Source organism: Mycobacterium sp. 1245111.1, assembly GCF_001673405.1.
In the GTDB taxonomy this organism is placed as follows: Bacteria; Actinomycetota; Actinomycetes; order Mycobacteriales; family Mycobacteriaceae; genus Mycobacterium.
Genome location: NZ_LZLV01000096.1, coordinates 1 through 57,201 on the forward strand (window position 1 = coordinate 1; position 57,201 = coordinate 57,201).

Sequence of the window (57,201 nt, forward strand, 5' to 3'; positions counted from 1 at the left end):
GCAGTCGGCGCACCTTGGTTTGCTCCGTCGGTAGGCAACGCGACACAGGTGATTTCCGTTGTCGGGACTGGCGGTTCGGGCGCGAAAATGGACATCTACCAACGAAGCCCCGCCGGCTGGCAACCGGTCGAGGCCGGCATCCCGACGCATATCGGATCGGCAGGCCTTGCGCCCCAAGCCAAGAGCGGTTACCCCGCAACGCCCATGGGAGTCTTCGCCCTGCCGTTCGCATTCGGGACGGCGCCCAATCCCGGTGGCGGTCTGAAATACGTTCAGGTGGGGTCGAATCACTGGTGGAACGGCGATGACGGCAGTCCCACATTCAACACCATGCAGGTCTGCAACAAGGCGCAGTGCCCGTTCGACACCAATGCCAGCGAGAATCTCCAGATCCCGCAGTACAAGCACGCGGTCGTGATGGGCGTCAACCCAAACCGGGAGCCCGGCAAGGGTGCGGCATTCTTCTTTCACACCACCGACGGCGGGGCGACCGAAGGCTGTGTCGCGATCGACGATGCCAAGCTGGTGCAGGTGATTCAGTGGCTGCGCCCCGGCGCGGTCATGGCGATCACGCAGTAAGCGGTTGCGCCCCAACGATTTTAGCTAGAGAGCCAGCGCACAGCCCGGCGTGATCTTGAAGTCCAGGTTCTTCAACGACAACGTGGCGTCGTAGGTCCGGTCATAGCCGACGGTGCTGAGCCGCCATCCGTCCGGAGTGCGGCGATACCGATCGTGATAAAAGCCCGCACCGATCAGCATGAAATCGAACTCGGCCACGATCACTTTGTCCTGCAGGTACCATATGCCGGTTGCCTCGTCGCCGTTCACCTCGATCTCCGGATGGGTGACGCGATGCTCGGTGATGACGTTGGCCGGCAGCGACGACCGCATGTACTCGACGAGATCGTCGCGGTTGGTGAAGTGGTGCTCTTCACCCATCGACGAGCCGTAGTCGCCGACGACATCTTCGGTGAGGGTGTCGGCGAAGTCGTCCCAGTGTTTGGTGTCCAATGCACGCAGATAGCGGTACTTGACCCGTTCTATCGCAGCGACGTCGGCCAGCCGGGCATCGTGTCCTTGGGAGCTCATCTCGTCATTCCAGCACATGCCGCCGGGTATCCTCCGGGCAACCGAGACGAAGGACACACGCCAGCATGTTGAGCCCCGGTTCGATCTTCGCCGGATACCAGATCGAGCGGGTGCTGGGCGGCGGCGGAATGGGCACCGTGTATCTCGCACGCAACCCCGACCTGCCGCGCAGCGAGGCGCTCAAGGTACTCAATCCCGAGCTGTCCAGCGACGAGGATTTCCGGGCTCGTTTCATCCGGGAGGCCGAAGTTGCCTCGGCGCTGGACCATCCCAACATCGTGTCGATCCACCGGCGCGGCGAGTTCGAAGGCCAGCTGTGGATCGCGATGCAGTTCGTGGACGGCACCGACGCGAATGCCGCGCTCAAAGCGGGGACGATGACGCCGGCGCGGGCCGTGCACATCCTCCGCGAAGTCGCCAAGGCGCTGGACTATGCGCATCAGCACGGCGTGGTACACCGCGACATCAAGCCGGCGAATTTTCTGCTGTCCGGGCCGATCGGACCCGACGAGCGGGTGTTGTTGGGGGACTTCGGGATTGCGCGTGCCTACGACGATCCGGCGTTGACGACCACCGGATCGGTGACGGCGACCGTGGCCTACGCGGCACCCGAGGTGCTGGCCGGCCAGCCGTTCGACGGCCGGGCTGATCTGTATTCGTTGGCGTGCAGCCTATTTCGGTTGTTGACCGGACGTCCGCCGTATCCGACCGCCAACGGATCGGCCGCGGTGATCGCCGCGCACCTGCACGCGCCGCCGCCGAAGGTCACAGACGTGGTGCCCGCCTTGTCCGCGGAGATGGACCAGGTGATCGCCACCGCGATGGCCAAGGACCCGTCTCGCCGGTTCGCTTCGGCGCGCGCTTTCGCCGACGCGGCCACCGAGGCCCTCAACGACCAACTGGGCTCGACCACGGCGCCCTGGCAGGTGACGACGCCGTTGACTCACGGTGCGCCGCAGTGGGGTCAGCACGGACCCGGGCCCTATCCGGCCTCGGCGGTCCGTCAAGGCCCGCGGCTGGGCGCGGTGGTCGGCGCCATCGTCATCGTGGTTGCCGCGCTGGTGGTCGTGGGGGTACTGGCCACCAAGTCACGTCCACCCGCTTCGCCGGCGTCCACCGGTGCATCAACGGCGACCGGCCCTAGCGGCCCGCTGAACAGCACGGCGTTGTCGGGTCTGCTACTACCGCCCGAACAGGTCGCCGGAATCATCGGAGCCGCCGAGCTGGTTCAGGAATCGTTCGCCGACTCGGTGATCGACGACTCACAGAAGTTGCTGCAGAAGGACTGCATCGGCGTGATGGCACCGGCGCAGCATCTGGTGTACGCCGACGCGGGGTGGACCGGCGTGCGATCGCAGGCGCTGCGCAACGCCGGCGAGGGCCCACGCATCTATGCGGTGATCCAGGCGGTGATCAGCTTTCCGACCACCGATGCCGCCAAAAAGCTTCTCGCCGACCAACAGTCGCAGTGGGCCAGCTGCTCGGGCCGCACGTTGTCGCTGGCGTTCCCCACGCCGCCGACCCCCCAGCTGTGGACCGCCGGCACACCGACCGACATGGACGGCACGATGACCATGACGCAGACCCTGAAGGACGGCGGCGGCATGCAATGCCAGCGCGCGCTGGGTGTGCGCAACAACGTCGCGATCGATGTCTCGGCCTGTCGCTACGACATCGCCGAGCAGGCACTCGACATCGTGCACGGGATCGCCGCGAAGATTCCCGGCTGACACTCAACCCAGGTAGTGGGTGACCATCTCGATGAGCGCGCGTCGCTCCCGCTGCCAGTCGATCGGGGTGCCGATGATCATTTGCGCCAGTACCACGCCGCGCAGCGTTGCCCAAATCACGTCGGCCACACCGTCATTGGCGGGGTCGTCGGTGATCAGCCGGCCGAGCTGGCCGATTGCGGTGTTCATTTCCATAAGGTGGTGCCGCGACGAGCCGCCCGGTCCGTCGCGGTTGGCGCGCAGGATCTCCAACGCCGCCATCGACGTCGGGCTGCTATAGCAACTCCAGGCGATGTCCACCACGACCTCGATGCGCTCCCGCATCGGCAGTTCGGCGACCTCGGCCGACGAGAGGCTCTCGAGCAGCCGGGCCACCCCGTCGTCGACGACGGCCATCAGCAGGCCGTTGCGGTCGCCGAAGTGGTACTGGATCACGCCCCACGTGACGCCTGCCCGTTCGGCGACATGCTTTGCCGTCGCGGCGCCGTAGCCCTCTTCGACGATGCAGCGGACGGTTTCGTCGATGATCTTCGCGCGGGTGTCATCGCCCCGTTTACGGGGCGCGCTGGTCCGTCGAGTGGGGCTGACGGGGGCCTTCTGGCCTGCGACGATAGACATTGTTGACTTTATAACATAGTCGGCTCTATTTTTGGGCGGTGAGCCCATCCCGCTATGCCCAGCTGTCCCGCGAGCAGCTCGCCGTTCTGCTTCCCGAGCTGCTGCTGATCGGTCAGATGATCGACCGCTCCGGCATGGCCTGGTGCATCCAGGAATTCGGGCGCGAGGAGATGGTGCAGATCGCGATCGAGGAGTGGGCCGGCGCCAGCCCGATCTACACCCGGCGTATGCAGCGCGCGCTGAACTACGAAGGTGTCGACGTACCAACGATTTTCAAGGGCCTACAGCTCGACATCGGCGCACCGCCCCAGTTCATGGACTTCCGTTACACCATTCACGACCGCTGGCACGGCGAGTTTCACCTCGATCATTGCGGCGCGCTGCTCGACGTCGAGCCGATGGGTCACGACTACGTGTTCGGAATGTGTCACACCATCGAGGATCCGACGTTCGACGCCACGGCCGTCGCGACCAATGCGCGCGCGCAGGTGCGTCCCATCCATCGCCCGCCCCGGGTGCCGTCGGACCGGCACCCGCACTGCGCGTGGACGGTCATCATCGACGAGTCCTATCCGCCGGTCGAAGGTATTCCGGCGCTGGACATCGTGGCCGAAACACGGGCTGCGAATTGGGAACTCGACGCGATCGACCGCTCCGACGAAGGGCTGGCCGACTACTCGGGTCCGGTGGTGTCGGACTTCGATTTCGCCGCCTACTCGCATTCGGCACTGGTGCGGATGGCCGACGAGGTGTGCCTGCAGATGCATCTGCTGTACCTGTCGTTCGCGATCGCGGTGCGAGCCCGCGCGGGATCGGACGTCAAGCTCGCCGACTCGATCTGCACTCGCCAGCTGATCGGCGTCGCCGGCCTCGGCGCCGAGCGCATTCACAAGGCGCTGGGTCTTGCCGACGGGATCGACGGCGTGAGAAAGGTTTTCGAGCTGCACCCGCTGTTCAACCCGCGGGGTTACGTCAACACCGAGGTGGGGGACCGGCTCACAGTCCACCGGTCTCCGGCGCACGACGACGCCGCTTGGATTTCGCTGTGCTCGCCGGAGTCGGTCCAGCCGCTCCAGGCGATCGCCACCGCGATCGACCCTCATGTCGAAGTCCGGATCACCGGCACCGGCACCGACTGGACCGCCGAGCTGTCCGAGACCGATTCTGCGGCACCAGAGCTGCCCGAAGTTTCGATCGCCAAGGTCAGCGGAGGCGCGACCTTCGAGTTTCGGCCGCGGCGTTCGCTGCCCCTGACCGTGGTCTGACCCGACTCGATCTGTCAAGCCGTCGGCTGTCTCACTTCGGTGACGCAACCGCATCGACCGGGTACCGATGATGTTGTGCCCGATGGGCGTAGCGCAGTCCGCCGTTATCGTTGACGCTGGCCAACGAACGCGCCCAACGAAAGTATTTGAGTTATGTATGACCCGCTGGGGTTATCGATCGGGACCACAAACTTAGTCGCGGTGCGCGGCGGCAATCCGCCCGTCTCGCGTCGCGCCGTGTTGACGCTGTTCCCGGACCGCGCGCCGGAACTCGGTGAGCCAGTTGATAACCCGGACGCCGATGACACCGGCACGCTGATGACCGGTTTTGTCGAGCGAGTCGGCGGGTCGAAGCCGCTGAGGTCTGCCGACGGTTCCACCCATGATCCGTCGCTGCTGCTGGTCGAGGCGCTGGACGCATTGATCAACGAGGCCGGTGGGGAAGCCGCGACCTCGAACATCACGATGGCCGTTCCGGCGCACTGGGGTTCGGATGCATTGCGGGGTATGCAAGGCGCGTTGAACACCCACGCGGACTTCGTCCACGGCGGTATCGCGCCCCGGTTGGTGCCGGACTCCGTCGCGGCGCTGACCGCGCTGAACTCCGATTCCCGCTTGCCCGACAAGGGCGTTGTCGCGCTGCTGGATTTCGGCGGAAGCGGGACCAGCATCACTCTGGCCGACGCCGCATCCGACTTCACTTCGATCGCCGACACGCTGCGCTACGAAGAGTTTTCCGGCGACCTGGTTGACCAGGCGTTGATGGTGCACGCCCTGGACAACGCCGGCCGCGGCGGCACCGTCGATCCGGCCAGCACCGGAGTTGTCGGGCGATTCGCGGGGCTGCGCCATGAATGCCAGCTGGCCAAGGAGCGGTTGTCGAGCGAAACGACGACCGAACTGGCGCTTGAGCTGCCCAGTCAGCACACCCGCCTGAAGATCAGTCGAAGCGAGCTCGAACGCCTGATCGACGAGCGGCTCGACGGCGTGCTCGCCGCATTCGACGACATGTTGCGCCGCAACAGGATTCGCAGCAAAGACATCGCTGCCGTTGCGATGGCCGGCGGTACAGCCAAGATTCCCCTTGTCGCCCAGCGTCTTTCGGCACACACCAAAGCCTCTGTGATCACCGCCGTGCAGCCCGCGCTCGCGACGGCGGTCGGCGCCGTGAAGCTCTCGGCGCGCCAACCGATCGCGCAGCGCGACGCGGACCGCGAAGAGGCGACTATCGCAACGCTGGTAGGCGCCGCCACCGGCAGTTTCGCGACCTCGACCACAGAGATGGCCGGCAGCGGGCGATTCGTCGCGCCCACCGACGTGATCGGCACCTCCACTGGCGCGTTCTCGGCGTCGACCGGCACATTCGACATCCCCACCGCCGGAGCACTTTTCGACGATCCGTCGGAACGGCTGACGGAGCTGGCGTGGTCGCAGGCCGACGATTCCGACGACGAGCCGGTCCTGTACACCGGCGAGCCGTACGACATCGACGACAACCGTGCGACGCCGTCGCAGCTGATGCAGCTGCCGAGGGTCGAGCCGGTCGAGCCGGTGCGGCTGCGCGGAACGCGGTTGCCCCAGCTGTTCCTGGGGCTCGCGGCGCTGGTGTCGATGGTTGCGATCGGCGGGGTGGCCTTCACGTTGACCAGCAGCAACCGGGCGCCGACGGTGCCGAGCAGCAGCACGACGGCGCCGCCGCCGCCGCTGAGCTCCCAGCTGCCGTCGTCGAGCGCGATTCCGCCTCCTCCGCCGCCCACCAGCGAGGTGCCGGCGCCGCCTCCCAGCACCGAAGCGCCGCCGCCGCCGCCCGCGCCCGCTTCGGCTCAGGCGCCGGTCGAGACGTACGTGCCGCCTCCTGCGCCGCGCACCACGGCGCAGGCCACCACGACGACCGTGCCCCAGCCGACGACCACGACGCCGCAGGCGACGAGCACCACCCCGACCACGACGCCGCCCGCGCCGCCACCCCCGTCGTCGAGCACCTCCACGGCGCCGGCGATGACGACGACCTACCTGAACCTGCCGTTCGTGCCGGTACCGATCCCGGTTCAGGTGCCCGAGGGCCAGGGCGGGGCCCAGCAGCAGCCGCAGCAGCAAAACCCGTACCAGCAGCAGAATCCGTACCAGCAAAGCCCCTACCAGCAGAATCCGTACCAACAGAGCCCGTACGGGCCGCAGTACCCCTACTCGGGCCCCGGGTACGGCTACTAGGGCGTGGCGTAAGCCGATCGAAATGCGCACACTGGGTGTATTCGGTGTGAGCAGCCAGGAGGCCGCAATGGACGACGACGGTCGGTTCGGATTCGAGCCGGAAGACTTCGAACACATACTTCGCGACGCGACCGAAGGTCTCCGGGAGGTCTTCGAGGGAGTCGGCCGGTTCCTCACCTTCCCCAGCGACCGGGCAGGGTGGTCATCGGTCTTCGAGGACCTCGCGCGACGCACCCGAACCAGGCCCGAGACCGCCGGTGAAGCCGGCGACGGGGTGTGGGCGATATACACCGTGAGCGCCGACGGCGGCGCCCGCGTCGAGGAGGTGTACGCCACCGAACTCGACGCCCTGCGGGCCAACCAGAACAACACCGACGCCACCCGCAAGGTGCGCTTCCTGCCCTACGGCATCGCGGTCAGCGTCCTCGACAACTCTGACGAGACGTCGTAGCGGCACGTGCGCGCTCTTTACGCCACAATGGGGACCATGTCCCCAAGCCTGATCGGCCGTTTTCTTTTCGCAGCACTGATTACCGTCGGCACACTGTTGAGTGCGCCCGTACCGATCGCCGCTGCGCAGCCATGTCCTGATGTCGAAGCGGTGTTTGCCCGCGGTACTGGCGAGCCGCCCGGCGTCGGCGGTATCGGTGAGCCGTTCGTCGATGCGTTGCGGACCGCGGTCGGGCCGAAGTCGCTGGATGTGTACCCGGTCAACTACGAAGCCAGCAGCGACTTCTCGGACAAGATTCAGTTCGCCCAGAGCGTCGTCGACGGCATCAGGGACGCCGGCAACCACATCGAGGCCACCGCGGCGAACTGTCCCAAGACCCGGATCGTGCTGGGGGGATACTCTCAGGGCGCGGCGGTGGCCGGCTTCGTCACGTCGGCAAAGATCCCCGATGGCGTTCCGGCGGAGTACGTTTCGTTCCTGCCCAAGCCGATGCCGGCGGAGATCGCCAACCATGTCGCCGCGGTCACGCTGTTCGGGGAGCCATCGCCGCAGTGGTTGCAGAACTACGGCGCGCCGGTCGTCACCATCGGTCCGCTGTATGCCCCCAAGACACTTGCCCTGTGCGCAGATGGCGACACCATTTGCAACGGCGATCCCGGCGGCCTGCCCAGCTTCGCCCACGCCTCATATCCGGTGAACGGAATGACCCAGCAGGCAGCGGATTTCGCCGCCAAGCATCTGTAGGAGTCAGTCGGGCCGGTTCGCCATGACCGTGATCACGGCGACCTGGTCGTCGAACCGCAGGTCGTCGCTCACCAGGTGACCGGTAGTTCTTTCATGCCATAGATATCGGCGTCCTTGAACTTCAGCTCGTCCACCGGTACCGCGAGCCGCAACCCGGGGAGCCGACGCGCCAACGTCGAGAATGCCACCTGCATTTCGACCCTCGCGAGGTTGGCGCCGATACACTGGTGGGCGCCGTAGCCGAATCCCAGATGCCCGCGGACATTTCGTTGGATGTCGAACTTTTCCGGGTGATCGGCGAACTGAGTGTCCCAGTTGCCGGCGGGCAAGTTCATCAACACCCGCTCCCCGGCGCGGATCAACTGTCCACCGATCGTCAGGTCTTCGAGAGCGATGCGGTCGACTTGCGCGTGCACGATGCTCAGATAACGCATCAGTTCTTCGACCGCGCGCGCGACGACGGCGGCGTCGTCGGTCTGGCCGAGTAGTTTGAAAACATCCGGATGTTCAAGCAGCGCAACGGTTCCCAATGAGATCATGTTGGCGGTGGTTTCGTGGCCCGCCTGCATCATGATCACGGCGTTGACGGCGACGGTGTCGCGAGTGAGTTGTCCACTCGCGACATAGTCGGTCAGGAGGCGGCTGATCAGGTCGTCGCCGGGTTCGCGCTCTTTACGTGCCACCAACTCCTGGATGTAGAGGTACATCTCGCCGAACCCCCGCACGCGGTCCTCCTCGGTGGAATTGACGTCCAACCCGGCGGCGGTGTTGTGCTGAAAAAGCTCGAGGTCTTCCGGTGGAACGCCGAGTAGCAACGCGATCGCCAGCGACGGCACCGGCAGGCCGAAGTCGCGCACGATGTCGGCGGGCGGTCCGGTGTCGATCATCTTGCCTAGGTAGTCGTCGACCAGTTCTTGAATCCGCGGCCGCATCGTTTCGCAGCGCCGAAAGGTGAATTGGTTGGTCATCATGCGTCGCAGTCGCTGATGCTCGGGATCGTCGATACGCGCGAAAACGGCTGGCTTACTTTCGTCTTCCGACGGCGTGGCTAGATCTGGCAAGGTCTCGGCGGACAACCGCGGATCGACCAACGCCGTGCGGATGTCCTGGTAGCGGCTGACGCTCCAGACGGGCCGGCCGTTCCACATGGCCCGCCGCAGACCCGGCTCTTCGCGCCAGCTCTCGAATTCGGCGGGCGGCGCGAGCGGGCACCGCGCGGCGCGTTGCATCGGGAGTACGGGCAAATCGGAAGTCGCTGTGGTCACAGACCCCCCATTAAGTGTCAGTTGGCTGCCAATTGCTCACGAGCGTAAAAGCCGGCCTATTGGCAGTCAACTGTCAGTTACGCTGAGGATCATGACCGCGGTGAGCGAACGGCCGTTGCGCGCCGACGCCGCACGCAATGCCGAGCGGATCCTGCGGGCCACCCGCGATGCTCACCACGAACTCGGTCCCGAGGCGCCCATTGAGGCGATCGCCCGTCGGGCCGGCGTCGGCGAGCGGACGCTGTACCGCAGGTTTCCAAGCAAGGCCGAGCTGGTCCGGGCAGCTCTTGACCTGTGCATCGCCGAAGACCTCACGCCGATCATCGAGTCGGCCCGTGGCGCCGCTGACCCGCTGGACGGCCTCGCACGACTGATCGACGCGGCGATATCGCTGGGCGCCCGCGAACACCACTTGTTGACCGCCGTGCGCAGGGCCGGCTCCCTGACCTCGGACGTCTCGACCGCGCTGAACGACGCGCTCGCCGAGCTTGCCGAGCGTGGCCAGCGCGCCGGTGTTGTCCGGGCCGACCTCGCCGCCGCCGACCTGCCACGGATGCTCGCGATGCTTTACACCGTGCTGCAGACGATGGACAGCGGCAGCGACGGCTGGCGCCGCTACGTCGCACTGATGCTGGATGCCATCTCGGCGGGTGAGCGCCGTCCGCTACCACCGGTCGCCACCTTGCGTTTTGAGCCGGAATCGAGCGGCTGGCCGATCTAAAGCAGGTGCTTCACCTGCGGCGTCGTTATCTGATCGTGACTATTTCGCGATTTCCTCGTAAGCTGCTGCGGTGCCTCGCCACAAGTTAGCCAGCGGTAGGCGTAAATCGCCGGCAGTGATGGCTGCGGTTGCCACACCGCTTGCCGTCATATTTGCCCTCGGTGGCAGTGCCCACGCCGGGGACCACCACGGCAAGGCCGCCTCGGCTGCCGAGGACGCCACGTCGTGTTGCCACCTGCAGCTGACGGCCGCCACGCCGACGGCATCGTCGTGGTCCGGGCCCGCCGTGCAGACCAACGGCCCGGACGCCGACACCGCGCCCGCCTCACGTGCCTCGCGCTGGCACGTCGCGGCCAGGAACGCCCCCCAGGTACTGATAGCCGACGTCGCTCCGGAACGCGGCCTCCAGGTCAAGACGATCCTGGTGGCTCGCACGATCAGCGCCATCTTCCCCGAGATCAAGAGCATGGGCGGCGTCCGGCCGGATGCCCTTCCGTGGCATCCGCGGGGTCTGGCGATCGACGTGATGATCCCCAACCCGTCGAGCGCGGCCGGCATCGCCCTCGGAAACCAGATCGTCGCGTTCGCGCTCAAGAACGCGGACAAGTTCTCGCTGCAGGATTGCATTTGGCGGGGGACGTACTACACGCCCAGCGGCCCGTCGGGGTCCGGCTACGGCCATTACGACCACGTGCACATCACCACGCACGGTGGGGGATATCCGACCGGCCACGAAGTCTACGTTCGCTGAGGTACGCGTTAAGTCACGGGGCCGCAACGCTTTCGACGCTGTTTTGTGATGTAGCGCATCAATCATCAAGGGCTGGTGCAGATTTCGGCTTGCCGCTATGCTTACCTGGACATTCTTCGCCGGCTGTCCAATAAACCGGATGAAACGTCTCTATTTGGAAACGGTGCGGTGCGGCGTGGTGCGCGTTGAACATGGGTCCACTAAAAAAGAGGTGGCCGCAAGAAACGCGGTTGCGGTGCGACTGCACCGGTGTTGATCTGCAGGCTCCCGCCTGGCGGTGAAGAGAGAGTTGACGACGATGACTGACCGATTCAGCATCAAAGTTGTTGCCGGCGTTGGATTATGCGGCGCAGCACTGGCACTAAGTCCGCTTGCCGGAGCGACCCCGTTGAAAACAGGTGGCGGCGCGTGCATGTACGGCGCGGCCGGTGAAGTCGCTGCGGCACCCGTTGCGGTACCCGGTGCGGCGGCCGCTGCGGCACCGTGCGCACCCGTGGGCGCTGCGGTGACGGACATGGCCGGTGCGCCACTGCCCGTCGGTGCTCCCGTCCTCGGTGGTGCGCCGATTCCTGGCGGGCTTCCGTTCCCAGCGGGCGCTCCGATTCCCGCCGGTGTTCCGGCCGGAGCGGGAGCCCCACTGCCAGTTGCGGTTCCGGCCGGCGCCCCCCTGATTGCGTTGGGCGGCGTGCCCGGTGCGCCGATCGCCGACATGGCCGGTGTCGCGGGTGGTAAGGGGGCGCCGACGGGTGCGGCACCGACGAGCGGCCCGACGCCCGGCGACCCCCTGCCGGCTGGGCCGGGCTGAGCGAAGCACCAAAAGAGCCCCCGCATCACGCGGGGGCTTTTTTGGTGCGCCGGACGAAAAGGGTTGCGCCCCTTATTCCTTGACTATCACCGGGTCCCCGATCTTGGCGGTGTTGAAGTACCACTCGGCGTCGGCTGGGCTCAGGCTGATGCAGCCGTGGCTGACATTCTCACGTCCGAGGGCATTGAGCGCCCACGGGGCGGCATGCACGAACAGCCCGCGACTGCTGATGCGGGTGGCGTACTCCACCGGGGTCTTGTAGCCCTCGGGATCGGTGACCGGGACGCCGACGCTGCTCGAATCCATAATCACCGTGCGCTCTTTCGACAGCACCGTGTAGAGACCAACCGGCGTCGGAAAGTGTGGCCGGCCCATCGAGGCGGGCAGGACGCCTGGTTCGCCGTAGTGAGGTTCGTGGTGTGGTGTCGGCAGCTGCTGTGAGGGACCGCTCGCAACACCGTCGACGCTGACCGTGAACGTGTGGTCGGAGATGTCGGCAACGCCGAGCACTGCGGGGCCCGTCGTGATCTCGGCTGAGGCGCCGCCAACCGATAATGCAATCGTGCGGTGCGCCGGCCAGAAGCGGTCTGGAACCCATTGTGCGACTTCATCGTTGAGCCATTCGTACTTGCCGGTCATCGACGGCGACGAGGTTACGTGAACCGATCGCTCCGCCGCGGTCCGGTTGAGCACGGGTGAGCGGAACGTGATGACGACCGGGTGTGCGACACCCACGACCTCGCCCACTGTCGGCCCGATCGAGGCGATCGGGAATCGGAACGACTGGTCCGACGCGGCCAGGCTGACGCCCGACGGGCCTGCCACGACCGACGCGGCGGTGCCAGCCGCCAGCAGAACAGACCGAAAAACCGCGCGCATCAACCAATTCCTTTGGTAGACCCAGTTGTAATAGCGATCCTAGGCGGGTCCGGAATATTGGACCCGCAAGGGCGCGTTAGCAATTCGGTAAAGCGTCGGTCACGTTTCGGCTACGGCCTGCGAGAACGGGGCGCAGAGCCTCAGCGGGCCTGCGACTCGCCAGAGCTAGCCTGGCCCACCAGGTTTGGATCGCCGGCATCCGCAGCGTCATCGGCGGGCACGAAATGATCGAACAGTCCGGTTACCTGCAGGACGCGATCGAGGAACGGAGGGCGATGGTCGAGATGCAGCGCGACGCCGGATTGGGTGGTGCGGCGGTGCAGAAGCAGAAGACCCGACAGCGCCGCAGAGTCCAGGAACGCCGTCTCGCTGAAGTCGAGGTGCAGATCGCTCATCTCGTCGTGTTCGGTGAGCAATTGCGTTGCGACGTCGACGAGGTCGTCGGTGGTTTGGTAGTCGAGGTCTCCAGCGATTCGAACGGAGGCCATCCGGGGCGCGGTGGTAATCGTCAGGTGATAGGTCATGTATGTAATTGGGGGTCGGTCGCCGAACCCTTCTCGTCGGCGAGGGCGGTCAGTGCAGCACTTAACAGACGTTGGCTGCGTGGAAATTCGTGCAGTTGCTTACCCAACAGCTCGAGGGTGGGAAACAACGTCGCGGCTGGGACGCCGCGGGAAGTGAGAATATCTGCGGTCCAGGTGATGAAGCCGCGGAACAGCTCGTCGTCGTCGGTATACAGACCGGCCACCAGAAAGTCGATGACGTGGGCGATGTCTTCGGCAGCTCGCTGCCGCTGCTCCTCGGTGTAGTCACGCATGGCGGGGATGCGGTCCTCGAGGGCGGAGATGGTCTCCTTGACGAGTTGCCGCGAGGTCTGGCTGACCGTGGTGTATTCCTGGTCGATCAGGTGCGGCAGGTCGTCGACGGGTTGCCGGTTGGTCGCGAGATGCGTGCAGAGAAATCCTTCGTCCAGCAGTTCCGCCGCGGCCCGGGCATTCGGGGCCCACCCATCGGCGCCGAGCTGTGCGGCGTAGCGACCGTCGCCCCCGAACGCCGCCCCGCCCACCAGCACGGCCACGCCGGCAGCCTGGCACGCGGTGATAGCCGCGTGCGCCGTCGGCAGTCCCGTCGGAACGGAGCAGGAAAGCGCGACGGCGTCGGGGCCGCGTTGGTGAAGATGCGCGATCAGGTGTGGGGTGGGCACTTGCGCGCCGAGGAAGTCGACCTCCCAGCCGCGCAAGCGCAACGTCTCGGCCAGCAGCCGTGCCGGCAAGGCGTGCCACTCCCCGTCGACGCATGCCACCGTCACCCGGCCGGCCTCGACGGACGAACGGCTCGCGGGGTGTTGCGCCAGCGCCGCGATCACCCGATCGTTGATCGCGGAGGCCGCATGCTCCTGGGCGACGGTGATACGGTTCCCGGCCCACTCGATGCCGACTTTGCGCTGTACCCAGGCGATGACGTCGAGCAGGATGTCCTCGGGCCGCATGCCAGCGTCGGCTGCGGCGAAAACCGCCGTCACGGCCGCATATTCGTCGCAGTCGACGACAGCTTCCCACAATTGCTCGCGGACTAGCGCCTGGTTTGTGTCACCGATGGCCGGGGAGTTGGCGGTACCGACGTCGGGAACGCTCAAGCCGTAAACCTTCCCCGGGTGTGGCCGTCGACGGCGCTCAAGTGCGTGCGGCGCGGGGCGGTGATGGCCACGACCGCGATGTCGTCGTGAACCCGCTGTCCGACCCACTGGGTGGCCAGCATCATCACCCGCTCGACCACTGCTGTGGCCGGCAATCCACCGCACTCGGCGAGCGCGGAGGCCAGGCGTTCCTCGCCGAACATGTAATCGCCGAGCGGGCCGCCGCGGGCCTCGGTGACTCCGTCGGTGTAGAGCACGCAGGTCTCGCCGGGCGCCAGCGTCGTCTCGAACGATTGCGCCTCGATGGTCGGAAGAGCGCCGATCAGCGTGCCACGGGTGTCGGCCTGCTCCACCCGCCCGTCGTCGCGAATGATCAACGGGGGCAGATGGCCCGCGCTGGTCAGGCGGACCATCACGGAACCGTCGCAATTGGCAACCGACGCCAGCACCAGGGTGGCGAACCGGGCGTGCTCCACCGACAGCATTGCGCCGTTGAGTAATTCGAGGACGGCGCGGTGATCGGCCGCCAGCGGCGTCAATGCCTGCAGCGTGTTGCGGATCTTGCCGGTGAGCATCGCTGCCTCGAGGCCTTTACCGCACACATCGCCGAGCACGACCAGCGTCTCGCCGTCGGGCGTCGCGGCGGGATGGACGTCGTAGAAGTCGCCGCCGACGACTTCGTAGTCTTCCGAAGCCCGATACGAGCCCGCGAATTCAATCCCGTGGACCGGCTGCAACTGCGGCGGCAGCAGGTCGCGCATCAGCGTGCGGGTAATCGCGGCCTGGTCGGCGTAGAGGCGCGCCGCGGACAAGGCCGCACCGGCCCGCGCCGCGAACAACCGCGCCAGCACCTCGTCGCGCTCATCGAACTCGGCTTCCTCGGCATTCCGCAGCAGCAGCAGCGCCCCGGCCGAGACGCCATGGCCGGGCAGCGGGGTGATCAACGCCGACCGCACCGGCCCGGGAAAGCCGGTCGGAATCAACCAATCCGGCAGCGTGGCCGCGTCGATCCAGCGCGAGGGTACCGGCGGGAATCCCCGGAGCGCTTCACTGAGACCCGGCACCGAAGCGGGATCCGCGTCGACGCTGCGCTGTTCCGCCGCCCCGGCGCGGTCGCAGTAAAAGATCGGCATTCGCCGGCCGCGGCCGGCGGGTGCAACGACGACAGCCGCGTCGGCCAGATCCCGGGCGGCCAACAGCGCCGTGGCTTCGCGGCAGCGGTCGATGTTCAACGAGGCCATCAGCACCGACGACGCCTCGAGCAGGAACTCGGCGCGCTCGTGCTCACGGGTCAGCGCATGCTGGGCTTCCCGCAGCACGTGGCCGGTGTCCTCGACCAGCGACCACGCCACTTCTCCGCTGGGCAGCGCGGCGTGGTGGGCTTCGAATTTGCGGCCGCCGACGGGCCCGCCGGCGTTGAACGATTCCCGACTGTGGGGTGTCTGTGAGGGCGCGACCAGCCGCATGTGGACCGGCGAGAGCCAATCGACGGCCGCTTCCAGCTGACTTCCCAGGGCGGCCGACGGGAGTAGCTCTTGCGCCGACGCGCTCAGCGCACTGATGACTCCGGTCTGGTCGACGACGAGAGTGGGACACGCGACGTAGGTCCAGAGCGATTCGTGGTCGGACTCAACCTGTGCCGCAGCCCCGTCGCGCATACCCAAATCGACCTAAAGATTGTCGTGTCTTCTTAACTATCGTCAGCGAGGAGTTTACGCACTTCGCTTGTCGCGGCGGAAGTCTCGCTTTTCGCTGGACCGATCTTGATATTCGGCATCGTTGTTTGAACCGAACTCGCTACCGTCGACACTACAGACAACGGAGGTGTTATGGCGGGCAAGATCCCCTTGGTCGACTATTTGGTGCTCGACGACGGCGATCCGCACCTCGTCGCGCAGGAATGCGAAAACTGCGGCGCCCGATTTTTCGATCGGCGTAACGCCTGCGCCGGTTGTTTCGCGTCGGAATTCCGGATGGTCGCGGTGCCCAGCGAGGGCACCGTGCGGGCCTTCACCATTGTCACTTTTGCCGCACCCGGCATTCCGACCCCATTCGTCGCTTCCGTCGTCGACTGCGACGGCACCCAGGTGCGCGCGAATTTGGTCAACGTCGAGCCCGATCCCGAGCACATCCGTGACGGCATGAAAGTGCGACTCACGACATTCCCGATCGGCACCGACTCGGCGGGCACCGAGGCTGTCGGCTTCGGCTTCGAGCCCGTGAACTGACGATTCCCAGGAGCAAGGAGTAGCCCATGAGCGCCAGCGACGACATTTGGATCCTCGGTATCCGGATGACCAAATTCGGCAAGCACGCCGACAAGGACACCGTTGATCTCGCGGCCGAGGCGGCGACGGGTGCGCTTGCCGATGCGGGGGTGACGATGGCCGACATCGGCGTGATTGCCGCCGGAAATCTGATGGCGGCCAACGCCGGAATTGGGCAGCAGTTGCAAAAGCAGATCGGTCAGACCGGTATCCCGGTCTACAACGTGGCCAATGCCTGCGCCACCGGTGCGACCGCGCTGCGGACCGCGATCATGGCAGTCAAAGCCGGGGAGGTGAAGTACGGCCTCGCGGTCGGAGTGGAAAAGCTGTCCGGCGCGGGATTGCTCGGCGGTGCGGGCACGAAGAAAAAGGATTCCGACGTCTGGGAGGCCAAAGGCCGTTACGGCGCGGTGGCCCCGATCGACGGGCGGATCGGCACCGAGTCCATGCCCGGCGTGTTTGCTCAGATCGGCACGGAATACGGCCACAAGTACGGCGGCACCAGCTTCGAGTTGTTCGCCAAGATCAGCGAGAAAAACCATGCCCACTCGACGCTGAATCCACTGGCGGCGTACCAGAAGAAGTTCACCCTCGAGCAGATCATGAACGACGTGATGATCGCGTACCCCAACACGCGGCCGATGTGTTCGGCCAACTGCGACGGCGCCGCGGCCGCGGTGGTGTGCAACGGCGAGACGTTGAAATCGCTGTCATTGCAGCAGCGCAAGCGGGCGGTGAAGGTCGCCGCGTCGATCCTGACCACCGACCCGTTCGAGGACGGCTGTCAGGTGCTGCCGAACGTCAACACGCTGACCCGCAACGCCGCGGCGACCGCCTACGAGCAGGCCGGTATCGGGCCGGGCGACCTCGACCTGGTGGAGTTGCACGACTGCTTCGCCACCGCCGAGCTGGTGCACTACGACAACCTGATGCTGTGCGAAATAGGTGGGGCCGCAGACTTTTTCAACAGCGGCGCGACGTGGCGCGACGGCTCGACGCCGGTCAACGTGTCGGGCGGGCTGCAGTCCAAGGGGCATCCCATCGCGGCGACGGGAATCGCGAACATCTGGGAGATCTGCCACCACCTGCGCGGCGAAGCGGGCGACCGGCAGATCGCCAACGCCAAAGTCGGGTTGGCGCACGTGATCGGCCTCGGCTCGGCGTGCGGCGTCCACATCCTGGAGAAGTCGGCGGCGTAACCGGATGGCCTCGTGTCACCATGAGGTATGGCCACTGAGATAGGTCTGCGCGAACGCCGTCGCCGGCAGACCAGCGCGGACATCCGTGACGCCGCGGTGCGGCTCACGCGCAAACGCGGCTTCGACAAGGTGACCGTCGACGAGATCTGCGCCGCGGCCGGCGTCTCGGTGCGCACGTTTTTCAACTATTTCCCGAACAAGGAATCCGCGATCGCCTACGGCCCCTCGGACATACCGGAGGAACTGGTCGACGAGTTCGTCGCCGCCGGCCCGGCCAAGTATTCGGTGGTGTTGAACGAGCTGATCATGCTGGCCGCTCACCACCTCCGGGACATGCCGCCGGACCGCGAACAGGCCGAGACCTGCCTGGAACTCGCCAAGACGGCACCCGCCATGCTGTCGGCGTTCCTGGCCGATCTGGAGCGTTTTCAAAATCACCTGATCGACGTCGTCGCCCGTCGACAGGGCATGAAGCCCGACGACGAGATCCCGGCGGTGATCTCGGCGCTGGCTCTGACCGCCATCCGATCCGGTATCGAGCGCTGGACGCAGGGCAAGCCGGAGGACGCCGACGACACGCCCTTGCCGTACGTCGAGCGGGCCGCGGCGCTGGTCAACAGCATTTTCACAAAGTGATTTGACCCACTAACAGAAAAACTTGCACATTCTGCAAAATGTGCACATGATGTAGCAATGCTCGTGCGGGCGCACCGGAGCGAAACGTACCCGGTGTGCCAGTGTGATGAATCCGTCTGCGACGCAGGCTTATTCGTGCTGCCCGCGATCTGACCGGGAGGGACCCAGCAGGTGCAGATGTCCAAGCTGATCCGCAACGCATGGTTGCCGCTACTGATCGTCGCGGTGCTGGTGGTGGGTGGCTTCGCCGTGACGCGGGTGAAGTCGTTCTTCGGCGCCCACGACACCGGAGCGCTGACCACGACCAAACTCGACGACTCCAAACCGTTCAAGCCGAAGGTCGTGAAATACGAGATATTCGGCCAGGCCGGCCACGCCAACGTGAATTACCTGGATCTCAGCGCCGATCCGCAGCGGGTCGACAACGCGCCGCTGCCCTGGACGCTGGTGCTCAAAACGACTGCGCCATCGGTGTTTCCGAACATCGTGGCGCAAAGTGACGGTGATTTCATCGGTTGCCGCATCACCGTCGACGATGAAGTCAAAGACGAGAAATCCAACACCGGCGTGCACGCCCTGACCTTCTGCATGGTGAAATCGGTATGAGCACAGTGTTTTCCGAGGCGCACACGGACCAGATCCCGGTCGCCAAGCATGCCGCCCGCGAACGGATACCGCACTTCATCCGCACCTTCGCAGTGCCGATCATCATCGGCTGGATCGCGCTGATCGCCCTGCTCAACGTCATCGTCCCGCAGCTCGAAGAAGTCGGGAAGATGCGCTCGGTGTCGATGAGTCCCGAGGACGCATCGTCGGTGATCGCCACCAAGCGCGTCGGCGAGGTGTTCAAAGAGTACAAGTCGAACAGCGCGGTGATGATCGTCCTGGAGGGTCAAAAGCCACTCGGCGCCGACGCGCACGCGTACTACGACCAGGTCGTCAAAAAGCTCGAGGCTGACCCCAAACACGTTGAGCACGTTCAGGATCTGTGGAGTGATCCGCTGACCGGAGCGGGTGCGCAGAGCAACGACGGCAAGGCCGCCTACGTGCAGGTATACCTCGCCGGTAACCAGGGCGAGGCGTTGGCCAACGAGTCGGTCGAGGCCGTTCAGCAGATCGTCAAAAGCGTTGCGCCGCCGAACGGCGTCAAGATTTACGTCACCGGGTCGGCGGCGATGTCGGCCGACCAGAACATCGCCGGTGACCGCAGCCTGCAGGTGATCGAAACCGTCACGTTCGCGGTCATCATCGGGATGCTCTTGATGGTGTACCGCTCGGTCATCACCGTGCTCCTGACCTTGGCGATGGTCGTGTTGGAACTCGGTGCCGCCCGTGGATTGGTGGCATTCCTGGGCTATCACAAGGTGATCCTGCTCTCGACGTTCGCCACCAACCTGTTGGTGACCCTGGCGATCGCCGCCGCCACCGACTACGCGATCTTCCTGATCGGTCGCTATCAAGAGGCGCGAGGCAAGGGTGCGTCGCGTGAGGACGCCTACTACGAGATGTTCTCCGGTACCGCCCACGTGGTGCTCGGGTCCGGGCTGACCATCGCCGGCGCGACGTTCTGCCTGCACTTCACCAACCTGCCGTATTTCCAGACACTGGGCATTCCACTGGCGATCGGGATGGTCGTGGTGGTGGCCGCCGCGTTAACCCTTGGCCCCGCGGTGATTTCGGTGGCCTCGCGGTTCCGGCAGACGCTGGAGCCACGGCGGAACACCCGCATTCGCGGCTGGCGCAAGATCGGCGCCGTCGTGGTCCGCTGGCCCGGCCCAATCCTGGTTGCGACGATCGCGGTGGCCCTCGTCGGGCTGCTGACGCTGCCCGGCTACCGCACCAACTACAACGACCGCAACTACCTGCCGGCCGATCTGCCGGCCAACTCCGGTTATGCCGCCGCCGATCGGCACTTCTCCCAGGCGCGGATGAATCCCGAACTGCTGATGATCGAAACCGACCACGACCTCCGCAACTCGGCGGACTTTCTGGTGATCGACAAGATCGCCAAGGCGATCTTCCGGGTCCCGGGAATTGGTCGCGTGCAGGCGATTACGCGACCGGAGGGAACGCCGATCGAGCACACCTCGATCCCGTTCCAGATCAGCATGCAAGGCGTCACCCAGCAGCTGAACCAGAAGTATCAGATGGATCAGATGGCCGACATGCTCAAGCAGTCGGACGAGATGCAGACCACGATCGACAGCATGGAGAAGATGTCTCGGTTGACCAAGCAGATGTCCGACGACATGCACATCATGGTCCAGAAGATGCATTCGATGACCATCGACGTCTCCGAATTACGGGATCGGATGGCGGATTTCGAGGACTTCTTCCGCCCGATCCGCAGCTACTTCTACTGGGAAAAGCACTGTTTCGACATCCCGGTGTGCTGGTCTTTACGGTCGGTCTTCGATGGGCTGGACGGCATCGACACGATGACCGACGACATCGAGAGCCTGCTGCCCGTCATGGATCACCTCGACACCCTCATGCCGCAGTTGAGCGCGATGATGCCCGAGATGATCGCGAACATGAAGGACATGAAGAAGACGATGCTGACCATGTATCAGAGCCAGAAAGGCTTGCTGGATCAGCAAGTTGAGTCGCAGAAGAACTCGACGGCGATGGGCAAGGCCTTCGACCAGTCCAAGAACGACGAGTCCTTCTACCTTCCCCCGGAGACGTTCAATAACGCAGAATTCAAGCGGGGCATGAAGAACTTCATCTCGCCGGACGGTCACGCGGTGCGGTTCATCATCAGCCACGCCGGCGATCCGATGACCGAAGAGGGTATCTCGCACATCGACGCGATCAAGAATGCGGCCAAGGAGGCTCTCAAAGGCACGCCGTTGGAGGGCTCGACGATCTACCTGGGCGGTACCGCGGCCACGTTCAAGGACATGGCCGACGGCAGCAACTACGACCTGCTGATCGCCGGAATCGCTTCGCTGTGCCTGATTTTCATCATCATGCTGATCATCACGCGAAGTGTGGTGGCGTCGGCGGTGATCGTGGGAACCGTGTTGCTGTCACTCGGCGCGTCGTTCGGTTTGTCGGTCCTGATCTGGCAGCACCTGATCGGGATCGAGTTGCACTGGATGGTGCTCGCGATGTCGGTGATCATCCTGCTTGCGGTGGGCGCCGACTACAACTTGCTGCTGGTGTCGAGGTTCAAGGAAGAAATCCACGCCGGGCTGAACACCGGGATCATCCGGTCGATGGGCGGCACCGGATCGGTGGTCACCTCCGCCGGATTGGTGTTCGCGTTCACGATGATGACGATGGCGGTCAGTCAGTTGACGGTGATCGGACAGGTCGGCACCACGATCGGCCTCGGATTGCTGTTCGACACGCTGATCGTCCGGTCACTGATGACGCCGTCGATCGCCGCGCTGATGGGCAAGTGGTTCTGGTGGCCGCAAGTCGTCCGACAGCGGCCGAAGCCGTCGCCGTGGCCGGCGCCGCTGGAACGGAAGGACCACGCCGTCGTAAATGCTTGATGCATCAATGAATTCGGGCGCTGCCGCCGAGGCCGATCTCGAGCACGCTGCCGGTGATCACTCCGGGATCGGTGACGAGGTAGAGCACGCCGCGGCTGACGTCTTCGGGCTGCAGCCACGGCTGCGGGATCGGGTTGGCCTTCATCATGCGGCGCACCAGCTCGTCGGGGATGTCGTCGCCGCCGGCGGGTTGCACCATCGGGGTCTGCGTGGTGGTCGGGCAGACGACGTTGATCGTCACGCCGTCCTTGGCGACTTCCAGCGCGGCGGATTTCGCCAAGCCGATGACGCCCCATTTGGTGGCGTTGTATGCGGCCAGGTCGGGGATGCCCATCCGGCCGCCCATCGACGACGTGACGACGATGCGGCCAAATCGCTGCTGCCGCATCACCGGTATCGCCGCACGCAGGGTGTGGAACGCGCCGGTCAGGTTGGTGTCGACGAGCTGCTGCCACATCCCGTCGCTGACCTCGTCGAGCGGTCCGGTACTGACGATGCCGGCGTTGGCGACCACGATGTCTAGGCTGCCGAGGTCGGCGACGGTCTGCGTGACCGCGGCGTTGACCGCGGCCGCGTCGCGCACGTCGAGGGTCAGCGGCACGCAGCGCCGACCCAGTTCGTCGACCAGCTTGGCGGTTTCGCGCAGGTCGTCCTCGGTGCCCAGTGGATAGGTCAGATCGGCCATCGCTCTCGGAGCGTCGGCGACCACGATATCGGCGCCCTCGGCGGCCAGCGCTAGCGCGTGTGCGCGGCCCTGCCCGCGCGCTCCGCCGGTGATCAAGGCAACGCGTCCATCCAATGCACCCATAGCGGACGAAGTTACCAGCCGGATATTCGCCTGCCGCTAGCTTTATTTGGACTCAGCCCAGCTCATGCGCCACCGCGTCGAACGCGCGCAGCGTGTCCAGCACGTGCGGCTCGTGCGAGTGTCGTTGGGCAGAGACCTTGGCGGCCACCATCTGCGCGGGGCGGTTGACGTAGATCATCTGGCCGCACATGCCCAGGCACAGCACGACCTCGCTACCCGCGTAGGGAACCCACATCTGGTTGCGATACATCCCGCCCGGCAAATCGGTGTCGTCGGGATTTGCGGCGAAGGCCCGGCGTGAATCGGGCCCACCGGTGAGGGTGTCGGCGATCCATGCCGCCGGTAGCACCTGAGAGCCGGTCAACGACGCACCGTCGTGCAGAAACAGCGAGCCGAACCGGATGAGGTCGATGAGCGCGGCGTTGACGCCGCCGTCGAAGAATCCGGTGCCTACCGGGTCGAGGGCGATCGTCGCATCGTGTTCGGCGCCGATTCGGCTCCACAGACACTCGGACATCAGATCGGGCATCGGCTGACTGCCCGCGACTTCGCAGATCCAACCGAGCACGTCGGTCTCACATGAGCGGTATTCAAACGGCCCGCCGTGCGGCGATTTCTTCCGCAAGGTGAGCAAGAAGTCACGCACCGTGGAGGGCGCCGTGAGGCTTTTCTTCGGAGCCCATCCCATCGCCTGATCGAGCAGGTGTATCTCGGCGTCCGGGTCGCTGTAATCCTCGGAGAAACCGATACCCGAGCGCATGTCCAGCAGATGGCGAACCGTCGCACCGGCGTACCCGGAGTTCGCCAGCGCAGGAACGAAAGTGGTGACTGGTGCGTCGAGGTCGAGCACACCACTCCCATGCAATACGCCGACGACTGCACCCACCAACGACTTGCTCACCGAGAACACCAGATGCCGGGTATCGGCACGCATGCCGCCGAAGTACTGCTCGACAACCACCCGCCCCCGGTGAGCGACAGCCCACCCGTCGGTGGCGGTGGCGCGCATGACTTCGCCGACCGTGCTGATGCGCCCGCCGCTCGCGGTGACCGCAATCTCGGCCGCCTGCCCGCCGGCTGTACTGAGACGGGCCGCCGGATCGCTTCCGCGCGAGATCACTGCGGTCGGTACGAAGTCTTCGACGTGCTGGAAAGACCAGTGTGAATAGGGCGGCTGCAGCCAATTGTGCAGTGAGATTCCGGCCGGGGGATCGGGCGTAGGTTCGCTCACGCTCACGCTCGTGCGACGAGCCGCGAGACGATAGGCGACGCCGGGACCAGAGGTGTCGAGACGAACTTGGCTTTCATGCCTTTGACCCAGCGCTGACAGCGTTCGGTGAGCCGATAGTCGTCGGTCTGCAAGTGTCCGCGGGTGACGAGCACACCGAGTTGAGCGCCTTCGGAGCGTAGGTCGCCGGGTGCCGCAACCCGCATGTAGAAAGCCTCGGAACCGTCGAGCAGCGTCGCCCAGTCGTTGGCGGGCCGGGCAAACGAGGTGCGACCATCGTCATCGATGCGCCATACCCCGGTGCGGGGCGTCGCAGTGAAAAGCTCGATTTCCGTTGATGTTTCGTTGATGATTACTTGGCTCCAGACCTCGTCCTCGCCATAACCACGTTCCCAGCGCGAGTTGATCTCATCAATGTCGAGCTCGTACTCGACATCCATGTACTCGAGCAGGTGAAAGAGGAACAACGGCATGTCGGCGTAGGCCTCGGTGGTCAGGTTCGTCATCGGACTCGCACCGGATAGCCGCGGGTTCACTTCCCCGAGGTAGAGAACGTCGGAATCCAGATCGTGCAGCAGATCGACCTCGAAGTAGCCGCGGTATCCCTCGCGGCTGAGGATGTCGCCCAGCTTGCCCACCATCTGCCGGGCGGCGTGGGTCTGGTGCGGTGGAAGGACCTCGCGCCAGATGTCATTGCCGCACCAGCTGCCTCGATACGGAGTCAGCTCCGAATAGCCGACGAGGCTCGTCATCGCGGGGCCGATCACGGTGCCGTGGCGGGTCACGGCGCCTTCGATGCACACCTCGACATTACGGATGCGCTTCATGACCTTGAATTCCTGCTGTCCACTCAGGTCACCGGCATGCTCATCCCAGTCGCGCTGGCCGCGCACGAAGAACGTTCCGCTGCCGGCGTTGCCATATGGGATCGAAATGACCAGGTCGTCTCCCAATCCGGCGCCCTGCGCGAGCGTCAGAAGCTCGTCGTAGGAGCCGGCCCGGCCCATCACGTGCGGCACGCTCGGTACGCCCGCCTCGTCGGCGAGACGGGTCATCACGGTCTTGGAGCCCAGTCGGTTGCGCAGTTCGACCGAGGGGTGCATGACCTCCAGACCCGCCTTTCGCGCGAGGGCCTGGGTTTCCTCGTCCAGCATCACAAAACAGGCCTTGGCGCCTGGCCCTCGGCCCGCGATGAAGTCGAGCGTCTCAGGGTCGGTCAGTAGATGGTTGCAGACGTCCCCCATCGAGTCGAAATCAAGGCGGTCGCGCCGCCGGGGTACGAACACACGCGAATGTATGCCCTCGAAAGAGTCAAAGTAGGTGAGGTAGAAGAAGTTTCGTATCCAGCGGTCGATGCCTAGCAGGTTGAATGGGGTGGGCGAGATGAAGTACAGCGGCACCTTGTTGGTGTGGAAGAACGCGCGAATATCTGAGAGGCCGTTCAGCGGGCGCGGCTCGGATGCCATCAGGGCCGCCGTAGTGACGTCGACACCAATACCTTCATCGCACCAGTGTGCACCCGCGGCGCATCTGGGTGAGTCGATGCGGCATCTCGCTGTAACGTCACCACATGGCTGAAGGTCGTCTTGCAGATCCGGATTGTTCGCTCGGGACCGACCCTCGGTCGGACCCACGAATGGTCGAAGCGATGGCGCAACTCGGAATCGCCGGCAACATGCCCGTCGTCCCACTCTCCATCGATGCGCCGTTGGCGGAACGTCTCGCGTATGCCGACATGTGCGAGGCGGGGATCGGCGCGGTGCTGGATGCCTTCGCCCCCGGAGTTCCCGAGGCGGTTGGCGTCACTACCAAAACAACGACGATCACCGGTGAGGACGGCAACGACGTCACGCTCTACATCAGTCGCCCGGACGTCGACGGTCCGCTGCCGGCGATCGTGCATCTTCACGGTGGTGGCATGGCCATCGCCAGCGCCGCCGACACGATGTACTACCGGATCCGGGAACACATCGCGGGGACGGGCCTGGTCGTCGTCGGAGTCGAATTCCGTAACTCCGGGGGAAAGCTTGGCCCGCACAAGTTTCCGGCCGGATTGAACGACTGCGCATCGGGCGTGAGGTGGGTTGCGGCGCATCGCGACGAGCTCGGCATCAGCCACCTGATCGTGTCCGGCGAGTCGGGCGGAGGCAATCTCACCCTCACGGTCGGGCACAAGGCCAAACGAGAAGGGTGGCTGGACGAGATCGCCGGGTTCTACGCGCAATGCCCCTACATCTCGAACAAGTGGCACGAGGTCCCCGACGACTTGCCGTCGTTGCGCGAGTGTGACGGCTACTTCGTCAACCTCCAGCAGGCCGAGCTTCTCGGCTCAATCTACGACCCGGACGGCGAGCACGTGAACGACCCGACGTGTTTCGCCGGCTATGCGACCGACGATGACCTGAAAAATCTACCGCCACATGTGATTTCGGTGAACGAGCTCGACCCGATGCGCGACGAGGGCCTGGACTACTACCGGCGGCTGCTGCGTGCCGGGGTGCCGGCGGTTGGCAGAGTGGTCGCGGGCACCTGTCACGGCGGCGACTTGTTGTTCCCGGGCGTCATGCCCGACGTGTTCGCCGCCAGCGTGCGCGATCTCAGCGGCTTCGCGAAAAGCCTATGACTCAATCGCCACAGGCCCGCGTTCACGCGTGGTTGGCCGACTTCGAGTCGGCCCTTGCGGCGCGTGACATCGACCGCGTGGTGGCGAAGTTCGCCCCGGACGGCATCTGGCGCGACCTGGTGGCGTTCACGTGGAATATCAAGACCGTCGAGGGCCACGACGGCATCGCCGACATGTTGCGGGCACGACTCGCCGATACCGAGCCGTCCGGATTCCGCATTCGTGAAACGCCGACGGATGACGGAGGTGGGGTGGCATCGGCGTTCATCGAATTTGAAACTGGGGTCGGCCGAGGAGTCGGTCATCTGCGGCTTAAAGGCGATCTCGGTTGGACACTGCTGACGGCGCTGGACGAGCTGAAGGGTCACGAGGAGCCGGTGGGTTCTCGCCGCGTACTCGGCGCCCGGCACGGACCCGATCCGGACGGCCGCTCGTGGGCGGAGAAGCGTGCGGAACACGAAGCGTCGCTGGGCTATTCGCAGCAGCCCTACGTGGTGGTTGTTGGCGGCGGCCAGGGCGGAATCGCGTTGGGCGCCCGGCTGCGCCAACTCGGCGTGGCTACCATCGTGATCGACAAGCACGCCCGTCCCGGCGACCATTGGCGCCAGCGGTATAAGACGCTGTGCCTTCATGATCCGGTGTGGTACGACCACTTTCCGTACTTGCCGTTCCCGGCGAACTGGCCGGTGTTTTCACCGAAGGACAAGATCGCCGACTGGCTGGAGTTCTACACCCGCGTGATGGAGATTCCCTACTGGGCCTCCACCACGTGCCTGTCGGCTTCGTTCGATGCCCAGGCAAAGCAGTGGACGGTCGAGGTCGACCGGGCCGGTGAACGGCTCACTCTGCGACCTACCCACCTGGTGCTCGCGACGGGGATGGCGGGCAAGCCGAACGTGCCGGAGTTGCCCGGCCAGAACGTTTTCCGCGGCGAACAACATCATTCGAGCCAGCACCCCGGCCCGGACCGCTATGCCGGTCGACGGGCCGTCGTGATCGGCTCCGGCACGTCCGCGCATGACATCTGTAAGGCCCTGCACGAGAACGGGGTTGACGTCACGATGGTGCAGCGCGCCTCCACTCTCGTCGTCACGTCGGGGGCGGTGTTGGAAATCGCGCTCGGCGGCCTGTATTCGGAGCAGGCGGCGGCCGCCGGTATCACCACCGAGACGGCTGACCTGGTGGTCGCGTCGTTGCCATACCGAATCATCGCGGACTTCCAGAAACCGATCTCGGACGCAATGCGATTGCGGGACAAGGATTTATACGACCGCTTGGAGAAGGCAGGGTTCAGATTGGACTTCGGCGACGACGATTCCGGCCAGTTCATGAAGTACCTGCGCCGCGGCGGCGGCTTCTACATCGATGTGGGCGCCTCCGATCTGATCTGCGACGGCAACATCAAGCTCTGCCACGGCGGGGTCGATCGGCTGACTGAGGAGTCGGTGATTCTGGACGACGGCACGGAATTGCCTGCCGATCTCGTTGTCTATGCCACCGGCTTTAAGTCGATGAATAGTTTTGTGGCGGATCTGATCGGCCCAGACGTCGCCGAAAAAGTCGGCAAGGTGTGGGGCCTGGGCTCGGGGACCACGCAAGACCCCGGGCCGTGGGAAGGCGAGCTGCGCAACATGTGGAAGCCGACCCAGCAGGAGAACCTGTGGTTCCACGGCGGCAACCTTGCCCAATCACGGCACTATTCGCGTTTTCTCGCCCTGCAGCTCAAGGCCCGTTGCGAAGGAATCCCGACGCCGGTGTACGGCTTACAGCTGGTGCACCACCCGAGTTAGGGGGTCTCGTGCGTGGAGCCGATGACGGGAATCGAACCCGCGTATTCAGCTTGGGAAGCTGATGTTCTGCCATTGAACTACATCGGCCGGGTGTCTCTGCCTTGCAAGAACTCCGTTCAGTCGTCCAGCAGTGCAGCAAACTGCGAGTGAGCATACAGCCGCGTGGTCAGGCCGGCGTCCTTGTGTCCGATCCACGCCGCAGCACTCGATAGGTAGTGGCGGTGGCTGCGTCAGGTGTGAACGAGAAAACCCGCTTCGGTGTAGGGAGCGGAGTTACCGGGATCGTTGATCGTGATGTAGAGGTCGCCTGCCGTCGCCATACCGAAGCCGACGAATCCATGCGCGGTCTGACCGTCGGAAAGCCCGCCCGATTGAAGCGGGGGCATCTTGTGGAGCCGCTGGTAATCGACCGCAAACGTTGAAGGTTGGGGCGGATCGTTGGGATGGGTCCATGGCTGACTGCCGCCGCCGTATCCGGCGAACATGAACATCTGGTTGAACTGGAAGAACCGCTCGGATGTCGCGGTGATGGTCATTTCCACCACGTTGCATGAGGAGCCAGGCGTAGGAGCCGCAAAATGAGTGGTGCACCCCGGCGGCGACCACGTTGCACTGTTGACAGTGATGTCCGCGGTCGCGCCGTCGGCCGACCGCGCATGCAAGGGCACGCCCATTTGACCGATCGGGAACGGTGGACTCTCGGACCCGGGGTCAGCCGAACCGGTGGGACACGAGCACGCGGCGACGGTCACGGCGACCGCAGCTGCGGCAATTACAGATTCCGCGCGCACCTTCGGGGGTTACCCGCAGCGCCGCCACGAAAACGCGCGACGTCGCAGCGGCTACGCTCGTCGCGTGCTGCTATCCGATCGCGATCTCAGGGCCGAAATCGCCGCCGGCCGGTTGGGAATCGATCCGTTCGACGACGCTTTGGTCCAGCCGTCCAGCGTCGACGTCCGCCTCGACAGCTTGTTCCGGGTTTTCAACAACACCCGCTACACCCACATCGATCCCGCGCAACAACAGGACGAGTTGACTACCTTGGTCGAGCCGACCGAGGGCGAGCCGTTCGTGCTGCATCCTGGCGAGTTCGTGCTCGGGTCCACGCTCGAAACCTGCACGCTGCCCGAGGACTTGGCGGGTCGCCTGGAAGGCAAATCATCGCTGGGCCGCCTTGGCTTGCTCACCCATTCGACCGCCGGCTTCATCGATCCCGGCTTCAGCGGCCACATCACACTGGAGCTTTCCAACGTCGCCAACCTGCCGATCACGCTGTGGCCGGGCATGAAGATCGGGCAGCTGTGCATTCTGCGCCTGACCAGTCCGGCCGAACATCCGTACGGCAGCGCGACGGTCGGGTCGAAGTACCAGGGCCAGCGCGGACCGACCCCGTCGAAGTCCTATCTGAACTTCATAAGGTCCACTTAAGTTCAGCCCTTGCAGCCCACAGGTTGCGCGAAGACTATGCAGTAGTAGCGCCGGACGCGGTGTTCCCTCCGCCTTAAACCGTGGCGCGCTACGAATTGGCTCTGGAGGCGCGGTGGACATCGTCCTCGGGGTGTCAATGGCACCCACATCGGTCCGAATGCTGCTGGTCGAAGGCGAAAACGCCGACGGCGTGACGGTTGAGGACTCTACGTTCGGCATCACGACCGACGACGACGCGGCGACGCTGAGCGCCGCCGATCAGGTGATCTCGGCGATCCTGGGTACCCGCGAAGGCGCCAGCGAGGCCGGCCACGAGCTGACCTCGACGGGCGTCACCTGGACCGACCCTCTCGACGCCGCCGCCCTGCGGGACGCGCTGGCCACCCGCAAGGTCGAGAACGTCATGTTGGTGTCGTCCTTCATGGCAGCGGCCGCGCTGGCGCAGACGGTCGGCTGCACGGTCGGCGACGCGCATACCGCGTTGCTCTTCCTCGAGCCCGACACCGCGACGTTGGCCGTCATCGACTCGGCCGACGGATCCATCACCGATGTCCGCAAAGAGTTGATGTCCGACGGGCACAGCGTCACGGAGCTGACCGCGATGGTGGCCGGGTTGGCGGAGTTGGAGACGCACCCGCAGAGCGTGTTCATCGTCGGCGCCGGCGTGGACGTCGCCACGATCAAGTCGCAACTGGAAGCGGCGACCACGATTCCGATCACCGCGGCCGAGGAACCCGACACCGCTTTGGCGTGGGGCGCGGCCCTGGCGTCGGCGAACGCCCCGCTGTTCGCCTCGTCGACCGCGGCGCTGGCGTACGCGCTCGATCCCGGTACCGGCGCGGTCGACCCATATGCCGTATCGCCGGGATACCTTGTGGCACCGGATGTTCCGCCGGGCACCACGTTGGGTGAAGACGATCTCGCCTACAGCGCCGTTCCGGACGAGGAAGCCGAAATTCACACCGCCGTACAAGAGGTGTTGAGCGTCGAAGACCACGACGGCGAGCGCCACCGCGGTCCCCTGGTTCTCGTCGGCAGTATCTTCGCGGTACTCTTCGTCGCCGCCGCTCTGTCGCTGGAAGTTGCTCTTGCGCTTGGCATTCGGCCGAGCGTTGCGCTACTGCCCCGACCGCTGCAGAATCTCATCGTCCAGGCTCCCGCTCCCGCTCCGGCTCCGGTTCAGGCGAGTGCGCCGGCGCCACAGGTGAACCACATGATCACTCCGGCGGCGGTGCCCGCGCCGGTGCACGCGGCGATCCCGGCTCCACCGCCCGCGGCTCCCGCGCCCCCGCTTGCACCGCCGCCCATTCCCGCTGCGCCGCCGCCGATTCCGGCTGCGCCACCTGCGCCGGCCCCTGTTCCGGTGGTGGTCCCGCTTCCGATTCCGGTGCATGCGCCGGCTCCGGTTCACATCCCGGTGCACGCGCCGCCCGTGGTGAAGCCACCGTCGCCGCCGCCGGTCCAGATTCCCGACCCCGTGCAGCCGCCGGTGCATTGGCCGGCCCCGAAGCCGCCTGTGCAGATGCCAGAACCGCAGCACCCGATTCCGATCGGGACTCCGCAGCCGCCGATTCAATTCCCCGGCTCCGAGCCGGGACACCTGCCACCTCCCCAGGCGCCGCCGGTGCTACCCGGACTACCGGGGCTCGGGATTCCCGGCCTGACGTCGCCGCTGAGCCCTCCACACGAACCGGCATTCAATCCGCCTGGCAATGGCCCGGGCGGATTTGGCGGTAATCCCGGAGGTTTCGGCGGCGGTCCGGGCGGCTTCGGCGGTAACCCCGGCGGGTTCGGCGGCGGTCCAGGCGGCTTCGGCGGCAATCCGTTCGGCGGTGGCCACATGCCAGGCGGCTTCGGGGGAGGCGGTTTCGGCGGTGGCGGTTTCGGAGGGGGTGGCTTCGGTCACGGCGGCGGCTTCGGCCACCACTAACCCTTTCGCTTGTTGCGCGACAAGGTAAAATTTCGTCAGAAGGGTCGGCCGGGGGGCTTGCTCGACCATTGCTCCTGGCCACGTCTTCGTGAACAGTAAAAGTCCGCGCAGTAACGCCGCGCTTCGAAGTGGCGATGGCTTCTGTGTTGGCGACCGACCGGTCCGCCATCCAGATGGCCCGCGGACGACTAGCAAAGTGGCGGGAGGAATTGTGGACACCGTACTCGGAGTATCGATGGCGCCCACGACGGTCCGCGTCGTGCTGGTCGAGGGAGAAAATGCCGACGGGGCAACCGTCGACGAGGACAACATCGCGGTTACCGGCGACAGTGATCCGGCAACCTTCAGCGCGCCGGATCAAGTGGTATCGGCCATTCTCGGCACCCGCGAAGGCGCCGACGAGGCCGGCTACCAGCTGCGCTCGACGGGCGTGACCTGGACTGACCAGCGGGCCGCGGCGGAACTTCGCGACGCGTTGGCCGCTCGCAAGGTCGAGAACGTGATGTTGGTGTCGTCGTTCCTGGCCGCGGCCGCGCTGGCGCAGTCGCTGGGCAGCGCAACCGGTTATGCGCGCAACGCGCTGCTCTACGTCGAGCCGGATACCGCGACGTTGGCAGTGGTCAACACCTCCGACGGCTCGATCGTCGATGTGCAACGCGAGACGTTGCCCGACGACGACGACCAGGCCGTCGCCACGCTGGTCAACTTGGCTTCCGCTGCCGAAGGACTCGACCAGCAGCCCGAAGGCCTGCTGGTGGTGGGCTCTGGCGTCGACATCCCGTTGATCAAGCCGGCTCTCGAGGACGCCACGTCGCTGCCGCTGAGCGTGCCCGACCATCCCGAGACAGCGTTGGCCCGCGGCGCCGCGCTGGCGTCGGCCAGCGCGCCGCTTTTCGCCTCGTCGACAGCGGCGCTGGCCTACGCGCTGGACCCAGGCACCGGATCGGTGAGCCAGCACGCGGATGCACCGGGATATCTGGCCGTCGCCGAAGCAGCGGTGCCGCACCCCGACGCCGGTCCGGACGCGCTGGCATACAGCGCCGTCGCCGACGACTCGGCCGCGGTCTACACGCAGGCGGGCGCAGACGCCTACGAGCCGGAAGACTTCACCACCGGCATGTATCCCGACTTCGGCCGGCTGCAGCAGGAACATGACAGCCGCAGACCGTTTTTGGTGGCGATGGGCGTGCTGCTCATCTTCGTGACCGGCGTGATGGGTCTGGTGGTGTCACTTGCCTTCAGCATCCGACCGACGGCCAATACGCGACCTAGCCTCAGCCACAACGTGGTAGCACCCGCCCGCGTACCGGCCCCGGCACCGGCACCCGCGGCGCCGCCCGCGCCCGCCCCAGCGGCCGCCCCCGTCCAGGCACCGGCTCCGCCGGCCGCTCCGGCACCGGTCCACGCGGCCGTTCCTGCCCCGGCGCCGGCGCCTCCACCCGCCTTTGTCCCCGCGCCGGCGCCGCCGCCGGCGATTGTGCCGGCCCCGGTGCCGATACCGATTGCGCCAATCCTTCCCGGCATTCCCGGACTTGGCCCGCCGCCGCCGGCATGGGGCGGCCCGCATGGCGGCGACCACGGGCCCTGGGGCCACGGTGGCGGTCCAGGTTGGGGTGGACCCGGCGGGGGTCACGGCGGCGGTGGCTGGGGCCACGGTGGTGGCGGCTGGGGTCACGGCGGCTTCGGCCACGGCCGCTGAAAGCCCGAATCATAGGGAAAACGACCCATAGCCGCCGGGTCCGACGGATCGGTATCGTCGGAATGGCAACGAATTGGGGTATCAACTCGCGCCGCTCCGCACCCGGGTAGTGAGCGCGCAGCTTTGGAGGAGAAGTGGACACCGTACTTGGCGTGTCGATGGCACCCACTGCGGTCCGCATGGTTCTCGTAGAAGGCGAAAACGCCGACGGCCCGACCGTCGACGAAGACGGCTTCGACGTCAACGCGGCGGCCGATGCGCCGACGATCAATGCGGCCGACCAGGTGGTGTCGGCGATCCTCGGCACCCAGGAAGGTGCCGTCGACAGCGGCTATCAGCTGCGCTCGATCGGCGTGACCTGGACCGATCCCATTGAAGCCGCGGCGCTGCGCGACGCGTTGGCGGCCCGCAAGGTCGAGAACGTCATGTTGGTGTCGTCGTTCCTGGCGGCCGCGGCGCTGGCCCAGGTGGTCGGCAGCTCCGTCGGCTACGCCCAGACCGGGCTGCTTTTCGTCGAGCCCGACACCGCGACGCTGGCCGTCGTCAACAGCTCCGACGGGTCCATCACAGATGTGCACCGCCAGCCGTTGACACCCGGACGGGATGCATTCGCCGACCTGACCGCGCTGTTGTCGGGTGCGGAGTCGCTGGACGCCCGGCCCGACGGCCTGTTTCTGGTCGGCTCCGGCGACGTGGACATCGCCAAGCTCAAGCCGCAGCTGGAGGCCGCGACCGGGCTGATCATCAGCGCGCCCGAGGAGCCCGAGACCGCGCTGGCCCGCGGCGCGGCGCTGGCATCGGCCAACGCCCCGCTTTTCTCGTCCTCGACCGCCGCGCTGGCCTACGCCCAAGACCCGGGTACCGGCTACGTCAACCCCTACGCGGTCGCGCCCGGCTATTTCGACGTCGCCACCGACAGCAAGACCGGAGAGCAGGCCCTGGCCTACAGCGCCGTCACCGACGACGACGGCGATACCTACACCGCGCTCGCGGATGACAGCGAATTGGCGACCGGGCTCTACACCGGCGCCACCTACACCGGGGCCGCCGAGGCCGAGTCGGATGGCGGTCGGCGACCGCTGTTCCTCGTGGCCAGCGCCGTGGCAGCGCTGTTCGTGGTGGGTGCCGCGGCCCTGCTGGTCGCGCTGGCCGTCAGCATGCGTCCGACGGCCGCCACCCGACCCGACCCGGGACACAACGCCAAACCGGCTCCCGCGGTGCCCGCGGCACCGGCACCGGCATCTGCTCCCGCACCGGCCCCGGCAGCCCCGGCACCTGAGGCGCCGGCGCCCGCTCCCGCAGCACCGGCACCCGAGCCGGTTGTTCAGGCGCCCGCGCCGGCACCCGCGGCACCTGCTCCGGCACCCGCGCCCGCGGCGCCCGCACCTGCTCCGGCACCCGAGGCCCCCGCGCCAGCGCCGGCTCCGCCCCCCGCTGCGCCCGCGCCGCCTCCCGCGGTGGTTCCGATACCCATCCCGATTCCGGGCGTTCCGCCGATCTTCGGCGGGCCGCATCCGGGCCAGTGGGGCCCTGGTGGCGGTGGCGGTTATCCCGGCGGTGGCGGCGGCTATCCCGGTGGTGGCGGCGGCTACCCCGGCGGCGGCGGTGGTGGCTTACCCAATCCTGGTGGTGGCGGTGGCCTCCCCGGCGGTGGTGGCGGTCACGGCAGTGGCGGTGGCGGCTTCGGTGGAGGCGGCCATGGCGGATTTGGTGGCGGAGGTCACGGCGGTTGGGGCCACTAAACCGCTTGTCTGGCCTGCGTTTTTAACGCTCGACACGAAACCGTCACCTGACGTTTGACCCCCGCTCAGAAGAGCGATGCCGTTAGCTCATTGCAGCGACTTACACACGGGTGTATGAGGTGCACCGTTTTTGGTACGGGTTATCTGGGTGCTACCCACGCCGCGGGGATGGCCGAACTAGGGCACGAGGTCGTCGGTGTAGACATCGATCCCGGTAAGGTCGCCAAGCTGGCCGCCGGTGATGTTCCATTTTACGAGCCGGGCCTGCGAAAGATGTTGCGGGACAACATCGAAGCGGGCCGTCTGCGGTTCACCACGGACTACGACCTGGCCGCCGAGTTCGCCGACTTGCACTTCCTCGGAGTCGGCACTCCGCAGAAGCGCGGCGAATACGGGGCCGACCTGAGCCATGTCCACGCCGTAATCGACACGCTTGCACCGCGTTTGACCCGGCCGTCGGTGATCGTCGGAAAGTCCACCGTCCCGGTCGGGACCGCCGCGGAGCTGGTCGGGCGGGCGCGGGCGGCGGCACGTCCCGGTGTGGACGTCGAAGTGGCGTGGAACCCGGAATTTCTGCGCGAAGGGTTCGCGATTCACGACACCCTGCACCCCGACCGCATTGTGCTTGGCGTGCAAGATGGTTCGACGCGTGCCGAGGCCGCGATCCGCGAGATGTACGCCCCGATGCTCGACGAGGGGGTGCCCTTTCTGGTCACGGACCTGCAGACCGCCGAATTGGTGAAGGTCTCCGCGAATGCCTTCCTGGCGACCAAGATCTCGTTCATCAACGCGATCTCCGAGGTGTGCGAGGCCGCCGGCGCCGATGTGAAGCTGCTGGCGGATGCGCTTGGCCACGACCCGCGGATCGGACGCCGATTCCTCAACGCCGGCTTGGGTTTTGGTGGCGGCTGCCTGCCGAAGGACATCCGCGCGTTCATGGCCCGCGCGGGGGAGCTGGGCGCCGACCAGGCGCTCACCTTCCTGCGGGAAGTCGACAACATCAACATGCGGCGGCGCACCCGGATGGTCGAACTCGCGACCAAAGCCTGTGGCGGTTCGCTGTTGGGCGCCAACGTCGCTGTGCTCGGCGCCGCGTTCAAACCCGAATCCGATGATGTGCGCGACTCACCGGCGCTCAACGTCGCGGGCCAGCTTCAGCTCAACGGTGCCGCCGTCAACGTCTACGACCCGAAGGCGCTGGAGAACGCGCAGCGGCTCTTCCCGACGCTGAACTACGCAGTCTCGGTTGAGGAAGCGTGCGATCGGGCCGACGCGGTCCTGGTGCTCACCGAGTGGCCGGAATTCGTCGACCTCGACCCCGACGTGTTGGCCGACCGCGTGCGCTCCCGTGTCGTCGTCGACGGCCGCAACTGCCTCGATGTGCAGCGCTGGCAGCAAGCCGGTTGGCGGGTGCACTGTCTGGGACGCCGCGTAGCCTGACCGCGTGGACTATGCGGTCGAGTTTCTCGAGCAGAACCGCGCCTTCGGCGAGCTGATCCGTGGCGGTGACGCCTCCGCCCCGATCCCGACGTGTCCGGGCTGGAACCTTGACCAGCTGATGCGTCACGTCGGCCGCGGTGACCGCTGGGCCGCGCAGATCGTCGCCGACCGGGTCGACGACTACCTCGATCCGCGGACGGTCCCGAATGGCAAGCCGCCATCCGACCCCGACGCGGCGATCGCCTGGCTGCATGACGGAGCTCAGCGGCTGATCGACGCGATCGACGACGTCGGTGCACAGACCCCGGTGTGGACCTTCCTGGGCTCGCGCCCCGCCTACTGGTGGGCTCGGCGGCGACTGCACGAGGCGACGGTGCATCGCGCCGACGCCGCGCTGGCGCTCACCGTCGACTACTCGCTCGCACCCGAGCTGGCAGCCGACGCCATCAGCGAATGGCTCGAACGGGTCGCGGCCCAGTCTGGCAGCAACGACGCGGCGCCCCCGCTGAACGACGGCCAAACCGTCCATCTGCACGCCGAAGATCCTGGTCTGGGGGCTGCCGGTGAATGGACCATCCGCGCCGACGGAAACCGGATCACGTGGGTACACGGTCACGACAAGGGCGACGTGGCGCTGCGCGGCGAAGCGGTGGATCTGCTGCTGGCAGTCGTGCGGCGAGTTGCCGTCGCCGACACCGGCATCACCGTCTTCGGTGACGCGACGATTTGGCAGAACTGGCTGGACCGCACGCCGTTCTAGACGCACGCGGTACGTTGCTACATCATGACCACATCGGAGATCGCCACCGTCCTGGCCTGGCACGACGCGCTCAACGAGGCCGACACCGACACCCTTTTGGCCCTGTCCAGCGATGACATCGAAGTCGGCGACGCGCGCGGCGCCGCCCAGGGCCACGCCGCGCTGCAGGAGTGGGCAACCGCTCATCCGCGCCGCGCCGAGGTGGGCCGGATCTTCGTCCACGATGGCGTTGTCGTCGTCGAACAGAAGATCGGCGGCCCAGGCGAATCCGGCCAAACCGTCGCGTCGGCTTTCCGCGTGGTGCACGATCACGTGACTTCGGTGTTCCGTCACGACAACTTGGCGGCCGCGCTCACCGCCACGGATCTGACGGACGCTGATCTCGTCGACTGAGGAGTAGTAGATGCGAGGGATCATTCTGGCCGGTGGCGCGGGCACGCGGCTGTATCCGATCACCATGGGTGTCAGCAAGCAGTTGCTGCCGGTCTACGACAAACCGATGATCTACTACCCACTGTCCACGCTAATGATGGCCGGGATACGCGATATCCAGGTGATCACCACCGTTCCCGACGCCGCCGCATTCGAACGACTTCTCGGTGACGGCAGCCAATTTGGCATCAACATCACCTACGCCGTACAAGGCCGTCCCGAGGGTCTGGCCCAGGCATTCGCGATCAGCGCCGGCCATATCGGCAACGACTCGGTGGCTTTGGCGTTGGGCGACAACATCTTCTACGGACCGGGGCTCGGTACCAACCTTCGTCGTCACCAAGAGATAGACGGCGGAGCGATTTTCGCCTATTGGGTGGCCAACCCGTCGGCCTACGGCGTCGTCGACTTCAGCCCGGACGGCATTGCTCTCTCGATCGAAGAGAAGCCGGCGACGCCGAAGTCGAATTTCGCGGTGCCGGGTCTGTACTTCTACGACAACGACGTGGTCGAGATCGCCCGGAACCTAAAACCTTCTGCGCGTGGGGAATACGAGATCACCGACGTCAACCGTACTTACCTCAATCAGGGCCGGCTGACGGTCGACGTGCTCGCCCGCGGCACCGCCTGGCTGGACACCGGGACGTTCGACTCGCTGGCCGACGCGGGTGACTACATTCGGACGCTCGAACGTCGCCAGGGTTTGAAAGTCAGCGTCCCCGAAGAAGTCGCATGGCGGATGGGCTACATCGACGACGCACAGCTGACCCGTCGCGCCGAAACTCTGCTGAAATCCGGCTACGGCACCTATCTGCTGCAGCTACTGGAACGGCGCTGACGCTCAGCCACCTGACAGTGGACGGCCCATGACGGTCAGCCGGTTTCCGTAGCGGGGCCCGTGCCCGAAGCCGCCTTGGCGGGCGGCGGACGCGCCGGGCATGCCGGGCATACCGGCCGGCACGGCTTCGGCACTGCCGCCGGCCGGGCCGACCGCGTTGGTCCAGCCGCCACCGGCAAAGGTGACGCCGCTGTGGTTGGCGACCTGCGCGGTCGCCGTCCACGCCGGCGGAACCGACAGCCGGCCGACCAGTGTGCTGCCCGATGTGTTAACCGAGACGCCCACGTTCGGGACAGCGGCGGGCACCGGCGGCGGTGCAGGCTTGATCATGCTGGTGACGCCGGCGCCACCGGGCGCCGACTCGACGGCTGGGTTCAACGAGTTGATGTCGGCCATACCACTGAAGACGCCCGGCGTGATGATCGCGGGGCTGGTGTATCCGGCTGAGACGAAACCGTTCACGAAGTTGGAGTTCAGAAAGGTTCCGATGGAGTTGCCGTCGGCACCGTCCAGGAAGTCGAGGATCTGGCCAAGAAAACCGAAGTCCTGTGGTGCTGCCGCCGCGGACATCGGCGAGGCGAGTTGCTTCAACGACCCAGGGATCGCCGACGTGATCTGCTGGAGCTGCGACTGCACGCCGGCGCCGGTGCTGGCGCCGTTGGCCTGGGCGACGGCCGAACCCTGCGTCGCCTGCGCGGCGGGGTTGGAGGTCTCCGGCGCCTGGGTGAACGGCTTGACCGCGGACGCGGCCGCAGAGCTTCCGGCGTAGCCGTACATCGCCGCGGCGTCCTGCGCCCACATCTCGGCGTACATCGCCTCGTTGGCGGCGATTGCCGGGGTGTTCTGGCCGACGACGTTGGTCGCGACCAGCATCGCCAGTTGCGCGCGGTTGGCGGCAACTTCCAGAGGGGGAACGGTCATCGCGAATGCGGCCTCGTAGGCGCTGGCGGCGTCCGAGGCCTGGGTCGCGGTCTGCCCGGCCTGCGCCCCGGTCGCGGTCATCCAGGTGATGTAGGGGTCGACGGCGGCGGACATCGTCGCCGATGTCGGGCCGAGCCACTCGTCGTCCAGCACGTCGATCGTCGATTGATACTGGATCGCGGCCGACTCGAGTTCGGCGGCAAGCAGATTCCAGGCCGCCGACGCGGCACGCATCGGTCCCGAGCCGGGCCCGGAATACATTCTGCCAGAGTTGATTTCAGGTGGTAGTGCACCGAAGTCCATGGTCAACGGCCCAAACTCGGAGTCGTTGAAGTACACGATCGGTTGCGGTCGGCCGTTGCTGCGGGCGACTGCGCCTGCGGTGCAACAGAGAACATCGCAACTCTCCTTTCGATGAAAGCTGATCTATCCAGACCCACTGATGCGGGGATTGTCTAAAGCGCTATACGCGCGGGTTACGCGAAAGTTTGCTGGGGCGTCACTGTCGGTCGATCCGACGCACCCCCCGTGATCAGGCCGTGTGCACCGCATCACCACTTCTGTGTGGTCAGCCAACGAGGCATTGGCATAGATGTAACCCATAGTGCGCCTAAGTTTCATCACGGCGCGCGACGAGCGGCCAAATTCATAGAAACTTCAAATTTTGTCGCGGCGTTTCGCACCCCCAGCCAGCACGCTGATTCCGGCAGCCCGGTGCGCCTATCGAGGGGTTACTGGCGGTAGTTGACCAGGAAGTTGCCCAGCCGCTCGATGGCGCGGGACAGATCGCGCGCCCACGGCAATGTGACGATCCGCAGGTGATCCGGTGCTGGCCAGTTGAATCCGGTGCCCTGGGTGACGAGGATCTTTTCCTGCAACAGCAGATCGAGGACCAGCTGCTCGTCGTCGTCGATCTCGTACACCTCCGGGTCGAGCCGCGGGAACGCGTACAGCGCGCCGGCGGGTTTGACGCACGACACCCCGGGGATTTCGTTGAGCTTGGACCACGCGACGTCACGCTGTTCGAGCAGCCGCCCGCCCGGCAGCACCAAGTCGTCGATGCTCTGGTAGCCGCCGAGCGCGACCTGAATTGCGTGCTGCGCCGGAACGTTCGGGCATAGCCGCATATTCGCCAGCAGGTGAATGCCTTCGATGAAGCTGCCGGCGTGGTCCTTGGGTCCGGTGATGGCCAGCCAGCCGGCCCGATACCCGGCGACGCGGTATGCCTTCGAGAGCCCATTGAACGTCAGGCACAACAGGTCTGGTGCCACCGTCGCGAGGTTGATGTGCTCGGCGTCGTCGTAGAGGATCTTGTCGTAGATTTCGTCGGCGAGCAGCAGCAGCTGGTGCTTGCGCGCCAATTCGGCTATCTGCGTGAGGATTTCACGACTGTAGACGGCGCCGGTGGGGTTGTTCGGGTTGATCACGACCAACGCCTTGGTGCGTTCGGTGATCTTCGACTCGATGTCGGCGATATCCGGTTGCCAGCCCTGAGTTTCGTCGCACAGATAATGCACGGGCGTGCCGCCCGCCAGCGATGTCGAGGCGGTCCACAGCGGGTAGTCCGGTGCTGGGATCAGCACCTGATCGCCGTTGTCGAGCAGGGCCTGCAGGGTCAGCGTGATCAGCTCCGAGACCCCGTTGCCCAGGTACACGTCATCGACGTCGAAACGCGGGAAACCCTCGACCAATTCGTAGCGGGTGACCACCGCGCGCCGCGCCGGCAGGATTCCCTTGGAATCCGAGTAGCCCTGCGCGTAGGGCAGCGCCTGGATCATGTCGCGCATGATCACGTCGGGGGCCTCGAAGCCGAACGGCGCGGGGTTGCCGATGTTGAGCTTGAGGATGCGGTGCCCCTCGGCCTCCAGTCGCGCGGCGTGGTCGTGCACTGGCCCGCGGATCTCGTAGAGGACGTCCTGCAGCTTCGATGACTGCGCGAACGTACGCTGCCGCGGCTGATGCCCCGCGCTCTGCCATGGCAGCTGGTGAGTGGTCACATCACCAATGGTGCCATGGTTGTCTATCCAATTAACAATTCTTCCGAGGGTCTGATCAGCGCTTACCTGGTGGACGGGCGCCGCGCGCGATGCCCAGACCCTTGACCGGAGCCGCCGGCGGAGCGTCGTCGGTGCTCTGCGCAGGCTCGGATTTCGGCTCTTCCTTCGCCTCGGATGCGGGCTCGGGCGCGGGCGCCGGGGCTGCGGGAGCGGCCGGGGCAGCGGCCTTCTTGGCGCCGGGCCGCTTGGCTCCGGCCGCGATACCCAGGCCCTTGACCGGCGCGGCCGGCGCCTTGGCCTCGGCGGCCGGCTCGGACTTCGTCTCGGGTTCGGCAGCGGGCGCGGACTGCGTCGCGGCTTCCGGCTTTGCGGCCGTCTTCTTGGCACCGGGCCGCTTGGCCCCACCGGCGATGCCCAACCCCTTGACCGGCGCGGCGGGCGCCTTGGCTTCCGGAGCTTCGGCCGTCGAGGAAGCTTGCGCCGCTTCGGCTTTGGGTGCCGCCTTCTTGGCGCCGGGCCGCTTGGCGCCGCCGGCGATGCCCAGCCCGGTGACCGCCTTGGCCTCGGCCTTGTCCTCGGCCGGCGCAGCCGCCGGTTCCGCGGCCTCCTTGGCCGGGGCGGGCGCGGTGGCAGTCGCTTGGGCCTTGGGGGCGGCCTTCTCGGCCTTTTCCGCACGCTCGGCGGCGGCCTTGGCGGCAGCACCCTTCTCCGGCAACGTGATCGTGCTGCGGTCGAGCGACTCGAGCAGCAACTGCGCCACGTCGCGGACGTCGACGCCTTCGCGTCCAGCCGCCTCCTGGCGGTCGTTGACACCGTCGGTGACCATGACCCGGCAGAACGGGCAGGCGGTGGCGACGGTGGTGGCACCGGTGGCCAGCGCCTCGTCGACGCGGTCGTGGTTGATCCGCTTGCCGATGTGCTCTTCCATCCACATCCGCGCGCCACCGGCACCACAGCAGAAGCTGCGGTCGGCGTGCCGCGGCATCTCGGCCAGCTTTGCGCCGGCCGCGCCGATCAGCTCACGGGGTGCCTCGTAGACCTTGTTGTGCCGGCCCAGGAAGCACGGGTCGTGGTAGGTGACGTCCTCTGACACCGGGCTCACCGGGACCAGCTGCTTGTCGCGCACCAGCCGGTTCAGCAGCTGGGTGTGGTGCAGCACGGTGTAGTTGGCGCCCAGCTGCTTGTACTCGCGGCCCAGTGTGTTGAAGCAGTGCGGGCAGGTGACCACGATCTTGCGGTCGACCGTCTCCACGCCCTCGAACAGATCGTCCAGGCTTTCCTTGGCCTGCGCGGCCAGCTGCTGGAACAGGAACTCGTTGCCGGAGCGGCGGGCCGAGTCGCCGTTGCACGTTTCGCCCGTGCCCAACACCAGATACTTCACCCCGGCGGTGGCCAGCAGTTCGGCGACGGCCTTGGTCGTCTTCTTGGCCTTGTCGTCGTAGGCACCGGCGCAGCCGACCCAGAACAGGTACTCGAAGCCTTCGAAGCTGTCGACGTCTTCGCCGTAGACCGGGACGTCGAAGTCGACCTCGCTGATCCAGTTGGTCCGGTCGGAAGCGTTCTGCCCCCACGGATTTGCTTTGGTCTCAAGGTTTTTGAACAACACCGAGAGTTCTGACGGGAACTCCGACTCCATCATCACCTGGTAGCGGCGCATGTCGACGATGTGGTCGATGTGCTCGATGTCTACCGGGCACTGCTCGACGCAGGCGCCGCAGTTCACGCAGGACCACAGCACGTCGGGGTCGATCACGCCACCCTGTTCGGCGGTGCCGACCAGCGGGCGGGTGGCCTGCTCGGGCCCGGAGCCGACGATGCGGCCGAAGCCGGACTCGGGAACATGATGTTGCTCGTCGTGCTTCTCACCGGTCAGGTCCTCGGTGAGTCCGCCTTCGGGCGTGCTCTGCAGGGGCGACTCCTTCTCGCCGAGGATGTAGGGCGCCTTGGCCATCCAGTGGTCCCGCAGGTCCATGATGACGAGCTTGGGGGACAACGGTTTTCCGGTATTCCACGCCGGACACTGCGACTGGCAGCGTCCGCACTCGGTGCAGGTGGCGAAGTCGAGGTTGCCCTTCCAGGTGAAGTCTTCGATCTTGCCGCGGCCGAAAGTGGCGTCGTCCGGCGGGTTTTCGAAATCGATAGGCTCAGCCTTGCCGTCGACTGCAGCCTCGATCGGCAGCAGCGGGCCCAACCCGTTGGGCAGCCGCTTGAACGTGACGTTGATCGGCGCCAGGAAGATGTGCAGGTGCTTGGAGTGCAGCACGATGAGCAGGAAGGCAAGGGCGACGCCGATGTGAGTCAGCAGTGCGATCGTCTCGATCCACTCGTTGGCCGTCACCCCAAGCGGATGCATCAGCGACCCCATCGCATGCGAGAAGAACGCACCCTCGCCGTACGGGAAGTTTCCGGTGTTGACCGCGGCGCCGCGGAAGATCGCGTAGCTGATGATGACCAGCGAGATCATGAACAGGATGAGCCAGGCACCGCCGGTGTGCGAGCCGTAGAACCGTGACGAGCGGCCGTATTCCTTGGGTTCGGAGCGCAGCCGGATGATCGCGAACGTCGTGATACCGGCCAGCACGGCGAGCGCGATGAAGTCCTGCAGGAATCCCAGCGCGTCCCAGCGCCCGACGATCGGGATGTGGAAGTTCGGCACGAATAGCGTGCCGTACGCCTCGATGTAGACCGTGATGAGGATGAAGAAGCCCCACATCGTGAAGAAGTGCGCGAGGCCCGGAATCGACCATTTCAGCAGCCGGCGCTGCCCGAAGACTTCGGCGATCTGCGTCCAGATCCGGGTGCCGATCGCGTCGGTGCGGCCGCTGACGGGTTGGCCGGACAGGGTGAGTTTGACCAGCCACAGGGCGCGGCGGAGCGCGAGCAAGGCGATGATCGCCGTCCCGCTCAAGCCGACGATCAACCTGATCAGCATCTGCGTGTGCACGAAGCTTCTCCCCAATATTCAGTGTTACTGACCGGTAACTTCGACCATGTTACCCGTCGGTAACTTAACTACCGCACCTGCTCAAGCCGTCTAGGCCTGCTCATAGTGACATTTCCGAAGGCGTCACCGCGACGAAGGATGCCCTAACCTGGCCACCGCTATGCATCCGACCGATCCACGAACGCTGGGTATCGCGCCAGGTTAGAAGTGCGGCACCGGAGGTATCGGGGGGATCGGGGGCATATTGCTGCGCCACCAGTGCCGCCGAGGATGTTGCGGTGTCCAGGACGTGGTGGGCACCGGCTCGATCGTGGTGTCCTCCGAAGGAGAGGTCGTCGTCGGCTCGGTCGTGGACGGGGTCGACGACGTGATGGTGCTCGACGTCGTCGTCGTGGTCCGCGTGGTGTTCGGCGCCGGGGCGCTGCCGCCGTTGCCCCGGGCCAGGATCGCCAGGCCCCAAATGATGCCCGCGATCAGCATCACCACCGTCAGGCCCCAGAGGGCCAGGACCCACCGCTTGAGGTACCACGGGCGTTCGTCAACCCTGAACTGCTCTGTTTCGTCGACGCCCCGCGAGTAATCGTCGTACGGCGATCGGGTGCCATTCACTGCTAGGGCGTCCCGCCGGCGTGGTGGTGGTGATGGTGGTGTTCGTCGACGCTCGTGGTCGTCATCGGCGCGCTGCTGGGCGCTGTGGTGGCCGGCTCCGTCGTCGAGGGCGGGAACGTCATCGTGGTCGTCTCTGGCGGGGCGGCCGGTGCGGTGGTGGTGACCCCAGTGGTCGCCGGTGCCGTCGTCGGCGTCGTCGGTGACGTGGGCGTCTGTTTCGTGCCACCGGTGCCGCCAGTCTGATCGGCGATGAAGTAGATCAGCAGCGCGAGCAGCATCGCGGCGAACAAGACCAGTGCCAGGACGACCACCGGCTTCCGATACCACGGTGTGCCGCGCTCTGGATCCCCCTGGCCGCCGTAGTCGTAGAAGCCGGTCGGCGCTTCGCTGGGGTCGTCTGGAGGTCCGTAGCCCGTCACGTGCGCCGATCCTAGTCTCGGAACCTGTCAGGCCGACAGCGGCTGCTTCTCAGAAATGGTGCGGCAACGTAATTGTCGTGTGCGGCAAGGGAATTGTCGACGGGACATGCAGATGGTGGTGGTGCTGCGGCGGCTCGCCGGGAGCGGGGGAGTTGTTTGCCGGCGGCGGCGCTTCTTCCGGTGTCTGCTGGGGCGTCTCCGGTGGTGGCGCTTCGCCGGTGGTCGACGGGGTGGTCGTCGTCGTTGCGGGCGAGGTGGTCGACGATCCGGTCGATGTGGTCGACGAGTGCGGCGCCGGGATGGGGCTGGTCCCGCCGCCACGCGACAGCTCGACGATGCCGTAGATGATCAGCGTGACCAGGAGCGCGACGATCAGCGTCCACAGCACCAGCAGCACGCGGCTGCGGTACCACGGCCGCGGTGCGGAGTCAGGTTCGGCCTCGCCGGCGGTGGGTCCGAATTCGCCCTCGGGGGCTTGCCGCAGCGAACCGTCGACGTCGTATTCGGCCACCCGTGTCGGCCGATTGCTCGGGTCGTCCGGAAGACCAATCACGCCCCGATGCTACGTCAGAGCTGGCGGTGCACCTCGTCGGCGAAAAGCGCCAGGTGGTCGAGGTCGGACATGTCCAGCACCTGCAGATACACCCGCTGCACGCCGATCTCGGCGTAGGGGCCCAGCTGGTCGACGATCTGGGCGGGTGTGCCGGCCAGCGGCGAATTGGACCGCAGCTCATCGACGTCGCGCCCGATGGCGTCGGCCCGGTTGGCGATCTCGGTCTCGTCGCGTCCGGCGCACACCACGAACGCCGCGGAGTAGGTCATCGAATCGGCGGGTCGGCCGACCGCGTCGACGGCCTCGCGGACCCGGTCCAACTGCGTGGTGATGGTGTCGATCGGCGCGAACGGCACGTTGTACTCGTCGGCGAATGTGGCGGCAAGGCGCGGCGTCCGCTTGGCGCCCGATCCGCCGATGATGATCGGTGGATGCGGCCGCTGCACCGGCTTGGGCAGCGCCGGCGAATCGTTGACGGCGTAGTGCGCCCCCGCGTAGTCGAACGTCTCGCCTGGCGGGGCGGACCACAGGCCGGTGATCAACTCGAGTTGCTCGGTGAGCCGGGCGAAGCGTTCGCGCAGCGGCGGAAATGGGATCGCGTAGGCCAGGTGCTCCGTCTCGAACCATCCGGTGCCGAGCCCGAATTCGACTCGCCCGCCGCTCATTTCGTCGACCTGCGCCACCGCGATCGCCAGCGGGCCGGGGTAGCGGAACGTCGCCGACGTGACCAGCGTGCCCAGCCGGATGGTCGACGTCTCGCGGGCGATACCGCCCAGCGTCACCCATGAGTCGGTCGGGCCGGGCCGCCCGTCGCCGCTCATCGCCAGGTAGTGATCGGAGCGGAAGAATGCGGAGTAGCCAAGCGATTCGGCGGCCTGCGCGACCGCGAGCTGGTCGGTGTAGCTGGCACCCTGCTGCGGTTCGACGAATACCCGAAAGTCCACGAGCGCCACATTAGGCGGCGTTCTTAAGCGGCAGCGATGAGTATCGACCTGCGACCGAGTCTGTCCAGAGGTGAGCAGAACCAATTTGTCGATGTCGATATCGGCCGACGGCTACGTCGCGGGGCCGGGCCAATGCCGGCAGCATCCGCTCGGGATCGGCGGCGAAGCCCTGCACGCCTGGCACCTCGGCCCCGAGAAGGACCACCCGGTCAATCGGCAGGTGATCTCCGAGATGCTCGATGGCATGGGCGCAACGATTATGGGCCGCAACATGTTCGGGCCAATCCGCGGACCGTGGGGTGACTCGGATTGGCAGGGTTGGTGGGGTGAGGAACCGCCGTATCACTGCCCGGTATTCGTGCTGACGCACCACCCGCATGACCCGATCGAGCTGCGGGGTGGCACGACGTTTCACTTCGTCACCGACGGGATCGACGCGGCGTACGCGCAGGCCGAGGCGGCAGCCGGTGGCGCGCCGATCTCGATCGCGGGTGGGGCCTCGTGCGCCCGGCAGGCGATCGCGGCCGGCCGCGTCGACGAGATCGACCTTCAGGTGAACCCGGTCATCCTCGGCTCGGGCGAGCGTCTGCTCGACGGTTTCGAGGCGGGCATGCCCGCGCTCGAACTCGACAGAGTGCTCGAAGCGCCAGGCGTGGTGCACATTCGGTATCGCGTTATGCGATGAGCCGAACCGACCGGCCGCCCTCGTGGTTAGGTCAGCATCGTGAACTCCCTCGCGAAGCATTTCCGCGACACCGTCGCAGTCCGGATTCTGGGTTCGGTGGTGCTCGGTGTCGTCGTCGCCCTCGTGGTGGGTAACACCGCCGGGTGGCGATTCGCGCTCGCCGGTTGGGTGGCCGCCGCGGCTCTGTATGTCGTTTGGACCCGATGCATCCTGAGTGGGATGGATGCCGAGCAGACGCGTCGATGGGTGACCCGGGAGGACCCGACCCGTGGGGTCGCCGACGTGGTCATCCTGACGGCGAGCTTGGCGAGCCTGCTGGGCGTCGGCTACGTGGTGGCCGCGGGATCGAAACTGTCCGGCAATGGCGCGCTCGAGGCGGCGGTGGTCGGGATCCTGACCGTCAGTGCGTCGTGGTTCGCGGTGCACACCTTGTTCACCGTGCATTACGCGCGGCTCTACTACTCAGATGAACCGGGCGGCATCAACTTTCACGATCCCAACCCGCCGCGCTTTCGGGACTTTGCGTACCTCGCCTACACGATCGGCATGACGTTCCAGGTGTCCGACACCGAGATCTGCTTGACGTCGATCAGGGCGACGGTTTTGCGGCACGCGCTGCTGTCGTATCTGCTGGGCGCGGTGATCTTGGCGGTCACGGTCAACCTGATCGCGGGGCTCGGCTCGCGAATCTAGTAGGTGTCGACCTTTTCGATGCTGACGAACATCCCGTGGCCGGTGCGCTGGTTGGTGAACCGGGTACCGCTCTCGGTGGCCGCGATCGTCCAACCGACCGCGTCGTAGGTCTTGTAATCGATGGGCACGGTGGGGATGTCGCCGAGATTGCCCACCACCCATTGCACTTCGCCGGCGGCGGTGATGTTGACGCCGTTGGCCTTTTCGCCTTCTTCGGTTGGCGCATTGGTGAACGGCGCCTCGCAGCCGACGCTGTCGGCGTCGAGCTGACAGCGCGTCTGACCTGACTTGGTCTCGATGAACACGCGGCCGTTCGCGTCAGGCTGCAACGGGATCGCCCCGGCCGGAGGTGCGCCGCTCGGCGGCGCGGGCTGCGAAGCGGTCGACGACGGGGTCGACGGCTTGGTCGTCGGGAACGACGGCTCGGTGGGCCCCTTGCTCGGCGAAGCCACTGGGCTACCGGGCGTCGTCGAGTGGCATCCGCTGATCAGCGCAGCGCTCAGCAGCAGGCCGACCAGTAGCCGGCCGCTGGGGTGGGTGGGCACGTCGCGCAGAAACATCGCAGAAGCAGCGTACGCAGGAGTCGACACTAGTGGCCGCAGTGACGCGCCCTGTTGCGCGGTTATTACGACAAGGCCGCGTAGGCGTCGGATAACGCGCGCAGCTGGGCGGCGCCGTCACCGCTGAACGAAGCCCCGTGCATCAGCGCCAGCGTGCGTGGCGCCAGTTGCGCCAACTCCTCCAAGGTAGGAGCAAGGTTGGTGGTCAGGCCAGTGGCATGGAACAACTCTTCAGCCGCTAAAGCCGGTGCCACACAATCGGATTCGGTGAGCGCCGGGCATCGACCCGTATGCGTGAACAGGTCGCCGGCCAACAGGATGGAGGTGGTTTCGTCCAATCAGAGCCCGCTTTCCCAGTTGTGCGGCACGTGCGGGTCGCGATGAAACGGAGCCGGTATCCGCCAATGTCGTGCGGGTCAGGGTCTACCGCGATCGGCGGCCGATCGCACAGGTCGTTCAGCGAGAGCAAGCAGGCCAGCGGGCTGTGGATGACTTCGGCGTGGTGTGCCGCGGCGAGCAGCATGTTCATTGCAAACGTCAAGCAAGCAATGTCTTCGCTGCGGGTCCGAACATCGTTTGCTTGATGGCACCCAGCGTGCCCTGGTCCTTGCCGTTGAGGGGGCGCAGGAGATCGACGGCCCCGGCTGTGACCGCGCCCTCGCCCGCGACGGCGTCGACGATGCCGAACCCCAAAGCATCTTCGCCGCCGAAGCGTCGTCCGGTGGTCATCGAGGCAACCGTTGCCTGCGGCGTCAGCTTGGCCTGGATCAGCGCGGCCATGCCCGGCGTGAACGGGATGCGGATGTCGACCTCGGGGAAGCAGAAGTAGCCGCGGTCGGAGCGCATCACCCGGAAGTCGTGCGCGACCGCGAGCATCGCGCCGGCGCCGAACGCGTGGCCGACTAACGCCGCCGCGGTCGGAATCGGCAGCGTGAGGAATCGGGCCAGCATGCCCTGCACTCGCCCGACATACCACTCGGTTCGATCGCCGTGTGCGGACAGCCAATCCAGGTCGAGACCGTTGGAGTAGAACTTGCCGCCGCCGGTGGTCACCACCCCCTGGGCGCCGGAAGCGACCAACTCGTCGAGGTGGCCGTCCATCTCGTCGAGAAACTCTGGTGAGAAACGGTTTTCGTCGTCGCCGAGATCGAGCACGGCGATCTTGTCGTCGTGTGTCAGCGTGATTGTCATTGGCTTCCTTTCCTACAGCGGTGGTGGTCCGACGTCGAGAACCGCGCGCACCGACGCCCGCAGGTGCTCGCGGGCCGTCGGGTTGGCCAATCGATTGCGGCTCAACACGATCCCGGTCGGTAGATCGACGATGCAGGTGGTGATCGAGTCGACGGCATGCGCATCCTTGCGGCCCCACAGCGCGTCGGCGAGTCGGATCATCATGCCGATCAGCAGCCGCTGAAGATCGTGGAGTTCGGCGGCGACCTCGTCGGGTAGGTCTGAGTTCAGGAGTTCTTCGCGGGATACCGCCCACAGCACCGCGGAGGACGCAGGGTGCTGCTCGGCGAAGACGGCCGGGGCTTCTGCGGCCGCCACTACAGCGGCCCGCGTGTCTCCGTCCGCCAGTGCCTGGTCGACCAACCCGTGTTGCAGGGTGAAAAACCGCCGTGCGGCGCGTATCCAGGCGCGGCCCATCAGCCCCGAGCGCGACTCAAACGTGTGGTACAGCGCGCCGTTGGACACGCCGACGGCATTGCTGACCGCACGAATCGTGACCGCGGCGGGCCCGGATGCCACGGTCAACGACTCGACGGCGTCCAAAACCTCATCGGGCTCGTATACGCGGGGGCGGGGCACCCGGAAAACTATAACAGAGCGTCTGCTCTATTACTCCTGGGCCAGCTCCGTGACGTCGGCGGTGGGCTCGCCGAGTCCGGCCGCGCTGACGCGGTCGCGAACCAGGAACCAGCCGCCGATCAGGGCGGGAACGGCGGCCACCAGCGCCGCAATGACCCAGGGTCCCTTGTGGGGGTCGAGCGCCATCAGCACCAGCACGCCCACCAGGAACGCCAGCGTCACATAGCCGCTGTAGGGGGCGAGCGGCATCCGGAAGTCGGGCCGCTGCAGCGTTCCGGCCTTCACCATGCGGTAGAACCGGAGTTGGCAGAGCACGATCGTCGCCCAGGCCGCCAGCACGCCCACGGCGGCGATGTTGAGCACGATTTCGAAGGCCTCGCTCGGTTTGACCGCGTTGAGTACGACGCCGAACAGTCCGATGGTCGCGGTCAGCAGGATTCCACCATATGGCACACCGTTTTTCGACATCCGAGCGGTGAACTTCGGGCCGCTGCCGTTTACCGACATCGACCGAAGAATCCGGCCGGTGGAATACAGTCCGGCGTTCAGGCTGGAGAACGCGGCGGTGAGGACCACCATGTTCATCACCGAGCCGGCGCCGCTGAAACCGATGTGCGAGAAGAAGGTGACGAACGGGCTCTCGCCGTGCTTGTATGTGGTGTAGGGGAGCAGCATCGCCAGCAAAAGCACTGAACCGCAATAGAATACAGCAATCCGGGCGATCACCGAGTTGATCGCTCTCGGCATGACTTTCTCGGGGTTCGCGGTTTCCCCGGCCGCAGTGCCTACCAATTCGACTGCGGCGTAAGCGAATATCACTCCTGACGTGACGAGCACCAGCGGCAGCAGGCCGGTCGGCAAAAACCCGCCATGGTCGGTCCACAGGCTGGGCCCGGTGGTCCTGCCCTCGATCTTGAAGCGGCCGGCCAGGAAGATGATGCCGACGACCAGGAAAGTCACCAGGGCGATCACCTTGATCAGTGCCGCCCAGAACTCGAACTCGCCGAATGCCTTCACCGAGATCAGGTTGACCGACACCACCGCGGCCAGGGCGACGAGCGCGAGCGTCCACTGCGGGACCGCCTGAAACGCCGTCCAGTAATGGAAATAGCTCGCGATCGCGGTGCTGTCGACGATGGCCGCCATCGCCCAGTTCAGGAAGTACATCCAGCCGGCGACGAAAGCCACCTTCTCCCCGAAGAACTCCCGCGCGTAGGAGACGAATGACCCCGATGCCGGACGATGCAGCACCAGTTCACCGAGCGCCCGCAGAATCAAGAACACGAAGCCGCCACAGATCCCGTAGATCAGAAACAGGCCGGGCCCCGCGGATGCGAGCCGGGCTCCCGCGCCCATGAACAGCCCGGTCCCGATCGCGCCGCCGATCGCGATCATCTGCATCTGCCGGTTGGTGAGATCGTGGTGGTAGCCCGCGTCTTCGCGGGCCACCGCCGGCGCGTTGACGGCTGCCGAGTGGGGCGTGGGCGGCGTTGACATCGAGTTCCTATCGTCGTGTCTTGGTGCAACGCAGCGACGCGGGCACATCCGTTACGGGGCTGGATCGCGAAACTATCCCACGGTGTGATGTCCGCCTCAACCGCGCGGGAACAAACTCTTGGGTGTACTCGTTGAGCCGTCTGACAACCTTGAGTGACTTAGACTCAACCTTGGTTTGACAGCGGCACTCCGCAGCAGGCAAGGTTGAGCCAGGTTCACTCAGTAACGTAGTGCCTACCAAGCTCGAATATCAGGGAGGATTCACCATGGCTCGTGCGGTCGGTATCGACCTCGGGACCACCAACTCCGTCGTCGCGGTTCTCGAGGGTGGCGACCCCGTCGTCGTCGCAAACTCAGAGGGTGCAAGGACGACTCCATCCGTCGTGGCGTTCGCGCGCAACGGCGAGGTGCTGGTCGGTCAGCCCGCCAAGAACCAGGCGGTGACCAACGTCGACCGCACCATTCGTTCGGTCAAACGACACATGGGCACCGACTGGTCGGTGGAGATCGACGGAAAGCACTACACCGCGCAGGAGATCAGCGCTCGCGTTCTGCAGAAGCTGAAGCGCGACGCGGAAAGCTACCTCGGTGAGGACATCACCGACGCGGTGATCACCGTGCCCGCGTACTTCAACGACGCTCAGCGCCAGGCCACCAAGGAGGCCGGCCAGATCGCCGGCCTGAACGTGCTGCGGATCGTCAACGAGCCGACCGCGGCGGCGTTGGCCTACGGCTTGGACAAGGGCGAGAAGGAACAGACCATCCTGGTCTTCGACCTCGGCGGTGGCACCTTCGACGTGTCGTTGCTGGAGATCGGCGACGGTGTCGTGGAGGTCCGGGCTACCTCCGGTGACAACCACCTCGGTGGTGACGACTGGGACGACCGCATCGTCAGCTGGCTGGTCGAGAAGTTCAAGGGCACCGCGGGCATCGACCTGACCAAGGACAAGATGGCCATGCAGCGGCTGCGGGAAGCGGCCGAGAAGGCCAAGATCGAGTTGAGCTCGAGTCAGAGCACCTCGATCAACCTGCCCTACATCACCGTCGACGCCGACAAGAACCCGCTGTTCCTCGACGAGCAGCTGACCCGCGCCGAATTCCAGAAGATCACCCAGGACCTGCTCGACCGCACGCGGCAGCCGTTCCAGTCGGTGATCAAGGACGCCGGTATCGCGGTGTCGGAGATCGACCACGTGGTGTTGGTGGGTGGTTCCACCCGCATGCCCGCGGTGACCGACCTGGTCAAGGAACTCACCGGCGGCAAGGAGCCCAACAAGGGCGTCAACCCCGACGAGGTCGTCGCCGTCGGAGCCGCACTGCAGGCCGGTGTGCTCAAGGGTGAGGTGAAAGATGTTCTGCTGCTTGACGTTACGCCGCTGAGCCTTGGCATCGAAACCAAGGGTGGCGTGATGACCAAGCTGATCGAGCGCAACACCACCATTCCGACCAAGCGGTCGGAGACCTTCACCACTGCCGACGACAACCAGCCGTCGGTGCAGATCCAGGTCTTCCAGGGTGAGCGCGAAATCGCCTCGCACAACAAGCTGCTCGGCTCCTTCGAGCTGACCGGTATCCCGCCGGCCCCGCGCGGCGTCCCTCAGATCGAGGTCACCTTCGACATCGACGCCAACGGCATCGTGCACGTCACGGCCAAGGACAAGGGCACCGGCAAGGAGAACACGATCAAGATCCAGGAGGGCTCCGGCCTGTCCAAGGAGGAGATCGACCGGATGATCAAGGACGCCGAGGCGCACGCGGACGAAGACCGCAAGCGTCGCGAGGAGGCGGACGTTCGCAACCAGGCCGAGACGCTGGTCTACCAGACGGAGAAGTTCGTCACCGAACAGCGCAGTGCCGAAGGCGGATCCAAGGTCCCCGAGGACACGTTGAACAAGGTCGACGCCGCGGTGGCCGAAGCCAAGACGGCTTTGGAAGGCACCGACATCGGCGCCATCAAGGCGGCGATGGAGAAGCTGGGCCAGGAGTCGCAGGCTCTGGGACAGGCCATCTACGAAGCCACCCAGGCTGAGCAGGCCGCCGGCGGCGCAGGCGAGCCGGGCCACGCCGGAGCCGACGATGTTGTCGACGCGGAGGTCGTCGACGATGACCGGGAGGGCCAGTGACAGAAGGCAACCCAGACGAACCGGTAATCGTCACTGACAAGCGACGGATCGACCCCGAGACCGGCGAGGTACGCCATTCCGGCGCCGGTGCCGCCCCCGCGGGGGCGGCACCGGACGCGCCGGCCGCGGGCGATCAGGTTGCCGAGCTGACCGCCGATCTACAGCGGGTGCAGGCCGATTTCGCCAACTACCGCAAGCGGGCGCTGCGTGATCAGGAAGCCAGCGCCGAGCGGGCCAAGGCCGCGGTGGTCAGCCAGTTGCTGGGCGTGCTCGACGATCTCGAGCGTGCGCGCAGCCACGGCGACCTGGATTCGGGTCCGCTGAAGTCGGTGGCCGACAAGTTGGTCGGTGCACTGACCGGGCTCGGACTGACGGCCTTCGCGGCCGAGGGCGACGACTTCGACCCGGCGCTGCACGAGGCCGTTCAGCACGAAGGCGATGGCGGTAACGACTCCAAGCCGGTGATCGGGCACGTGATGCGACAGGGTTACAAGCTCGGCGAGCAGGTGCTGCGGCACGCGCTGGTCGGTGTCGTCGACACCGTCGCGGATGACTCGGACAATTCCGGGACCACCGACACGGGCGATAACGACGCGAACGAGGGTGAGCACCACGCAGAATCAGAACCGTCGGAGAAATAGCGACGGATTCGAACGACGAATGGCGAAGGAGGTGACGCAAGGTGGCTCAACGCGAATGGGTAGAGAAGGACTTCTACAAGGAGCTGGGCGTCTCCTCTGACGCCAGCGCCAAAGAGATCAAGACGGCGTATCGCAAGTTGGCGTCCGACTTGCACCCGGACAAAAATCCGGCCGGGGCGGAACGATTCAAGGCGGTGTCCGAGGCGTACAGCGTGTTGTCCGATGAGGCAAAGCGCAAGGAGTACGACGAAACCCGTCGGCTCTTCGCGGGTGGCGGATTCGGTCGGCGCTTCAACGGTGGCGCTGGAGCCGGCGACTTCGTCGGTGGCTTCGGCGGAGACGGCGCTGAGTTCAACCTCAACGACCTGTTCGACGCGGCTGGCCGCAGCGGCGGCAGCAACATCGGCGACTTGTTCGGTGGATTGTTCGGCCGTGGCGCTCAACCGCGGCCCAGCCGACCGCGTCGCGGCAACGACCTGGAAACCGAAACCGAGCTGGACTTCCTGGAAGCCACCAAGGGCGTCGCGATGCCGTTGCGGCTGACCAGTCCGGCGCCGTGCACCAACTGCCACGGCAGTGGGGCGCGGCCGGGCACCAGCCCCAAGGTCTGCCCGACGTGTAACGGCTCGGGCGTAATCAACCGTAACCAAGGCGCTTTCGGCTTTTCCGAGCCGTGCACCGACTGCCGTGGCAGCGGGTCGATCATCGAGCACCCCTGCGACGAGTGCAAGGGAACCGGTGTCACCACCCGGACTCGCACGATCAACGTGCGCATTCCGCCGGGCGTCGAAGACGGCCAGCGGATCCGGTTGGCCGGCCAGGGCGAAGCCGGTCTGCGGGGCGCCCCGTCCGGCGACCTGTACGTCACCGTGCATGTGCGGCCGGACAAGGTGTTCGGTCGTGACGGCGATGATCTCACCGTCACGGTTCCAGTTAGCTTCAGCGAATTAGCACTGGGCACAACGCTTTCCGTTCCCACGCTGGATGGCAAGGTCGGTGTCCGGGTGCCCAAGGGGACGACCGACGGTCGGATCTTGCGGGTCCGCGGCCGTGGGGTGCCCAAGCGTTCCGGTGGTCAGGGCGATTTGCTGGTCACCGTGAAAGTCGCTGTGCCGCCGAACCTGGAGGGCGCCGCGGAAGAAGCGCTCGAAGCCTACGCGGCCGCGGAGCGGTCCAGTGGCTTCGATCCCCGCGCTGGATGGGCTGGTAACCGCTGATGGCCAAAAAGGACGAGGCGAGAACGTTTCTGATCTCGGTGGCCGCCGAGCTGGCCGGTATGCACGCGCAGACGTTGCGTACCTACGACCGGCTCGGCTTGGTCAGTCCCAGCCGAAGTTCCGGTGGGGGACGGCGCTATTCGCAGCATGATGTGGACCTGCTCCGCGAAGTGCAGCGGCTTTCTCAGGACGAAGGCGTCAATCTCGCAGGCATTAAACGGATTATCGAGTTGACCAATCAGGTCGAGGCACTGCAGTCCCGATTGAAAGAGATGGCCGCCGAGATCGAGGTGTTGCGGGACAACCAGCGTCGTGACCTCGCGGTGGTGCCCAAGAGCACCGCTGTGGTGGTCTGGAAACCGCGCCGCTAGTTTTCGCGTCGCTACACGCGGATCGAGAACTGGGCGACGCCCCAGTCGCCCGGCTGAACCGACGGATAGCCACCGCGCCGTAACGCGTCGGTCGGGGCGGTCATCGGCTCGAAGCACACCACGCTCTCGCCGGGCGGTGCGAAGATCTGGGCCGCGGAATAGCCCTCCTCGAAATGGACCTCGATGCGGCGGCCTCCGCCGGACACCGCGAACGCCGAGCCGTCGGCAACCTGGTCGTATCCGTCATCAAAAGTGTCGTCGCCCAGCGGTTCACAGAGGGCGGGCTGGACGACCGCGTCACCGGTGGGCAGCCCTTTGTCGTCGAGCGTCAGATGTCGCATCGCCGGTGTCTCGATCATCCACTGATCGCGTGGCACATCGGGCAACTGAAGGTATGGATGAAAACCGAAACACAGGGGCACCGGGGATTCCCCAGTCGGCGTCACCGCAACCCGCAGCCGCAACGTCCGGTCGAACAGCGTGACGGTCAGCGACAGTCGATGCGGAAACGGAAAACTGGCGAGCAGTTCTTCGTCCCTGGTGAAGTCGACCTCGGCGGTGATCTCGTGACCCGACTCGTGCGTCACCCGCCAGTTCGGAAACGCGGCGAGCACACCGTGGATCGGAAGGCCGTTGGGATCCGTCCGCACCCCGTATTCGCCGTCGGTCAGCGTGACGGTCTTCCCTAGGGCTTCGTATGTGTTGGCGCCCAGCCGATTTGCCCACGGGT

The 57,201-nt window shown here is 65.9% G+C and carries 54 protein-coding genes and 1 tRNA gene (1 of these 55 only partly in view); 30 read left to right on the plus strand and 25 right to left on the minus strand.

The annotated features are described in order from the left end of the window. Window positions 1-579: L,D-transpeptidase (locus A5658_RS13855; protein ID WP_067335724.1), on the plus strand; the 579-nt coding region annotated here is incomplete at its 5' end. Between the two features lie 24 nt (window positions 580-603). Here A5658_RS13855 and A5658_RS13860 read toward each other — a convergent pair. Beyond that, window positions 604-1,089 (minus strand): nuclear transport factor 2 family protein, encoded by a 486-nt coding sequence (locus tag A5658_RS13860; RefSeq protein ID WP_156751461.1) that lies wholly within the window; start codon window positions 1,087-1,089, stop codon window positions 604-606. Between the two features lie 65 nt (window positions 1,090-1,154). Here A5658_RS13860 and A5658_RS28450 point away from each other — a divergent pair, with 65 nt between their 5' ends. Continuing rightward, a complete protein-coding gene (locus A5658_RS28450) occupies window positions 1,155-2,819 on the plus strand; it encodes a serine/threonine-protein kinase PknH/PknJ (RefSeq protein WP_067335726.1) in 1,665 nt (554 codons plus the stop codon). Window positions 2,820-2,822: 3 nt separating this feature from the next. Here the strand turns inward: A5658_RS28450 and A5658_RS13870 are convergent, their stop codons facing one another. Beyond that, a complete protein-coding gene (locus A5658_RS13870; protein ID WP_067335729.1) occupies window positions 2,823-3,437 on the minus strand; it encodes a TetR/AcrR family transcriptional regulator in 615 nt (204 codons plus the stop codon). A gap of 38 nt (window positions 3,438-3,475) precedes the next feature. Between A5658_RS13870 and A5658_RS13875 the strand changes: the two genes are divergently transcribed. The 4 genes from A5658_RS13875 (at window position 3,476) to A5658_RS13890 (ending at window position 8,108) form a co-directional block, all read left to right on the plus strand. Next, complete coding sequence (locus A5658_RS13875; protein ID WP_067335732.1) at window positions 3,476-4,702, plus strand: hypothetical protein; 1,227 nt, start codon at window positions 3,476-3,478, stop codon at window positions 4,700-4,702. A 153-nt stretch (window positions 4,703-4,855) separates the two neighbouring features. Beyond that, window positions 4,856-6,913 (plus strand): Hsp70 family protein, encoded by a 2,058-nt coding sequence (locus tag A5658_RS13880; protein WP_067335735.1) that lies wholly within the window; start codon window positions 4,856-4,858, stop codon window positions 6,911-6,913. Between the two features lie 67 nt (window positions 6,914-6,980). After that, the gene (locus A5658_RS13885; protein WP_067335885.1) at window positions 6,981-7,364 is read left to right on the plus strand and encodes a hypothetical protein; all 384 of its coding nucleotides are present in this window, start codon (window positions 6,981-6,983) and stop codon (window positions 7,362-7,364) included. A 36-nt stretch (window positions 7,365-7,400) separates the two neighbouring features. After that, window positions 7,401-8,108: a cutinase family protein gene (locus A5658_RS13890; RefSeq protein ID WP_067335888.1), complete on the plus strand. Its 708-nt coding sequence runs from the start codon at window positions 7,401-7,403 to the stop codon at window positions 8,106-8,108. 68 nt (window positions 8,109-8,176) lie between these two features. Here the strand turns inward: A5658_RS13890 and A5658_RS13895 are convergent, their stop codons facing one another. Beyond that, window positions 8,177-9,256 carry a cytochrome P450 gene (locus A5658_RS13895; RefSeq protein WP_369830523.1) on the minus strand — a complete coding sequence of 360 codons (1,080 nt, stop codon included), beginning with the start codon at window positions 9,254-9,256 and terminating at the stop codon, window positions 8,177-8,179. Window positions 9,257-9,464: 208 nt separating this feature from the next. Between A5658_RS13895 and A5658_RS13900 the strand changes: the two genes are divergently transcribed. The 3 genes from A5658_RS13900 (at window position 9,465) to A5658_RS13910 (ending at window position 11,650) form a co-directional block, all read left to right on the plus strand. Next, window positions 9,465-10,094 carry a TetR/AcrR family transcriptional regulator gene (locus tag A5658_RS13900; protein ID WP_067335740.1) on the plus strand — a complete coding sequence of 210 codons (630 nt, stop codon included), beginning with the start codon at window positions 9,465-9,467 and terminating at the stop codon, window positions 10,092-10,094. Between the two features lie 70 nt (window positions 10,095-10,164). Then, window positions 10,165-10,845 carry a hypothetical protein gene (locus A5658_RS13905; protein WP_067335742.1) on the plus strand — a complete coding sequence of 227 codons (681 nt, stop codon included), beginning with the start codon at window positions 10,165-10,167 and terminating at the stop codon, window positions 10,843-10,845. 298 nt (window positions 10,846-11,143) lie between these two features. After that, a complete protein-coding gene (locus tag A5658_RS13910) occupies window positions 11,144-11,650 on the plus strand; it encodes a hypothetical protein (protein ID WP_067335745.1) in 507 nt (168 codons plus the stop codon). Window positions 11,651-11,722: 72 nt separating this feature from the next. Here A5658_RS13910 and A5658_RS13915 read toward each other — a convergent pair whose 3' ends face one another. From A5658_RS13915 to A5658_RS13930, 4 genes are all read right to left on the minus strand, one after another. Beyond that, window positions 11,723-12,529 carry a L,D-transpeptidase family protein gene (locus tag A5658_RS13915; RefSeq protein WP_067335748.1) on the minus strand — a complete coding sequence of 269 codons (807 nt, stop codon included), beginning with the start codon at window positions 12,527-12,529 and terminating at the stop codon, window positions 11,723-11,725. Between the two features lie 140 nt (window positions 12,530-12,669). Beyond that, a complete protein-coding gene (locus A5658_RS13920) occupies window positions 12,670-13,053 on the minus strand; it encodes an STAS domain-containing protein (protein WP_067335750.1) in 384 nt (127 codons plus the stop codon). Further along, window positions 13,050-14,126, minus strand: a complete 1,077-nt coding sequence (locus tag A5658_RS13925) for a B12-binding domain-containing protein (protein WP_067335891.1) — start codon at window positions 14,124-14,126, stop codon at window positions 13,050-13,052. The genes A5658_RS13920 and A5658_RS13925 overlap by 4 nt, the downstream gene beginning before the upstream one ends. A 35-nt stretch (window positions 14,127-14,161) precedes the next feature. Then, complete coding sequence (locus tag A5658_RS13930; protein WP_067335753.1) at window positions 14,162-15,823, minus strand: PP2C family protein-serine/threonine phosphatase; 1,662 nt, start codon at window positions 15,821-15,823, stop codon at window positions 14,162-14,164. Window positions 15,824-15,994: 171 nt separating this feature from the next. Between A5658_RS13930 and A5658_RS13935 the strand changes: the two genes are divergently transcribed. The 5 genes from A5658_RS13935 (at window position 15,995) to A5658_RS13955 (ending at window position 21,770) form a co-directional block, all read left to right on the plus strand. Then, a complete protein-coding gene (locus A5658_RS13935) occupies window positions 15,995-16,393 on the plus strand; it encodes a Zn-ribbon domain-containing OB-fold protein (RefSeq protein ID WP_067335757.1) in 399 nt (132 codons plus the stop codon). A gap of 26 nt (window positions 16,394-16,419) precedes the next feature. Beyond that, a complete protein-coding gene (locus A5658_RS13940; protein WP_067335759.1) occupies window positions 16,420-17,631 on the plus strand; it encodes a thiolase family protein in 1,212 nt (403 codons plus the stop codon). 27 nt (window positions 17,632-17,658) lie between these two features. Beyond that, window positions 17,659-18,267, plus strand: a complete 609-nt coding sequence (locus tag A5658_RS13945; protein WP_067335761.1) for a TetR family transcriptional regulator — start codon at window positions 17,659-17,661, stop codon at window positions 18,265-18,267. Window positions 18,268-18,444: 177 nt separating this feature from the next. Continuing rightward, a complete protein-coding gene (locus A5658_RS13950; RefSeq protein WP_197503121.1) occupies window positions 18,445-18,873 on the plus strand; it encodes an MmpS family transport accessory protein in 429 nt (142 codons plus the stop codon). Beyond that, window positions 18,870-21,770 (plus strand): RND family transporter, encoded by a 2,901-nt coding sequence (locus A5658_RS13955; protein ID WP_067335763.1) that lies wholly within the window; start codon window positions 18,870-18,872, stop codon window positions 21,768-21,770. Before A5658_RS13950 ends, A5658_RS13955 begins: the two co-directional genes overlap by 4 nt. A gap of 4 nt (window positions 21,771-21,774) precedes the next feature. Here the strand turns inward: A5658_RS13955 and A5658_RS13960 are convergent, their stop codons facing one another. Genes A5658_RS13960 through A5658_RS13970 form a run of 3 tightly spaced genes read right to left on the minus strand, consistent with a single transcriptional unit; the run spans window position 21,775 to window position 25,272 of the window. Continuing rightward, entirely contained in the window at window positions 21,775-22,578 is an 804-nt protein-coding gene (locus tag A5658_RS13960; RefSeq protein ID WP_067335766.1) for a mycofactocin-coupled SDR family oxidoreductase, read from the minus strand. 52 nt (window positions 22,579-22,630) lie between these two features. After that, entirely contained in the window at window positions 22,631-23,809 is a 1,179-nt protein-coding gene (locus A5658_RS13965) for a serine hydrolase (RefSeq protein WP_067335768.1), read from the minus strand. Between the two features lie 2 nt (window positions 23,810-23,811). Continuing rightward, window positions 23,812-25,272 (minus strand): biotin carboxylase, encoded by a 1,461-nt coding sequence (locus A5658_RS13970; protein ID WP_067335771.1) that lies wholly within the window; start codon window positions 25,270-25,272, stop codon window positions 23,812-23,814. 104 nt (window positions 25,273-25,376) lie between these two features. Between A5658_RS13970 and A5658_RS13975 the strand changes: the two genes are divergently transcribed. Together A5658_RS13975 and A5658_RS13980 are read left to right on the plus strand one after the other, a co-directional pair. Beyond that, the gene (locus A5658_RS13975) at window positions 25,377-26,429 is read left to right on the plus strand and encodes an alpha/beta hydrolase fold domain-containing protein (RefSeq protein WP_067335773.1); all 1,053 of its coding nucleotides are present in this window, start codon (window positions 25,377-25,379) and stop codon (window positions 26,427-26,429) included. After that, window positions 26,426-28,219, plus strand: a complete 1,794-nt coding sequence (locus A5658_RS13980; RefSeq protein ID WP_067335776.1) for an NAD(P)/FAD-dependent oxidoreductase — start codon at window positions 26,426-26,428, stop codon at window positions 28,217-28,219. Before A5658_RS13975 ends, A5658_RS13980 begins: the two co-directional genes overlap by 4 nt. Before the next feature lie 13 nt (window positions 28,220-28,232). Here A5658_RS13980 and A5658_RS13985 read toward each other — a convergent pair. Together A5658_RS13985 and A5658_RS28795 are read right to left on the minus strand one after the other, a co-directional pair. After that, window positions 28,233-28,306, minus strand: a tRNA-Gly gene (locus A5658_RS13985). Window positions 28,307-28,449: 143 nt separating this feature from the next. Beyond that, window positions 28,450-28,755, minus strand: a complete 306-nt coding sequence (locus tag A5658_RS28795) for a hypothetical protein (protein ID WP_231997321.1) — start codon at window positions 28,753-28,755, stop codon at window positions 28,450-28,452. A 319-nt stretch (window positions 28,756-29,074) separates the two neighbouring features. Between A5658_RS28795 and dcd the strand changes: the two genes are divergently transcribed. The 8 genes from dcd (at window position 29,075) to rfbA (ending at window position 38,488) form a co-directional block, all read left to right on the plus strand. Next, window positions 29,075-29,647 (plus strand): dCTP deaminase, encoded by a 573-nt coding sequence (dcd, locus tag A5658_RS13995; protein ID WP_067335782.1) that lies wholly within the window; start codon window positions 29,075-29,077, stop codon window positions 29,645-29,647. Window positions 29,648-29,759: 112 nt separating this feature from the next. Then, on the plus strand, window positions 29,760-31,577 hold the full coding sequence (locus A5658_RS29205) for a hypothetical protein (protein WP_067335785.1): 1,818 nt from the start codon (window positions 29,760-29,762) through the stop codon (window positions 31,575-31,577). 235 nt (window positions 31,578-31,812) lie between these two features. Then, complete coding sequence (locus A5658_RS14005) at window positions 31,813-33,276, plus strand: hypothetical protein (protein ID WP_067335898.1); 1,464 nt, start codon at window positions 31,813-31,815, stop codon at window positions 33,274-33,276. A gap of 134 nt (window positions 33,277-33,410) precedes the next feature. After that, entirely contained in the window at window positions 33,411-35,018 is a 1,608-nt protein-coding gene (locus A5658_RS28115) for a hypothetical protein (RefSeq protein ID WP_067335787.1), read from the plus strand. A 114-nt stretch (window positions 35,019-35,132) separates the two neighbouring features. After that, window positions 35,133-36,458: a UDP-glucose/GDP-mannose dehydrogenase family protein gene (locus A5658_RS14015; RefSeq protein ID WP_067335790.1), complete on the plus strand. Its 1,326-nt coding sequence runs from the start codon at window positions 35,133-35,135 to the stop codon at window positions 36,456-36,458. A gap of 4 nt (window positions 36,459-36,462) precedes the next feature. Then, complete coding sequence (locus tag A5658_RS14020; RefSeq protein WP_067335793.1) at window positions 36,463-37,218, plus strand: maleylpyruvate isomerase family mycothiol-dependent enzyme; 756 nt, start codon at window positions 36,463-36,465, stop codon at window positions 37,216-37,218. A gap of 24 nt (window positions 37,219-37,242) precedes the next feature. After that, window positions 37,243-37,611 carry a nuclear transport factor 2 family protein gene (locus A5658_RS14025; protein ID WP_067335797.1) on the plus strand — a complete coding sequence of 123 codons (369 nt, stop codon included), beginning with the start codon at window positions 37,243-37,245 and terminating at the stop codon, window positions 37,609-37,611. A 10-nt stretch (window positions 37,612-37,621) separates the two neighbouring features. Further along, window positions 37,622-38,488 (plus strand): glucose-1-phosphate thymidylyltransferase RfbA, encoded by an 867-nt coding sequence (gene rfbA / locus A5658_RS14030; protein WP_067335800.1) that lies wholly within the window; start codon window positions 37,622-37,624, stop codon window positions 38,486-38,488. A gap of 3 nt (window positions 38,489-38,491) precedes the next feature. On the opposite strand, the gene A5658_RS14035 is transcribed toward rfbA, so the two are convergent. The 7 genes from A5658_RS14035 to A5658_RS14065 form a co-directional block, all read right to left on the minus strand. Continuing rightward, window positions 38,492-39,712: a PPE family protein gene (locus A5658_RS14035; RefSeq protein WP_067335901.1), complete on the minus strand. Its 1,221-nt coding sequence runs from the start codon at window positions 39,710-39,712 to the stop codon at window positions 38,492-38,494. 428 nt (window positions 39,713-40,140) lie between these two features. Beyond that, window positions 40,141-41,433 carry a pyridoxal phosphate-dependent aminotransferase gene (locus A5658_RS14040; RefSeq protein ID WP_067335904.1) on the minus strand — a complete coding sequence of 431 codons (1,293 nt, stop codon included), beginning with the start codon at window positions 41,431-41,433 and terminating at the stop codon, window positions 40,141-40,143. Between the two features lie 28 nt (window positions 41,434-41,461). Then, window positions 41,462-44,350, minus strand: a complete 2,889-nt coding sequence (locus tag A5658_RS14045) for a (Fe-S)-binding protein (RefSeq protein WP_067335803.1) — start codon at window positions 44,348-44,350, stop codon at window positions 41,462-41,464. A 201-nt stretch (window positions 44,351-44,551) separates the two neighbouring features. Continuing rightward, window positions 44,552-44,959 carry a hypothetical protein gene (locus tag A5658_RS14050; protein WP_067335806.1) on the minus strand — a complete coding sequence of 136 codons (408 nt, stop codon included), beginning with the start codon at window positions 44,957-44,959 and terminating at the stop codon, window positions 44,552-44,554. 2 nt (window positions 44,960-44,961) lie between these two features. Then, window positions 44,962-45,378, minus strand: a complete 417-nt coding sequence (locus tag A5658_RS14055; protein ID WP_067335809.1) for a hypothetical protein — start codon at window positions 45,376-45,378, stop codon at window positions 44,962-44,964. A gap of 49 nt (window positions 45,379-45,427) precedes the next feature. After that, on the minus strand, window positions 45,428-45,931 hold the full coding sequence (locus tag A5658_RS14060; protein ID WP_067335813.1) for a hypothetical protein: 504 nt from the start codon (window positions 45,929-45,931) through the stop codon (window positions 45,428-45,430). Between the two features lie 14 nt (window positions 45,932-45,945). After that, the gene (locus tag A5658_RS14065; protein ID WP_067335907.1) at window positions 45,946-46,875 is read right to left on the minus strand and encodes an LLM class F420-dependent oxidoreductase; all 930 of its coding nucleotides are present in this window, start codon (window positions 46,873-46,875) and stop codon (window positions 45,946-45,948) included. A 70-nt stretch (window positions 46,876-46,945) separates the two neighbouring features. Between A5658_RS14065 and A5658_RS14070 the strand changes: the two genes are divergently transcribed. Then, the gene (locus tag A5658_RS14070; protein WP_067335817.1) at window positions 46,946-47,560 is read left to right on the plus strand and encodes a dihydrofolate reductase family protein; all 615 of its coding nucleotides are present in this window, start codon (window positions 46,946-46,948) and stop codon (window positions 47,558-47,560) included. 39 nt (window positions 47,561-47,599) lie between these two features. Next, the gene (locus tag A5658_RS14075; protein ID WP_067335820.1) at window positions 47,600-48,253 is read left to right on the plus strand and encodes a DUF1345 domain-containing protein; all 654 of its coding nucleotides are present in this window, start codon (window positions 47,600-47,602) and stop codon (window positions 48,251-48,253) included. On the opposite strand, the gene A5658_RS14080 is transcribed toward A5658_RS14075, so the two are convergent. From A5658_RS14080 to A5658_RS14100, 5 genes are all read right to left on the minus strand, one after another. Then, window positions 48,250-48,813 carry a hypothetical protein gene (locus A5658_RS14080; RefSeq protein ID WP_067335823.1) on the minus strand — a complete coding sequence of 188 codons (564 nt, stop codon included), beginning with the start codon at window positions 48,811-48,813 and terminating at the stop codon, window positions 48,250-48,252. The genes A5658_RS14075 and A5658_RS14080 overlap by 4 nt on opposite strands. Before the next feature lie 65 nt (window positions 48,814-48,878). Beyond that, window positions 48,879-49,151, minus strand: coding sequence for a hypothetical protein (locus tag A5658_RS28805; protein WP_231997322.1), 273 nt, complete (start codon window positions 49,149-49,151; stop codon window positions 48,879-48,881). A 199-nt stretch (window positions 49,152-49,350) separates the two neighbouring features. Next, window positions 49,351-50,004, minus strand: coding sequence for an enoyl-CoA hydratase/isomerase family protein (locus tag A5658_RS14090; RefSeq protein ID WP_067335826.1), 654 nt, complete (start codon window positions 50,002-50,004; stop codon window positions 49,351-49,353). A gap of 12 nt (window positions 50,005-50,016) precedes the next feature. Further along, window positions 50,017-50,622 (minus strand): TetR/AcrR family transcriptional regulator, encoded by a 606-nt coding sequence (locus tag A5658_RS14095; RefSeq protein WP_067335828.1) that lies wholly within the window; start codon window positions 50,620-50,622, stop codon window positions 50,017-50,019. Between the two features lie 30 nt (window positions 50,623-50,652). Next, window positions 50,653-52,119, minus strand: a complete 1,467-nt coding sequence (locus tag A5658_RS14100; protein ID WP_067335831.1) for an amino acid permease — start codon at window positions 52,117-52,119, stop codon at window positions 50,653-50,655. Window positions 52,120-52,385: 266 nt separating this feature from the next. On the opposite strand from A5658_RS14100, the gene dnaK reads away from it, so the two are divergent. The 4 genes from dnaK to A5658_RS14120 are packed head-to-tail and all read left to right on the plus strand — an operon-like array spanning window position 52,386 to window position 56,471. Beyond that, window positions 52,386-54,242, plus strand: coding sequence for a molecular chaperone DnaK (dnaK, locus tag A5658_RS14105; protein ID WP_067335911.1), 1,857 nt, complete (start codon window positions 52,386-52,388; stop codon window positions 54,240-54,242). Beyond that, window positions 54,239-54,883: a nucleotide exchange factor GrpE gene (gene grpE / locus A5658_RS14110; RefSeq protein ID WP_067335834.1), complete on the plus strand. Its 645-nt coding sequence runs from the start codon at window positions 54,239-54,241 to the stop codon at window positions 54,881-54,883. Before dnaK ends, grpE begins: the two co-directional genes overlap by 4 nt. Before the next feature lie 41 nt (window positions 54,884-54,924). Next, on the plus strand, window positions 54,925-56,100 hold the full coding sequence (gene dnaJ, locus A5658_RS14115; RefSeq protein ID WP_067335837.1) for a molecular chaperone DnaJ: 1,176 nt from the start codon (window positions 54,925-54,927) through the stop codon (window positions 56,098-56,100). Further along, window positions 56,100-56,471: a heat shock protein transcriptional repressor HspR gene (locus A5658_RS14120; RefSeq protein WP_067335840.1), complete on the plus strand. Its 372-nt coding sequence runs from the start codon at window positions 56,100-56,102 to the stop codon at window positions 56,469-56,471. The genes dnaJ and A5658_RS14120 overlap by 1 nt, the downstream gene beginning before the upstream one ends. 11 nt (window positions 56,472-56,482) lie before the next feature. On the opposite strand, the gene A5658_RS14125 is transcribed toward A5658_RS14120, so the two are convergent. After that, window positions 56,483-57,201 carry the 3' portion of an aldose 1-epimerase gene (locus A5658_RS14125; protein ID WP_067335843.1) on the minus strand. It continues 172 nt past the right edge of the window, so 719 of the gene's 891 nt are visible here — the last part of the coding sequence; its start codon lies beyond the right edge, outside the window; it ends in the stop codon at window positions 56,483-56,485.

What these genes read in the sequence shown, in the direction of transcription:
- A5658_RS13955 (WP_067335763.1), top strand. Translation starts at nt 18,870, where the DNA reads ATGAGCACAGTGTTTTCCGAGGCGCACACGGACCAGATCCCGGTCGCC.
- A5658_RS14100 (WP_067335831.1), bottom strand. Translation starts at nt 52,119, where the DNA reads ATGTCAACGCCGCCCACGCCCCACTCGGCAGCCGTCAACGCGCCGGCG.
- A5658_RS13880 (WP_067335735.1), top strand. Translation starts at nt 4,856, where the DNA reads ATGTATGACCCGCTGGGGTTATCGATCGGGACCACAAACTTAGTCGCG.
- A5658_RS14005 (WP_067335898.1), top strand. Translation starts at nt 31,813, where the DNA reads ATGGCGCCCACGACGGTCCGCGTCGTGCTGGTCGAGGGAGAAAATGCC.
- A5658_RS13890 (WP_067335888.1), top strand. Translation starts at nt 7,401, where the DNA reads ATGTCCCCAAGCCTGATCGGCCGTTTTCTTTTCGCAGCACTGATTACC.
- A5658_RS28450 (WP_067335726.1), top strand. Translation starts at nt 1,155, where the DNA reads ATGTTGAGCCCCGGTTCGATCTTCGCCGGATACCAGATCGAGCGGGTG.
- A5658_RS13915 (WP_067335748.1), bottom strand. Translation starts at nt 12,529, where the DNA reads ATGCGCGCGGTTTTTCGGTCTGTTCTGCTGGCGGCTGGCACCGCCGCG.
- A5658_RS14090 (WP_067335826.1), bottom strand. Translation starts at nt 50,004, where the DNA reads ATGACAATCACGCTGACACACGACGACAAGATCGCCGTGCTCGATCTC.
- rfbA (WP_067335800.1), top strand. Translation starts at nt 37,622, where the DNA reads ATGCGAGGGATCATTCTGGCCGGTGGCGCGGGCACGCGGCTGTATCCG.
- A5658_RS13950 (WP_197503121.1), top strand. Translation starts at nt 18,445, where the DNA reads ATGTCCAAGCTGATCCGCAACGCATGGTTGCCGCTACTGATCGTCGCG.
- A5658_RS13940 (WP_067335759.1), top strand. Translation starts at nt 16,420, where the DNA reads ATGAGCGCCAGCGACGACATTTGGATCCTCGGTATCCGGATGACCAAA.
- A5658_RS14080 (WP_067335823.1), bottom strand. Translation starts at nt 48,813, where the DNA reads ATGTTTCTGCGCGACGTGCCCACCCACCCCAGCGGCCGGCTACTGGTC.
- A5658_RS14120 (WP_067335840.1), top strand. Translation starts at nt 56,100, where the DNA reads ATGGCCAAAAAGGACGAGGCGAGAACGTTTCTGATCTCGGTGGCCGCC.
- A5658_RS28795 (WP_231997321.1), bottom strand. Translation starts at nt 28,755, where the DNA reads ATGACCATCACCGCGACATCCGAGCGGTTCTTCCAGTTCAACCAGATG.
- dnaK (WP_067335911.1), top strand. Translation starts at nt 52,386, where the DNA reads ATGGCTCGTGCGGTCGGTATCGACCTCGGGACCACCAACTCCGTCGTC.
- A5658_RS13870 (WP_067335729.1), bottom strand. Translation starts at nt 3,437, where the DNA reads ATGTCTATCGTCGCAGGCCAGAAGGCCCCCGTCAGCCCCACTCGACGG.
- A5658_RS14025 (WP_067335797.1), top strand. Translation starts at nt 37,243, where the DNA reads ATGACCACATCGGAGATCGCCACCGTCCTGGCCTGGCACGACGCGCTC.
- A5658_RS13885 (WP_067335885.1), top strand. Translation starts at nt 6,981, where the DNA reads ATGGACGACGACGGTCGGTTCGGATTCGAGCCGGAAGACTTCGAACAC.
- A5658_RS13895 (WP_369830523.1), bottom strand. Translation starts at nt 9,256, where the DNA reads ATGTGGAACGGCCGGCCCGTCTGGAGCGTCAGCCGCTACCAGGACATC.
- A5658_RS13920 (WP_067335750.1), bottom strand. Translation starts at nt 13,053, where the DNA reads ATGACCTATCACCTGACGATTACCACCGCGCCCCGGATGGCCTCCGTT.
- A5658_RS13935 (WP_067335757.1), top strand. Translation starts at nt 15,995, where the DNA reads ATGGCGGGCAAGATCCCCTTGGTCGACTATTTGGTGCTCGACGACGGC.
- A5658_RS13960 (WP_067335766.1), bottom strand. Translation starts at nt 22,578, where the DNA reads ATGGGTGCATTGGATGGACGCGTTGCCTTGATCACCGGCGGAGCGCGC.
- A5658_RS13970 (WP_067335771.1), bottom strand. Translation starts at nt 25,272, where the DNA reads ATGGCATCCGAGCCGCGCCCGCTGAACGGCCTCTCAGATATTCGCGCG.
- A5658_RS13975 (WP_067335773.1), top strand. Translation starts at nt 25,377, where the DNA reads ATGGCTGAAGGTCGTCTTGCAGATCCGGATTGTTCGCTCGGGACCGAC.
- A5658_RS13980 (WP_067335776.1), top strand. Translation starts at nt 26,426, where the DNA reads ATGACTCAATCGCCACAGGCCCGCGTTCACGCGTGGTTGGCCGACTTC.
- A5658_RS13945 (WP_067335761.1), top strand. Translation starts at nt 17,659, where the DNA reads ATGGCCACTGAGATAGGTCTGCGCGAACGCCGTCGCCGGCAGACCAGC.
- A5658_RS14035 (WP_067335901.1), bottom strand. Translation starts at nt 39,712, where the DNA reads ATGGACTTCGGTGCACTACCACCTGAAATCAACTCTGGCAGAATGTAT.
- A5658_RS14015 (WP_067335790.1), top strand. Translation starts at nt 35,133, where the DNA reads ATGAGGTGCACCGTTTTTGGTACGGGTTATCTGGGTGCTACCCACGCC.
- A5658_RS13860 (WP_156751461.1), bottom strand. Translation starts at nt 1,089, where the DNA reads ATGAGCTCCCAAGGACACGATGCCCGGCTGGCCGACGTCGCTGCGATA.
- A5658_RS13910 (WP_067335745.1), top strand. Translation starts at nt 11,144, where the DNA reads ATGACTGACCGATTCAGCATCAAAGTTGTTGCCGGCGTTGGATTATGC.
- A5658_RS13930 (WP_067335753.1), bottom strand. Translation starts at nt 15,823, where the DNA reads ATGCGCGACGGGGCTGCGGCACAGGTTGAGTCCGACCACGAATCGCTC.
- A5658_RS13900 (WP_067335740.1), top strand. Translation starts at nt 9,465, where the DNA reads ATGACCGCGGTGAGCGAACGGCCGTTGCGCGCCGACGCCGCACGCAAT.